Origin of the sequence: Pseudoduganella sp. OTU4001 (genome assembly GCF_038440195.1) — a bacterium.
Taxonomy (GTDB): Bacteria; Pseudomonadota; Gammaproteobacteria; order Burkholderiales; family Burkholderiaceae_D; genus Rugamonas.
This window is the reverse complement of record NZ_JASATG010000005.1, coordinates 53,930-109,333: the sequence shown is the minus strand read 5'-3', so window position 1 is coordinate 109,333 and position 55,404 is coordinate 53,930. Positions and strand designations below refer to the sequence as shown.

The window sequence follows — 55,404 nt, the reverse complement described above, 5'->3', positions numbered from 1 at the left end:
ATCAGGGGTGTCACCTGCTGGATTGGAGCCGCCAGAACGCCTGCAAAGCCCGCCAAAGCGACTCCAAAGCCGTAGGTGAGGGTGACCATCAGCGGAACGTTGATGCCGAAGGCTTCCACCAGCTTGGGATTCTCGGTGCCGGCGCGCAGGTAGGCGCCCAGTTTGGTCTTTTCGATCACGAACCAGGTGGCCAGGCAAACCACCAGCGATGCCAGCACCACCCAGGCGCGGTAATTCGGCATCACCATGAAGCCGAGGTCCGTCGCCCCCTGCAGGGCCTCAGGCGTTTCGAACGGCTGCCCTGAGACCCCGTAAAACGAGCGGAAACCGCCTTCGATCAGCAGGGTCAGGCCGAACGTCAGCAACAGCCCGTAAAGATGGTCCAGCTTATACAGCCAGCGCAGCATGGTTTTCTCGATCACCACGCCAAGTGCGCCTACGATCAGCGGCGCCAGCACCAGCATGCTCCAGTAGCTCATGCCGAAATGGGTCATGCCGATCCATGCGAGGAAGGCGCCCATCATGTACAGGGCGCCGTGGGCGAAGTTGATCACGTTCAGCAGCCCGAAAATCACGGCGAGGCCGAGCGACAGCATGGCGTAGAAGGAGCCGTTGACAAGTCCCAGCAAGAGCTGGGACATCATCATCGGTAGCGGGCGGCCGAAGATCTCCATTCAGCTTACTTCCACAAGGCGCATTTGGTTTCGGCCTTGGACATGTATGCCTGGTCACCCGGGATCGTGGCGACGACCTTGTAGTAGTCCCACGGGTACTTGGATTCGGACTGCTTCTTCACTTCCATCAGGTACATATCGTGCACCATGCGGCCGTCCGGGCGGATCACGCCGTTATTAGTGAACATGTCCTTGATGGTGGTGGATTTGAGCTTGGCCATCACCTTGTCCGAATCGTCGGTGCCGACAGCCTTTACAGCGGCGAGGTATTGCGCGGCGGCGGAGTAGTCGCCGGCCTGCAGCATTGACGGCTCCTTCTTCATCTTCGAGAAGTAGCGCTTGGACCAGGCGCGGGTCTGTTCATTCATATCCCAGTACCAGCCGTCGGTCAGGTACATGCCGGCGGTGGCGTTCAGGCCCAGCGAGTGGATGTCGTTGATGAACACCAGCAGGCCGGCCATCTTCATCTTCTTGCCCACGCCGAATTCGTTGGCGGCCTTCACGGAGTTGATAAAGTCGCCGCCGGCGTTAGCCAGGCCAAGCACCTGCGCGCCCGACGAGGAAGCCTGCATCAGGAAGGACGAAAAGTCCGTGCCCGGGAATGGGTGGCGCACATTGCCGATCACCTTGCCGCCGGACTTGTTCACCACCTCGGTGGTGTCCTTTTCGAGCGAGTGGCCAAAGGCGTAATCGGCAGTCAGGAAGTACCAGTTCTTGCCGCCCTGCTTGACGATGGTGCTGCCGGTGCCGCGCGCCAGCGCTACGGTGTCGTAGGCGTAGTGCACGGTATAAGGCGTGCACTCCTCGTTGGTCAGGCGCGAGGAACCGGCGCCGACCACCATGAAGATCTTCTTCTTGTCCAGGGCCACTTTGGCCATCGACAGGTTGGCGCTGGAATTGGTGCCGCCGATCAGCATGTCGACGCCTTGCTGGTCGAACCATTCGCGCGCTTTGGAGGCTGCGATATCGGCCTTGTTCTGGTGGTCCGCAAACACGAACTCGATCTTCTTGCCGGCGATGGCGCCGCCCGCATCGGCAATCGCCATCCTGATCGCTTCGGCGCCGCCCTGGCCGTCGATGTCGGAATAGACCCCGGACATGTCGGTGATAAAGCCGATCTTGATGGTGTCGCCGGAGATCTGTGCGTGGGCGCTGCTAAAGGCGCAGCAAAGGGCTGCTGTTGCGATGGCGGTTACTTTGCGGTTCATGGTGTCTCCGTTTTCAATGTTTATGATTAAACGCCCAGCAGCTCGGTCAACACCGGCATGCGGGCTTCCAGTTCCGATGACGCAAAACTCTCAACTATCCTTCCGTGCTCCATGACGTAAAACCGGTCCGCCAGCGGCGCTGCGAAGCGGAAATTCTGTTCGACCATGACGATCGTGTAGCCCTTTGCCTTCAGCGTGCGGATCATGCGCGCAAGCCCTTGCACGATCACCGGCGCCAGCCCTTCCGAGATTTCATCCAGCAGCAGCAGGCGTGCGCCGGTGCGCAGGATGCGCGCCACCGCCAGCATCTGCTGCTCGCCGCCGGACAGGCGTGTGCCCTGGCTGCTGCGGCGCTCCTTCAGGTTCGGGAACATCTCGTAGATTTCGTCGACCGACATGCCCTGCCCTGTCTTTAACGCCGGCGGCAGCATCAGGTTTTCCTCCGCCGTGAGCGAGGCGAAAATGCCGCGCTCTTCGGGACAATAGCCGACGCCGAGGTGGGCCACTTTGTGCGTGGACAAGCCGATCGCTTCCTGGCCGTTGATGCGGATCGATCCTTTGCGCGTACCAGTCAGGCCCATAATCGCGCGCAGCGTGGTGGTGCGGCCGGCGCCATTGCGGCCCAGCAGCGTCACCACCTCGCCGGGATTCACGGTCAGGTTCACGTCATGCAGGATGTGGGATTCGCCATACCAAGCTTGCAGCTGGCTGATTTCCAGCGCGGCCGTCATGCTTCGGTCCCCATGTATGCTTCCATCACCTGCGGATTCTTCGACACTTCCGCATATGGGCCCTCCGCCAGCACAGCGCCGCGCTGCAGGACCGAGATGCGGTCGCTGATGCCGGAAACCACGTTCATATTGTGTTCAACCATCAGGATGGTGCGGCCGGCGGAGACCTTCTTGATCAGCTCCGTCACACGGTGCACGTCTTCGTGGCCCATGCCTTGCGTGGGTTCATCGAGCAGCATCAATTCCGGCTCCATGGCCAGCGTGGTGGCGATTTCCAAAGCGCGCTTGCGGCCATAAGGCATATCGACCGTTACGGTGTCGGCAAACGAAGCCAGGTCGACTTCCTCCAGCAGCTGCATCGCGCGTCCATTCAGCTGCTCCAGCGTGCGCTCGCTGCGCCAGAAATGGAAAGTGGTGCCAAGCTTGCGCTGCAGGCCGATACGCACGTTCTCCAGCACCGTCAGGTGGGGAAAGACTGCGGAAATCTGGAATGAGCGGATCACCCCCATGCGCGCAATCTGTGCCGGCTTGTGGGAGGTAATGTCCTTGCCGTTAAAGAAGATCTGGCCCGAAGTAGGCACCAGGAATTTGGTGAGCAGGTTGAAGCAGGTGGTCTTGCCGGCGCCATTTGGTCCGATCAGGGCGTGGATATGCCCGCGCTGGACTTGCAAGTCCACGTTGGCGACTGCGGTGAATCCCTTGAACTCCTTGGTCAAACTTTTTGTTTCCAAGATGAAGTCGGACATTGCGTCTCCCTGGTTTTGCTAAATCATACACAAAACCGCTGCTTTTTCCGCAATCATAATGACTGGTGAATTCGTGTTACCGGAAGTTATGGTCGGCATGATCGAGGCGTCGGCAATGCGCAGGCCCCGCACACCCCGAACCCGCAGATCGCTGTCAACCACGGCCGAAACGTCATCCGCGCGGCCCATTTTGCAGGTGCCCACAGGGTGGAAAATGGTGGTGCCGATCGCGCCAGCTGCCACCGCCAGCTCCTCATCGGTGCGAAATTGCACACCGGGTCTGCATTCCAGCGGCCTATATTTCGCCAGTGCCGGCGCCGAAACGATCTTGCGCGTAAGGTTCAGTGCAGCCGCTGCGACGTGCCGGTCTTCGTCGGTGCTCAGGTACATCGGCATAATTTTGGGCGGCGCGTACGAGTCGGCGGAAGCGATGCGCACATGGCCGCGCGAAGTCGGCCGCAGGTTGCACACGCTGGCCGTGAAAGCAGGGAAGTCGTGCAGCGGCTCGCCAAAACGCTCAAGCGACAGCGGCTGGACGTGGTATTCCAGGTTCGGCGTGGCCTGCTCCGGACCCGAGCGCGCAAAAGCGCCCAGCTGGGACGGCGCCATCGACATCGGCCCACTCTGGAACAGCGCATATTCAAGGCCAATGCGGGCCTTGCCCAGCCAGCTTGCAGCCAGGGTGTTCAGCGTGCGTGCGCCCTCCACCTGGAACACCATGCGCAGTTGCAAATGGTCCTGCAGGTTGGCGCCGACGCCGGGCAGGTCGAGCACCGGCTGCACACCGGCTTGAGCCAGCACGTCCGCAGGCCCGATGCCGGACAGCTGCAGTATTTGCGGCGTGCCGATCGCGCCCGCCGCCAGCAGCGTTTCGCGCTTCGCCTCAGCGTTCCAGCGCGTGCCGCCGCCGGTGAAAATCACGCCCTTGCAGGCGCCCTCCTCCAACACCAGCTTCTCCACATGGCAGCCCGTCATCAGCGTGAGGTTAGGGCGCCTGGTCGCAGCGCGCAGGAAGGCCTTGGCCGTATTCCAGCGGATGCCGCGCTTCTGGTTCACTTCAAAGTAGGAGCAGCCGAAATTGTCGCCGCGGTTGAAGTCTTCAACTTTTGGAATGCCCGTCTGTTCGGCCGCATCACGGAAGGCATCGAGGATATCCCAGCGCAGGCGCTGCTTTTCAACGCGCCATTCACCGCCGGCGCCGTGGAAGTCCGAAGCGCCGCCGTAATGGTCTTCGCTCTTGCGGAACAAGGGCAAAACCTCCGACCAGCGCCAGCTTGGGTCGCCGCACAATTCGGCCCAATGATCGTAATCGCTGGATTGGCCGCGCATATAGATCATGCCGTTGATCGAGGAACTGCCGCCGAGTACTTTACCGCGCGGGTAAATCAGGCTGCGGCCACCCAGGCCAGGATCGGCTTCGGTGCGGAATAACCAGTCGGTGCGCGGATTGTTGATGCAATGGAGATAGCCAACCGGGATGTGGATCCAGACGTAATCGTCCTTCCCTCCCGCCTCGATCAGCAATACTTCATTCTTTGGATTTTGCGTCAGGCGATTGGCGAGCACACAACCCGCAGTCCCTCCGCCAACAATGATGTAGTCAAACAGGCCGGCAGATTCCAAGTGCGCTCCAGGTCAGGATTGGTCGATTTCCGCGATCAGGGTTTCCATCAATTTCGCCGTCGGCATGGCACGCGAGCGTGCAACGCCCGTCCCGGCCCACAGCGATAACAATTCAGCGTCGCCACGCTTGGCGGCTTCGGCGCGGATACTGCCGGTCAGCGCGTTCTGCACAGGATAGGCAGGTACATCCGCCTCCACCTCGGCCATCTGCTGCATGAACCGGTTCTCGATGCCGCGCGCCAGCCGGCCGGAAAACGCACGTGTCAGGCGCGTCGGATTGCCCTGCGCGGCGAGCAAACGCTCCTTATAAGCCACAGGCAAGCCCGATTCGTCAGTGACCATGAAGGCCGTCCCCATCTGCACCGCAGCAGCGCCCAGCGCCAGCCGTGCGCGGATATCTTCGCCGCTCATGATGTTCCCAGCCGAGATAACGGGAATCTTCACCGCTTCCAGTGCTGCCGCCAGTAAAGGAATCGCTTCCAGCACCGCAGACGACTGCTCGCCGATGAAAGTGCCACGATGCCCGCCCGATTCCACGCCCGAAGCGACAATCGCATCCGCGCCGACAGCTTGCCACGCCAGGGCCTCCTCCACCGTAGTGACGGTTCCGATCACGAAAATGCCCGCGTCATGCAGGCGTTTCACCTGCGGCGCCTCAAGAATATCGAAAGTAAAACTGGCCACGGCCGGCTTCAATTCCAGCAGCAGTTCGAATTGCGCGGCAAAGTCTTCACACCATTTGGCAGGCTTGGGCAGCTCCGGCCAGCCAAGCGAACTCCAAACCGGCCGCAACAAACCAACCGCACGCTCCACCTCCTGCGGCGACGGCGATGGCACTCCCTGCACGAAGAAATTCAGCATGAATGGCCGCGAAGTCAGCCGCCGCACCTCGGCGACCTGGGCGTGGATCGTATCGAGCGGCAGCATGCCGGCACCGATTGACCCCAACCCGCCCGCATTCGACACCGCAGCCACCATGGCAGGCGTATTTGCACCGCCTGCCATCGGTCCCTGGATGATCGGAACTGGAAAAATCGACCTCAAAGCCATTTTCTACCCCTTCCGACCTGTGGATAACGCTATGAATATCCACAGGCATCGATTGTGAGTAAACCGAACTTCCTCAAAATGCCGAAAAATTGTCCAAAAACAGTTCCCATCCCACGCAAGGTTTACTCGACGCCTTATACAGCGCGTAAACCCCTGATTTTTTTCCGCAAGGTGGACTTATCCACAGAAAGTCGGGGTTGTTAACAACCACTACTACTTTGTATACACACTAATCTAACGTAAACAAAACTCTCAGACGCGATCATCTATACTGAACAGGCAAGTTGTTCCATGCAACCTGGCTGGAGAACCTCTTGTCGACCTCCGACGCCTATCGACGCTTTCGCCGGCGATTACTCGTCACCATGTCCATGCTCGCCCTGCTCGCCACAGCAGTAGTCGCATGGCAACTTCTCTCATCTGCACGCGACCGTGAACAGGCTATCCGCCAACAAACCCAGCACTACGCACGGGCTATCGAAGCCCAGGTACTGAGCACAATCCAGCTGTCGGACATTGCTTTACTTGGCTTTTCCAATGCCATCAAAGTCGCCCCCTATACGCCCCAAACCGTTGATGGCCTGCTTTCTTCGCGTGGAGCGATGTTTGGCAACAGTTTCTGGATCACTTTTCTGGATCCAAATGGCTTTGCGATCGCCAGTTCACGCGATATTCCGGTCAAAGGCATCAGTTACGTCGATCGCGACTACTTCCGGGCCCAACTCAAACCTGGAAACCAGCTCTATATCAGCGAGCCCACACGCGGTCGCATCTCAAAGACAAAACTTTTTTTCCTGAGCCGCCGAGTTGAAAGCGCCAAAGGCGATTTCCTCGGCGTCATCGTGGCGCCCATTGATGCAAGCCGGCTTGGCGAAACCTTCGAAAATTCACGCCTGAGCGACGACGTCACTATCGCCCTGATCCACACTACCGGCAAAGTCATTGCTCGCGCACCGCTATTCGAAGAAACCTTTAATCGCGACATCAAGGATTCAAACATCTACCGCGCACTTCAAACTTCCCCGACTGGAACAATCGAAACCATCAGCCCTATCGACAAACGTTCACGTATTGCCAGCTACCGCAAATTGCCCAACCTACCGCTGGTTGTCACGGTTGGCAGTTCCAATGTCGGCCTGGCCTTGATCTCCCAACGGCATTTGCTGATCGCCGGCGTAGCACTGTTCCTGATTTTTCTGCTGATCGCCGCAGCAAACATCTTTACCCTGCATTCCTACGCCGCATCGGAGGAACGCGAACAACGCATCCGCGCGCTCTACGTCACATCCGCTGAAACCGAAAGAAAACTGGCCTACAGCGAGCAGCGCCTGCGCCTGATCGCCGATAACCTGCCTATCGTGATCGCCTACATCAACCGCGACGAACAATACACCTTCAAAAATCGCCGCTTTGCTGAAATTTACGGCACTGGCGACAATCTTCAGCAAGTACTCCCGCCGGCAATCTACGCAGAGACCAAGCCATTCCTGGACCGCGCCTTCGCTGGAGAGACCATAAGCTTTGAACGTCACATCGATCGCGAAGGCCGCCTATGCTGCGATGCCATCAGCTACGTTCCCGATCGCGATGAAAACGGCAACGTTATTGGCCTGTTCGTCATGGCAGAAGACATCAGCGAGCGCAAAAAGCACGAAGAATCGAGCAAGTTGGCGACCCTCATGTATGAAAATGCCAGTGAAGGCATGATGGTCACCGATGCAGACGGCCGTATCCTCTCCGTCAATCCAGCCTTCTCCCGTATCAGTGGCTACGCGCCCGACGAAGTCCTTGGCCACCTCTCCTACGAACTAACTTCCGGCCAGCAGGACATCAAATTCTTCAGCCGCATGCGCCAGACGATCACACACACCGGCTACTGGGAGGGTGAAATCTGGCACCAGCATAAGAATGGCGACCACTACCTGGTCTCCCTGCGCTTCAACACCGTATTCGATGACCACGGCAATGCCCTGCGCCACGTCGCGCTATTCACCGATATCACGAAAAAGAAGGCCACCGAGGAAGCGATCTGGAAACAAGCCAATTTCGATACTCTGACCGGCCTGCCCAACCGGCGCATGTTCAACGACCGCCTGCGCCAGGAAATCAAAAAATCCGCCCGCGACCAGCTGCCAATGGCTTTGCTGTTCATCGACCTGGATGGATTCAAGGCCGTCAACGACAACCTGGGGCATGACTTTGGCGACATCTTGCTTAAACAAGTGGCAGACCGTCTGCACCAATGCGTGCGCAATACCGATACCGTCGCCCGGCTGGGAGGAGACGAATTCACCGTCATCCTGAGCGAGCTGAAAGAACCGGGCGATGTGGTCAGGATCGTGCAGGACATCCTGCATACCCTGGCCAAGCCTTTCCAGCTAAAGCATGAACTTGCCCAAATATCCGGCAGCATCGGCATCGCCCTTTTCCCAGACGACGCCACCGACGCGGAAATCCTCATCAAATATGCCGACCAGGCGATGTACCTGGCCAAGCAGCAGGGCCGCAACCGCTTCAGCTACTTCGCCCCCTTCATGCAGGAAGCCAGCAAAATGCGTATCGAGCTCGCCAACGAGCTGCGTAACGCATTGAAAAACAAGGAGTTAAGGCTGCTGTTCCAGCCGATCCGCAACCTGGCTACCGGAAAGGTGCAAATGGCAGAAGCCCTGATCCGCTGGCAGCACCCTTTACGCGGCCTGCTTAAGCCAGCCGAATTCATAGGCGTCGCCGAAAACACCGGCGTAATTGAATCGATCGGCGAATGGGTGTTCCAGGAGGCTGCCACCCAGGCTGCGGAATTCGGCAATGGCTTCCAGGTCTGTGTGAACAAATCGGCCTGGCAGTTTCGTCACGAGGCCGTGGGAGTCGATCACTGGCTGGCGCTGCTCAAACAGCAGGCACTTCCCCCGCATTCCATGATTATCGAGGTAACGGAAAGCCTGCTGCTGGAAGCCAACCGGGAAGTAGTGGAACGGGTGCAGTCGCTGAGGGACGCCAATATGCAGATTTCTCTGGATGATTTCGGCCACGGCTACTCATCGCTGAACTTCCTGAAGCGATTCAAGATCGATTTCCTCAAACTGGACACCAGCTTTACCGAAAACCAGGCGCTTTGCGAAGCGATTGTCTCCATGGCCCACAAACTTGGCATCCGGGTCATCGCGGAAAAGATAGAAACCGAAGCACAACTGGAAATTTTGATGGCCGCAGGTTGCGATTTTGGCCAGGGATACCTGTTTGGAGAGCCCATTTCAGCCCCAAAACTGCACCACCTGTTGATAACTCAATGAATATCCACAGGATCGAATGTGCGTAAACGCCATTTTTGAGTTCACGCACAAAAATTGTTCAGAACTCATCCGGTTTACATGCAGTTCTTGTCCAGCCAGTTCTACAATTCGTAAACTTCTGATTCTGTGGATGTTAACAGCTTTATCCACAGACAGGGTCGCGTTTACTATCTACTACTATCCTTTCGTATACAACTTTAAATAAATAGAGGACAACTCGCGCATGCGTCTCGGAATCATCTCAGCCTTAGCAGAAGAGCAACAAGGTCTGCTGGAAGCCATGGAGAGCCCCTACAAGCTCATCCACGGCAAACGTGAGTACACGGCTGGAAAACTCTGGAAAATCGATTCTGTGGCTGTTTTATCGCGAATTGGCAAGGTTGCTGCTGCTGTGACAGCTGCAACGCTTGTGGAGAAGTTCAACGTTACCCACATCATCTTTACCGGCGTTGCCGGTTCTGCAGACTTAGGGGTTCAAGTTGGAGACGTGGTGGTTGCGGATTCCCTGGCTCAACACGATTTTGATGCCAGCCCTTTGTTTCCCCGCTTTGAAATCCCATTAACCGGGCTATCGCGCATGCCTACAGACCGCGAAATGAGCCTGAAGCTAAGCTTGGCTACACGCGAATTCCTGCAAAACGACGCACAAGTGCATCGCGGCCTGATTGGCAGCGGAGATCAATTCATCAAAGACAGGGCCCATTTGGCAACCCTGAAAGACGCACTGCCTGATTTATTGGCAGTGGAAATGGAAGGAGCAGCGGTAGCCCAGGTTTGTCATGAACTGGGAATACCGTTTGCAATTATGAGGACGATTTCGGACAACGCCAATGAAGAAGCGGCGACGGATTTCATGCACTTTGTGCAAACCGTCGCCTCTCGCTACGCCTACGGCGTCATCCAGAATTTCTGCAAATCGCTTACTTGATAGGCAGTTTGGTAGTGTTTTTGACTTCTTCCATCACTGCATAAGTGTGGGTCTCACGGACCCCTTTCTGCAGCAAGGTTTTACCGAGGAACTCGCGATAGGCCGCCATGTCCTTCACGCGAGCCTTGACCAGGTAGTCAAAACCGCCGGCAACCATATGGCATTCCAGAACTTCGGGAATCAGCTGGACCGAATGTTTGAAGGCATCAAAAACCTCCGGAGTCGTGCGATCCAGCACGACTTCGATGAAGACCAGCAGCGAAACATCTAACAGCTGCGGATTCAGTTGAGCCGTGTAGCCCATGATGTACCCGGCTTCGTGCAATTTTCGCACTCGCTCAAGGCATGCCGCTGGCGACAAATTCACTCGCGCAGCCAGTTCAACGTTACTAATTCGGCCGTCGCTTTGCAGCTCAGCCAGAATTTTCTTACTGATCTTGTCCAGCATTACATCTCCACGATTAATTTTATTTGGTCAAATTCTCGCACCAAAAACTATCTATTGCTAGTACAAAGTATTACCAGAATTAATCCGAGCGATTCCGGCATACAATCGAATCATTAGTTGCACTGCACAACACGCCCGCGCAAACAGCGTTTGCCGGGCGTGTTTTGTTAGGTGCCAAACGATCACTTATATCCCAGCCAATAGAGACATTCATGCATCTGAACACCACTCCGTTCGCCGCTTTGCAAGGCGAAATCCTGCGCGATCCGACCCCTCTGCGCAGCGCAATTACTGCCGCTTACCGCCGCGACGAACAAACTGCTGTGCAATGGCTTCTGTCGCAAATTAACATCGGTGCGCCAGAAACGACCCAGGATGCGCAGTCCCTGGCCAAGCGCCTGGTGACCGCAGTTCGCGAAAAACGCACCCGTTCTTCCGGTGTGGACGCCCTGATGCATCAATTCTCGCTGTCGTCCGAAGAGGGCATTGCCCTGATGTGCCTGGCCGAAGCACTGTTGCGTATTCCCGACTCCGCCACTGCCGACCGCCTGATCGCCGACAAGATCTCCAAGGGCGACTGGCGCAAGCACCTGGGCGAATCGCCTTCGCTATTCGTCAACGCAGCCACCTGGGGCCTGCTGATTACCGGCAAGCTGGTCAGCTCCTCCAGCGAAGATGGCCTGGGTTCGGCCATTACCAGCCTGATCGCCAAAGGCGGCGAACCGCTGATCCGCAAGGGCGTCGATCTGGCGATGCGCATGCTGGGCAACCAGTTCGTGACCGGCCAGACCATCGACGAAGCGATCAAGAACGGCAAAGACAACGAAGCGCGCGGCTACCGCTACTCCTACGACATGCTGGGCGAAGCAGCGCTAACCGAAGCCGATGCAGCCAACTACTACGCAGCCTACGAAAAAGCGATCCACGCAATTGGCAAGGCCTCGAACGGCCGTGGCATCCGCAATGGCCCTGGCATTTCCGTCAAACTGTCCGCCCTGCATCCACGCTATAGCCGCGCACAGCGCGATCGCGTGATGTCCGAACTGCTGCCGCGCCTGACCGAGCTGGTCAAACTGGCCAAGGGTTATAACATCGGCCTGAATATCGACGCCGAAGAAGCAGACCGCCTGGAACTGTCGCTGGATTTGATGGAAGCGATGGCCTTCAACCCTGAACTGGAAGGTTTTGACGGTATCGGCTTCGTGGTGCAGGCTTACCAGAAGCGCTGCCCGTTCGTGATCGACTACCTGGTCGACCTGGCCAAGCGCAGCGGCCGCAAATTCATGGTGCGCCTGGTGAAGGGCGCTTACTGGGATGCTGAAATCAAGCGCGCCCAGGTTGACGGCATGCCTGGCTATCCGGTCTACACCCGCAAGGTCTACACCGACGTGTCCTACCTGGCTTGCGCCCAGCGCCTGCTGGCCGCGACCGACGTGATTTACCCGCAGTTCGCCACCCACAACGCGCAAACCCTGTCCACGATCTACACCTGGGCCAAGCGTGACGGCATCTCCGGCTACGAATTCCAGTGCCTGCACGGCATGGGCGAGACCTTGTACGACCAGGTGGTCGGTTCGGAAAACCTCGACAAGGCTTGCCGTATCTACGCCCCAGTCGGCTCGCACGAAACCCTGCTGGCCTACCTGGTACGCCGCCTGCTGGAGAACGGCGCCAATTCGTCCTTCGTGAACCAGATCGTTGACGAAAGCATCCCGGTCGACTCCCTGATCACCAACCCGATCGAAGCCGCACGCGCCCTGAACGGCGTGCCGCACAACGCCATCGCCCTGCCGCTGGATATGTTCGGCGCTGAGCGTAAGAACTCCACCGGCATCGACTTTGCGAATGAAGATGTACTGCGCGAAGTTGCCGCAGCCCTGGCGCAGCCGCGCAGCTGGACTGCCGGCCCCCTGCTGGCGGTGCCCGCCAGCGCCGGCCAGACTTCCGCCCCGGTGGTGAATCCAGCGCGCAAAGACGACATCGTGGGCGCCGTGACCGAAGCGACCGCCGAAGACGTCAACAACGCCCTGAACGCCGCCAGCCACTTCGCCATGGACTGGCAAACCACCGAACCGTCCGAACGCGCCGCATGCCTGGACCGCGCCGCCGACCTGTTCGAGCAGCACAAGCTGGAACTGATGGCGCTGGCCGTACGCGAAGCCGGCAAATCGCTGCCGAACGCGATTGCCGAAGTACGCGAAGCGGTCGACTTCCTGCGCTACTACGCCGTACAGGTGCGCGGTTCGACCAACACCCTGGCGCTGGGTCCCGTGACCTGCATCAGCCCTTGGAACTTCCCGCTGGCGATCTTTACCGGCCAGGCGGCAGCCGCACTGGCCGCCGGCAACGTCGTGCTGGCAAAACCGGCAGAACAAACCCCGCTGATCGCCCAGCGCGCAGTGGAACTGCTGCACCAAGCTGGCGTACCGCGCGCTGCCTTGCAATTCCTGCCGGGCCGCGGCGAAGTGGTTGGCGCAGGCCTGTGTAACGATGCCCGTGTCAAGGGCGTGATCTTCACTGGCTCCACCGAAGTGGCGCAGCTGATCAACCGCACCCTGGCCAAGCGCGCCGCGGCGGAAAACGTCGATATCCCGCTGATCGCCGAAACCGGCGGCCAGAACGCGATGATCGTCGATTCCTCCTCCCTGCCGGAGCAGGTGGTGGGTGACGCGATTTCGTCCGCCTTCGATAGTGCCGGCCAGCGCTGCTCCGCGCTGCGCGTGCTGTTCTTGCAGGAAGATATCGCCGACAAGACCATCAAGATGCTCAAAGGCGCGATGAAGGAACTGAAGATTGGCAGCCCGGACCGCCTGGTGACCGATATCGGCCCGGTGATCGACAAGGAAGCGCAGCAAAACCTGCTGTCGCATATCGAGAAAGTCCGCGCCCACGCCAAAGCCAGCTTCTCGCTGGATGTGCCAGGCGCCGACGAAGGCACTTTCGTGCCGCCGACCGTACTGGAAATCGGTTCCCTGTCCGAGCTGACCAAGGAAGTGTTCGGCCCAGTGATGCACGTGATCCGCTACAAGCGCTCCGAACTGCCGAAAGTGATCGAACAGATCAACGGCAGCGGTTTCGGCCTGACTCTGGGTGTACATTCGCGTATCGATGAAACCATCGACTACATCACCTCCAGCGCCCACGTCGGCAACATCTACGTCAACCGCAACATCGTTGGCGCCGTGGTTGGCGTGCAGCCGTTCGGCGGCGAAGGCAAATCCGGCACCGGCCCGAAAGCCGGCGGCCCGCTGTACCTCAAGCGCCTGCAGCGCGGCGCCGTGGTCCTGGACCGCCACGAACGCGCCGCCCTCCCGGCAATCGACTCGCTGGCCGCATGGGCCAAGGCACAGGGCAAGGAACGCTTGTCCGCCCACATTGAAAACTACCTGCGCACCACCCCGGTAGGCAGCTTCACCGCCCTGCCGGGTCCAACCGGCGAGCGCAACACCCTGGCCTACGTCCCACGCGGCAACATCGCCTGCTTCGCAACGAATGCCGAGGTGCTGCTGAACCAGGTAGCCGCCGCCCTCGCGACCGGCAACCGCGCCCTGGTAGTGGAAGGAAGCCTGCCGGCAGACCTGCCAGCAGAAGTGAAAGCCGCGATCCAGACCGTCAGCGCCGCCGATCTCGCGAAAGCCGAGTTCCAGATCGCCCTGGTGGAATGCAGTCTGGCCGCCAAGCTGCGCCCAGAGCTCGCCGCCCGTGACGGCGCGATTGTATCGATCATCGACACAACGGAAGAAGGCGACATCCCCCTGTGGCGCCTGATCGCCGAACGCGCCCTGTGCGTCAACACCACCGCCGCCGGCGGCAACGCCAGCCTGATGACCCTCGAAGCCTAATCTCACAGCTCAGCCCGTGTCCCACCATGGGGTCACACCCCAGCCGGGACACGGACACAAGCACGCAATGCTAGAGGCTGTGTCTCACTTCGCCCCTAGGGGCAACCCCATGGTGGGACACGGGCTGGTCAGTAGGTATCGCTCTTGGGGTTGGTGCCGGGGGCGGTTTTTTGGGCGACGGTGTTCATGCTTTCCAGATGCCCCCGCAGCCATTTGTGGGCGGGGCTGCGGGCGTCGCGTTCGTGCCAGAGCATGTCGAGGTGCACGGCGGGGAGCGGGAATGGTAGCTCTTTGTAGATCAAAGCGTCGGTCATGCCTGTCGAGGCGATCAGGTGCTTCGGCAGTACGGTGATCAGGTCGCTATTGGCAACCACACGGCCGGCGGTGAAGAATTGGTTTACCGTCAGCAAGATGCGGCGTTCGCGCTGCATTTGGGCCAGCGCTTCGTCCACCAGGCCATGCGCGCGGCCGGAGAAGCTGACCAGCAAGTGGTTGGCGGCGCAATAGTTGTCCAGCGTGAGGTCTTGCTTGGCCAGCGGGTGGCCGCGTCGCATCACGGCGACGTAAATACCGGAATATAGCCGTTCATGGCGGATCGGCGAGCTTGGTTCGCTCATCAGCTGTGCCGCCACGCCCGGGAAGAAGCCGACCGCCAGGTCGATATCCCCACGTAGCAGCATGGGACGCGGTTCGCGGGTTGTCAAAGGAACCATGCGGATGTTCACGCCCGGCGCTTCGCGTTCAATCGAGCGCATCAGGGAAGGCAGCCAGAACGCCGCCGTGGCATCCGCCATCGCCATGCGGAAGGTGGCGTGGGTCTTGGAGACGTCAAACGTCCCCGGCGTCACAGCGGCCTCCAGCGAGGCCAGCGCGCTGCGTACCTGCGGCCACAGCGCCTCCGCACGCGGGGTCGGCTTCACGCCGTATGCAGTGCGGATCAGCAAATCATCACCCAGGCTTTCGCGCAGGCGCTTGATGGCGTTCGACACCGCGGGCTGCGTCATGGCCAGGTGGCCGGCGGCGCGCGTCAGGTTCTGCTCGGTCATTACGGCATCGAAGACGCGCAGCAGATTCAGGTCCAGAGTCAGAAAGCTCATCGGTTATTCACCGTAATAATAATTGTTATCGGGAAACGGAATTGGCGTTATATGTTGCGCCGCACTATAGTGTCTACAGATTCTATAGGTTCACAAACAGCCATGTCTACTTACATTAACATCATCGAATTCGCACAGTTCCTGCCGCTGGTGATCCTGGCGCTGGCGCTGGCCGTCGTGTTCAAGCCGATGCTGCGTGGTATCGCCCGCGCTGCCCTGCTTGTCGTTAAGCCAAAGTTGAGCAAAGAAGAACGCCTGCAGCGCCGCCTGATGCGCGACACCATGATGTTCAAGCGGATGCTGAATTCGATGGAAGGCTCGCCGAGCCACGTGGCCGAGCTGCGCGCCATGGCCGCCCGCGCCTGAGCCTTCCGCAGCGCAGCAATTACTTGCCGTCAGCCGTCGCCAGCAGCTTCGGCTTCAGCGCGGCATCCACCGGCTTATCGCCAATCCAGATCCGCATGATGGCGTTGAAAAACGCCACATCCGGCAGCGTCTCCCCCACCTTCTTGCCATTCAGCCAAGCCTGCGAGCCGGCGTTCGGGGTCCAGTCGACGATCAGCTCGTCACCCTTCTTCAAGCCCGGGAACTGGGCGAACATTTCGCCAAAGGCCTTGGTCTGAGGCAGCAGCTTGGTGCGTTCTTCCGCGCTGACATTGTCGTTCAGGCCTTTCATGAAGGCCATACCGAAGTCATCGGAAGTCAGGTCGCGCATCGGCATGATGCGGATGCGGCGCGGGCCAGGGGAAGCCAGCACTTCGGCCACGGTGGCCTTCTTGTCTTTCAGGTAGAAGCCCAGCGCATAGACTTTGAATACCAGCTTGGTGCGCACACCTGCGCCATTCAGCGTGAGTTCCTGTCCGGCTACCGTGACAGTGTCTGGGAATTTGATGCCGCCAATTTCAGCGGCGAATGCAGGCATGCTGGTCGCGGCCAGGAGGGCGGCGGCAGCGGCACCTTGCAGGATGGTACGGCGGGTAAAGCTCATTTTGTCTCCGTTGGTGTGGGTAGCCTTTTGCAATATAACGCAGAGCTACCCGTTTGGGGAGACATCAGCCTTTGTCGGCCTGCAGCTTTTCGAACTTGGCCATCAGCTGTTCCTTGCTTTCCCGCCAATCAGGGTTAAACGGAATGCAAGAAACCGGGCACACTTGCTGGCACTGCGGTTCGTCAAAGTGCCCCACGCATTCGGTGCACTTGTTGGGATCAATTTCGTAGATCTCCGGACCCATGTAGATCGCGTCATTCGGGCACTCGGGCTCGCACACGTCGCAATTGATGCAGTCGTCGGTAATCATTAAAGCCATGGCAATACTCGCTACTTATTCGCCCTTGCGTGCTGCGATTTTCTTGCGCAGCCAGCGGTCGACGGACGGGAATACAAACTTGGAAACATCACCGCCAAGTTCGGCAATCTCGCGCACGATGGTGCCGGAGATGAACTGGTACTGGTCGGATGGGGTCAGGAACAGCGTTTCGACATCCGGCAGCATATAGCGGTTCATGCCCGCCATCTGGAACTCGAATTCGAAGTCGGACACCGCGCGCAGGCCGCGCACGATTACGCGCGCATCGTGCTCGCGGATAAAGTCCTTCAGCAGGCCGGAAAAACTCTCAACCTTGACGTTTGGATAATGGCCCAGCACTTCATTGGCGATTTCCAGGCGCTCTTCGAGGGTAAAGAACGGGTGCTTGTTCTGGCTGTCGGCCACGCCGACGATCAGCGTGTCGAACAGCCCCGATGCGCGGCGCACCAGGTCTTCATGACCCCGGGTCAGCGGGTCGAACGTACCCGGATAAACTGCTACAACCATTACGGCTCCATGCGAGTGGATTAGGTTAAAGAAGGATTATGCCTCATTTTCAGGCAATGCCTGAAGCAGGTGGAAGTAGACCATGCCCGCCTTATCGGCGCGCACCACCTCCCAGCCTTCGAAGGCGAGCGGCACCTCCGCTTCGGCATACACCAGGCCGCCGTCCTTGAGCAGAGTGCGGCACAGGGGCAGCGAGCGCTCCAGCAAGCCTTGCTGGTAAGGCGGATCGAGGAAGATCAGGTCGAAACGGGCGCCACGGCCGGCCAGCGACTGGGCCGTCGCCATGGCGTCGCCGCGCTGGATGGCGATGTTGGTGGCCTTCAGTTTTTCGCGGTTGGCTTCCAGCTGACGCACCACGGCGCTGTTGGAGTCGATCATAGTGACCTTGGCCGCGCCGCGGCTGGCCGCTTCGAAACCGAGGGCGCCGCTGCCGGCGAACAGGTCGAGCACCTGGGTGTCGCTCCAGGCGGCATCCTGCAGGTGGTTGATCCAGTTGAAGACGGTTTCGCGTACGCGGTCGGGCGTCGGGCGCAGGCCGAGTGCTTCCAAAACGGGCAGCGGGGTGCGCTTCCAGTCGCCGCCGATGATGCGGACCTGGTTGGGGACTTTCTTCTTTTGCATGCCGGCATTATCGCATGCCGAGGCTATTCAGATCCTTGATCCAGCCCTCCATCCGCTTGTGCGCATGGGCCTTTTGCTCGGGCGTGGCAATCCGTACCACGGTATGGACAAGTTCCACCGTGCTTTGCGTATAGCTGTCGAAGAACGCTTTGCGCGGCGAGAAGCCGAAACGGTCGTAGCCAGAGCGTATCAGCTCCTCCACCCAATGCGTGGCTACTTCCTTGCTCGGTTTTTCGATCATGATCTTGCGCGCCAGCGCCATGATCTTGAGCTGGCGCCGGATGCGCTCGTCCAGCCACAGCTCGTTATCCAGCGGCCGCGCGTCGGAAGCCTTGCGGATAATGGCTTCCTGCTCGTTACTGAAGTCGCCGAACCACAGCTCGAACTGCTCCATCGATTTCTTGAAGCGGAACTTCTTCTGGTCCTCGGCATCGCCCTTCATATTCTTTTTGCGGAAATCGGCGTTGTTCTTGTTGAACTTCTTCTCCATGACTTCCAACTGCTCAGGCTTGAGCGAGAGCGCCATTTCGGCGATATCGGGCGCGGAACGCAGCAGCAGCGCCTCGGTGCGGTCGCGGATGTCCACATAATCGGCCATCAGGTCGGCCTGGGTGATGTTGCCGCTCAGCTGGCGCTGGCCTTTTTGCAGCAGCTGCACATAGTCCTGCAGCTGGGTTTTGCGGTGCCAGCGGAAGAAGTCGTCGATATCCTGCTTCACCTCGGCCTTCTGCTCGCTGTCGAAATCGACATAGGCGTCGAGCCACCAGTACAGCAGGGTGTCGGCGTTGTTATACGCCAGCCGCAGGGAGCTGCACGCTGCGAGCAGAATGGCAAAAGCCAGCACGAGGCACGTGTTAAACTTTTTCATTATTTCAACTCACACTAGAAACCACGGTCTATGAACGTTGTCATCCTCGCCGCCGGCATGGGTAAGCGCATGCAGTCGGCGCTGCCAAAAGTACTCCATCCCGTTGCTGGCAAGTCCTTGTTGTCCCACGTCATCGACACCGCGCGCAGCCTGTCTCCGGCCAAATTGTGCGTGATTTACGGTCACGGCGGCGCAGCGGTGCTGGCTTCGCTGGAGAAGCATAAAGCCGTTCCCGGTACCGAAATCTCTGCCGCGCTGCAGGAGCCGCAGCTGGGCACCGGCCACGCTGTGCAGCAGGCCTTGCCGCACCTGGATGATGACCAGCCTACCCTGGTGCTGTACGGCGACGTGCCGCTGACTTCCGCCGCTTCGCTGAAACGCCTGGCCGAAGCGGCTGGCAAGGACAAGCTGGGCATCCTGACCGTGGTGCAGGACAACCCGTTTGGCCTGGGCCGCATCGTCCGCGTGGGCGGCGCCATCCAGCGCATCGTTGAAGAGAAGGATGCCACAGAAGCTGAGCGCCTGATCAAGGAAATCAATTCCGGCATCATGGTGATCCCGACTGCCAAGCTGAAACAGTGGCTGGGCAACCTGAAAAACCAGAACGCGCAGGGCGAGTACTACCTGACCGATATTGTCGCCATGGCGGTGGAAGAAGGCGTGCAAGTGGTGTCGGCCCATCCGGCCGCGCCATGGGAGGTGCTGGGCGTGAACAGCAAGGCGCAACTGGCCGAACTGGAACGCATCTACCAGCGCAATGTCGCCAACTGCCTGCTCGATAAAGGCGTAACCCTGGCCGACCCAGCACGCATCGATGTGCGCGGCGAGCTTTCCTGCGGCCGCGATGTGACCATCGATGTCGGCTGCGTCTTCGAAGGCAAGGTGGAAATCGCCGACGGCGCCTCCATCGGCCCGAACTGCGTGCTGATCAACGCCCGCATCGGCGCCGGTGCCAACATCAAGGCCTTCACGCACATTGAGGACGCCGTGGTCGGCGCGCAAGGCCAGATCGGCCCATACGCCCGCCTGCGCCCTGGCACCGAGCTGGGCGACGACGTCCATGTGGGTAATTTCGTCGAGATCAAGAACAGCCAGGTCGCTGCGCACTCCAAGGCCAACCACCTGGCCTATATCGGCGACGCCACCATCGGCTCGCGCGTGAATGTGGGCGCCGGCACCATCACCTGCAACTACGACGGCGCCAATAAGTTCCGCACCGTGATCGAAGATGACGCTTTCATCGGCAGCGACAGCCAGCTGGTAGCGCCAGTGACCGTGGGCGCGGGAGCGACCATTGGCGCCGGCACCACGCTGACCAAGGATGCGCCAGCGGGCAAGCTGACCATCTCACGCCCGAAGCAGTTGACGGTGGAAGGCTGGAAGCGTCCGGTCAAGCAACCGAAAACTGGCGGCGGCGCTGGTAAGTAAATTTCACCAGTTCGGGGAAGAAGCGGTCAAAGCCTTCGGCGATCGTTTCGTAGTGCTGCTGCACTTCCCCGATCCCCTCGCGTAGCAGGTGGCCATTGCGGCTTAGCCTGTCCGACATGCGGGTCAGCGCCAGCTCGACCCCGCTGAAATCCCCATAAGCACCCAGCCAGTCCTGTTTGATCAACTTGGGCAGGATTTCGCGCAGGCGCTCCGGGAGCTGCTGCTCGTGCACCGACAGGGCGCCATAAAAGCGTTCAATCAACTGGCCGCGCGGCTCTTCGCAGTATTCATCCCAGCGCTGGCTCAGGATGTGGTCGTAGAACACGTCCAGCACGATGCCTGCATAACGCCGCCGTCCCTCGCTAAACAGGCTCTTGGCCTCGATCACCACCGGGTGGCTGTCCGTGAACGAATCGATAAAACGGTGCAGCGCGATCTCGTTCGCGATCTCCGGCGCATAGTGCTCGCCGCCGTTCGCCTTCACGAAATCGCCCAGCATGGCGCCGACCATGGCGGCATCGCTGTGGCGGGCGAGGTAGATATGCGCGAGGTAGTTCATCCGCCCATTCTAGTCTTGTGGATAAAGATGTGTAAAAGCCGGTGCAATTCCGCTTGAAAATAGCTGTACAGGTATTGGATAAGCCCAAAGTGGTATGCCCGAATTATCCACATTGCGAAGCGTGCAGCCTATGCTGTGGACAAGCCTGGGGAATACCAGCTAACAACCCCGGATAACTTAAAACTGTGGATAAGGATGTGGGGAACCCTGCGGAAAACGCAGGGATATGCAGTGGGAATCGCTGGAAAACTGTACGCCAGCTCGCGGGCGCTGTGGATGAATATGTGAATAAGCATGTGTTTACCCCGGGAAAACCGGGGATAACTGCTTCAAACCGGAATGCTGGTCTCGAACTTGCTGCGGAAAGTGGAAAAGTAGGCTTTCACGTTGCGCACATTGGCCTGGGTAGCGAACAGGCGGTGCGCCAGCGCGTGATAGGCCGGCATATCCGCCACTTGCACGATCAGCACGAAATCCGGCCCCGGCGATACCCGGTAGCACTGCAGCACCGCCGGTTCCGGCGCCACCAGCGCCTCGAACTCGGCCATCTTTTCCGCGGCCTGGATATCCAGGGAGATTTCCACAACCGCCGTCAGGTGCGAGCCCACCTTTTCCGGCGCTACCAGCGCCACCTCGCGTTCGATCACCCCGTTATCGCGCAAATGTTTGACCCGGCGCAAGCAGGTGGGCGGCGAGACATGGACCGCAGCGGCCAGTTCGGCGTTAGTCTGGGAGGCATCATTCTGCAAAGCATTCAGGATGCGGCGATCAATTTCATCAAAGTCCATAATATGAAAGAATATTTCGTGCTGCACACGGTGAGAAATATTCTTTCATTGTAGCGTCAAATGAGAAAGCAAATTTCTTAACGTCTGCTCTAGGATGCCTTCATTAACTATTTAAGAAGAGGTTCGTATGTGCGGTATCGTTGGCGCTGTAGCCCAGCGCAATATCACCCCTATCCTGGTAGAGGGCCTGAAGCGCCTGGAATATCGTGGCTACGACTCTTGCGGCGTTGCCCTGCACCTGGACGGCAAACTGCAGCGCTCGCGCAGCACCTCGCGCGTGGCGGACCTCGAAAAGCAGATCAATGAAGGCGGCCTGAACGGCTTTACCGGCATCGCCCACACCCGCTGGGCCACCCACGGCGCGCCAGCCTCGCACAACGCCCACCCGCACTTCTCCCCAAGCGAAGAGGCGGCCCGTATCGCCCTGGTCCACAACGGCATCATCGAGAACCATGACGAACTGCGCGCCGAACTGACCGCGCTGGGCTATGTCTTCACCAGCCAGACCGACACCGAAGTGATCGCCCACCTGGTCGACCACATGTACAACGGCGACCTGTTCGACACCGTGCAGCAAGCCGTCAAGCGCCTGCACGGCGCCTACGCCATCGCCGTGTTCTGCCGCGAAGAGCCGCATCGCGTGGTGGCTGCGCGCCAGGGTTCGCCGCTGATCGTCGGCCTGGGCCAGGGTGAAAACTTTGTCGCTTCCGACGCCATGGCGCTGGCCGGCACCACTGACCAGATCATCTACCTGGAAGAAGGCGACGTGGTCGACCTGCAGCTGGGCCGCACCTGGATCGTCGATGCCAATGGCAAGCAAGTGCAGCGCGAAGTGAAGACCGTGCATGCTCACACCGGCGCCGCCGAGCTGGGTCCATACCGCCACTACATGCAGAAGGAAATCTTCGAGCAGCCACGCGTGGTCGGCGACACCCTGGAAGGCGTCACTGGCGTTATGCCGGAACTGTTCGGTGACGGCGCCTACAAGGTTTTCAAGGAAATCGACCGTGTGCTGATCCTGGCCTGCGGCACCAGCTATTATGCCGGCCTGACCGCCAAGTACTGGATCGAGTCCATCGCCAAAGTGCCGGTCAACGTGGAAATCGCCTCCGAATACCGCTACCGCGATAGCGTGCCGAATCCGAAGACCCTGGTGGTGACCATTTCCCAGTCCGGCGAAACCGCCGACACGATCGCCGCGCTGAAACACGCGCGCGACCTGGGCATGCAGCACACCCTCACCATCTGCAACGTCTCCACCAGCGCCATGGTGCGCGAGTGCAAACTGGCCTACATCACCCGTGCCGGCGTGGAAGTGGGCGTGGCCTCCACCAAAGCCTTCACCACCCAGCTGGCCGCCCTGTTTCTGCTGACCCTGAGCCTGGCGCAAGTCAACGGCCTGCTGACCGACGAGCAGGAAGCGGCCCACCTGAAGGCCATGCGCCACCTGCCATCCGCCATCGGCTCCGTGCTGGCGCTGGAACCGCAGATCATCGCTTGGGCTGAAGAATTCGCGCGCAAGGAAAACGCCCTGTTCCTGGGCCGCGGCATGCACTACCCGATCGCCCTGGAAGGCGCGCTGAAACTCAAAGAGATCTCCTACATCCACGCCGAAGCCTACCCGGCCGGCGAGCTGAAGCACGGCCCGCTGGCGCTGGTCACCGACGAAATGCCTGTTGTCACCATCGCCCCGAACGACGCGCTGCTGGAGAAGCTGAAGTCGAATATGCAGGAAGTGCGCGCCCGCGGCGGCCAGCTCTACGTCTTCGCTGACGTCGACTCCCGCATCACCTCCGGCGACGGCTTGCACGTGATCCGCCTGCCGGAAAACTACGGCCACCTGTCCCCGATCCTGCACGTGGTCGCCCTGCAGCTGCTGGCCTACCACACCGCCCTGGCCCGCGGCACCGACGTCGACAAGCCACGTAACCTGGCAAAGTCGGTGACCGTGGAGTAAGCGTCAGCGCGGCGGCTGGCGGTTAGGCGCAAAGCCGTTTGCCGCCAGCGTCTCGTCGGCATTTTTATAGAAGGTGCCGATCTTGTAGATTTCGCGCGCTTCCTTGCCGTTGGCGACGGGACGCCCGAATTCGCGCGCAATGCGCACCAACTGCTCGATCTGTTCCACCGTGCTGATTTTGCGGGAGCGGTCCTGTGCCCACAGGTTATCCTCGATACCGCAGCGCACATGCAGGCCCATCGCCATGCCCATCATGTTCAGCGGCAGCGTGTTGAGCATCGAGCTCTCCACCGTCAGTACCGAGCCGTCCGGGCAGGCGCGCACGAAGTTGGCCAGGTTGTAGATGTTCGGCGCGTCGAAGCCGCCGCCAATCGCCACCCAGGTCAGGATCAGCGGCACGTTGCACACGCCGCGCCGCATCATGCGTTCCACCGTTTCCAGTTGCGGCACATTGGCCAGCTGGAAGTGGGTCTGGATGCCGCGTGCGCTCAGGCGGCGGATGTGCTCCTCCACCCATTCCGGGCCGGCCGGGATGGTCATCTCGCGGTAAGCAAAATAGCCCGGCGTGCCGACCGCCAGCGAGGTGCCGGCCACGTCGGCCGCCACCATCTGCTCCACCACGTTCATCTGGTTGGAATTGATGGCGATGGTGACCTGGTCCGGGCGCGGTTCGATCATGGCCAGCCCGTGGCGGGTGTCGTCCGACAGCCATTTGGCCGTTTCGCCTTCCTCGGTCGGGGCGAAGGAAATCGAGCCGCCGACCTGGATGATCATTTCCGGGCAGCGGGCGCGGATGCCGGCCACCAGCTCATTGGTGCGTTCCAGGCGCTTGGAGCCTGAGCCGTCATCCTCGCGGCCATGCAGGTGCAGTACCGTGGCGCCGGCGTTATAGCAGTCGACCGCCTTCTGGATCTGGGCTTCCAGCGATACCGGGATATCTTCCGGGAAGTCCGAAGGCTGCCATTCCGGCCCGTAGGGGGCGCAGGTGATGACCAGCTTATCCATGTTCTCGACAAAATGGGAACCGTCCATGAAGTTCATTGCACCTCTCCTTAGTCTTAGTAGGGCTTGTCGCCGATGATCGCGGCGCGTTCCATCTTGCGATGGCAGGGTGGGTAGTCCATCACTGCGTAGTGCTGGGTTGAGCGGTTGTCCCAGATCGCCACGCTGTAAGGCTTCCAGCGCCAGCGCACCTGGTATTCGGGGTTGTAGGCCTGGCTGATCAGGTATTGCAGCAGTTCGCTGCCCTGCTGGTTGTAGTCCTGGCCGTAGCGCACGTGCTGCTTGGTGTGGAAGTTGACCAGGTGGGTGGCGAAGGCGTTGACGAACAGGATCTTCTCGCCGGTTTCCGGGTGGGTGCGCACCACCGGGTGTTCGGCATCAGGGTACTCAGCCTTCATTGCCAGGCGCTTTTCGCGCGGCATGGCGGCCGCGAACGAGGCATTGAAGCTGTGGCTGGCGACCAGGCCTTCAATCTCCTGCTTTACGTGGCCGGGCAGCTTGTCGTAGGCCAGCACCATATTGGCCCACATGGTGTCGCCGCCGACCGCCGGCGTTTCGATACAGCGCAGCACACAGCCCAGGGCGGGCGTGGCGCGCCAGGTGCCGTCCACGTGCCAAGCGTTTTCGTACGCGTCGCGCGGGCTGTCCGGATCCTTGTAGATCTGCACCAGGCCGGGCGCATCGGGGTGGCTGGGCGCCATCGGGTGGGTTTCCAGCTGGCCCAGGCGCTGGGCAAACGCCATGTGCTGGCGGCGCGACAGCTTGTCCAGGCCCTGGTCGCGCAGGAAGAGCACCTTGTGTTTGAGCAGGGCCGCGTAGATTTCCTGGAACAGGCCGTCGTCTTCGACGGCATCGCCCAAATTCACCTCCAGCAGTTCTGCGCCAAGCGCGCAGGTCAATGGTTCCAGCTTCATTTCTCGATCTCCTCTGTATTCCCTCGCTTTGGGGATAAGCCACTATAGGCAGGCGAGCCGTTCAGCTTTTCCCATAACGCGCCAAGTTTTTAGCAATTTGCGCCAAACAGACAGTTGGTATTAGGATGGAAGCGAAGGAGAGGCAAGCGATGACGACATTGATCCGGGTCACCACCTTGACCGGCTATTTCCGGGTAGCGCACCGTCACGGGCTGGATCCGCTGGGACTGCTGCGCGAAGCAAAAATCGATGCCGCCAGCCTGGGCAAGGCTGACTACCGCATTCCGGTATCAAGCGCCTGCTGGCTGCTCGACACCTCGGCGGCGCGGGCGGGCTGCCCGACATTTGGCCTGGAGATGGCGGAACTGCGCAATAAAGACGATGCAGGGCCAGTCGGCATCCTGTTGGCGCACCAGCGCACCCTGCGCGAAGCGCTTTACGCAATCGTCCAATATCGCAGCCTGCTGAACGATGCACTGGGTTTGCATATCGAGACGGGCGGCGAACTGGTGACCCTGCGCGAGGAAATCATTGCCGATGTACCGGGCAAGACCCAGCAGGCGATGGAGCTGGCGATCGGCATCCTGACCAAGATTTGCCGCGGGCTACTGGGCCAGCGCTGGAAGCCGCGCAGCGTCCATTTCACGCATGCCGCCCCAGCTGACCGGCGCTTTCACCGCGCCTTCTTCGACTGTCCAGTCACTTTTGGCAGTGATTTCAACGGCATCGTGTGCGCTGCGGTTGATCTAGATGTGCCCAATCCGATGGCCGACCCGGAGCTGGTGCGCTATGCGGAAACACTGACACGGCCGCTCAACCAGTCACAGACAGGTTTGCTGACGCTGGAGGTCCGCAAGGCGATCTATTTGCTGCTGCCGATGGAGCAAGCGGCCGTTGACCAGGTAGCGCGCAAACTCAACCTGAGCAGCCGTACTCTCCAGCGCCAGCTGGCGGCCGCGGGAACCGATTTTTCGACCCTGCTGAGCGATGTGCGCCATGAGCTGGCGATGCGTTACCTGGCCAATGTGCGTTATCCGATTGGCCGGATCGCGGCGTTGCTTGGTTTTTCGCGCCAGGCGTCATTCACGCGCTGGTTCATTGGCCGCTGCGGTATGACGCCGCGCACTTGGCGGACCAATCATAAAAATGGGGGCGGCAAAGAGGCGGAAGTTGTCATACAATAGTTTATATTTTGAAATTAAAATTTCAAAATGGAAATGCCGAAGCCTGGAGTTTCTATCAAATGCGCGACACAACACACTGCCCCGACCCGCAACGCGTGCTGGATTATGACCCCAGCCGTTTACTGGATGCCCTGGTTTCACGCCTGGAATTGAAAAACGATGCAGCGCTTGCGCGTGCTTTGGAAGTTGCGCCGCCCATCATCAGCAAGGTCCGCCATCGCCGCACCTCGGTGAGTGCCTTGCTGCTGATCCGCATGCATGAGGTTTCCGACTTATCGATCAGCGATCTACGCTATTTGATGGGCGACCGGCGCAAGAAGTTCAGGATCAGCGAAGCCGACGGCAGGCCTAAGCATTGACACCTGCCCGGCTGCCGGAACGGATGGCAGCCGGAACAAATGTTCAGGTTCAATCGACAGTCGCGCCGCTGTCCTTCACTACCTTGCCCCACTTCGCGTGTTCGGCCTGCACGAACTTGCCGAAGTTTTCAGGCGTGTCGCCCACATAGGCCGAACCGGTATCGGCCAGCACCTTCTGGAAGTCGGCGCCCTTCATCACTTTCTGCGCTTCGGCATTGATCTTGGCCACCAGCTCCTTCGGCGTGCCGGCTGGCGCGAACAGACCGTACCAGGCGTAGGATTCGATGCCCGCCACGCCGGATTCGGCAAAGGTCGGCACATCCGGCATCAGCGGCGAGCGCTGGGCGCTGGTGACGGCGATGGCTTTCACTTTGCCGCTCTTAATGTGCGGCATGATCGCGATGGTGCTGTCGAACATCAGCGGGATATGGCCGCCCAGCAGGTCGGAAATCGCTGGCGCAGAGCCTTTGTACGGCACGTGGTTCATCTGCAGCTTGGTGGTGCTGGCGAACAGCTCGCCGGTCAGGTGCTGTGGGGTGCCGTTGCCGGAGGAGGCGAAGGAGAAATCGCCCTTCTTCGACTGGATGTACGCCATCAGCTCCTTCAGGTTTTTGGCCGGCACGGACGGGTGGGTCACCAGCACCAGCGGTACGCGCAGCAGGTTGGTGACCGGCGCCAGGTCCTTCAGCGGGTCGAAGGTCATGTTCTTGTACAGGCTCGGATTGATGACGATCGGGGCGCTGGAAGTCACCAGCAGGGTTTGGCCATCCGGCTTGGAGCGCACCACCGCAGCGGTGCCGATATTGCCGCCACCACCGGCGCGGTTGTCGATCACGAACGGCTTGCCCAGGTTTTCATTGAGGCCTTTGCCAAGTGGACGGGCGGCGATGTCGGACGGGCCACCCGGCGGCCATGGCACAACGACGGTGACGGTGCTGCTTGGCCAACTTTGGGCGAAAGCACTGACCGACAGAACAGACGCCGCGATTGCGAAGGAGAAGAGACGCATACCTGATCCTTTACGAAGTAATGTAGTGCAAGAGTAGCATCATTGCGCCGCAGCGCATGTACGTACTATCCCGGAGAAGGAATGTCAAAAAGTGTAACCGTTATTGCAGCGGATGGCGCTTTGGAGGAAGTTACCAAGACAATAACTCCAAAGGACGTCCGCCATGAACAAGACACTTCCCGCCGTAGCGGCAATCGGGCTGCTCGGGTTGGCCGCTTGCAGCACGCCGGGGCCGACTCCAATCATTGCTGAAAGGGCTGCCCCTGAACCTGCCGCCATGCCGGCGGTAGCCCCGGTTCCTCCTGCGCCGCCAGTTGTACCTGCGCCAGTGGCCGACGGCCGCGCCAAGGTTGTTGTCGGTGGTTCCCGCATGGCCTTGCAGGAGCACGCCGCGCCGATGGCTTATGCGCCAGTGCGGCCAGCGCCGCCGCCAGCACCGTACCTTGTGCCTCAGCCGGAAGCGCGCGACAAGTTCCCGGACAAGGAAAGTAATAAGTCCGTGCTGGTTGCCGAGCAGCCGGTATCGACCTTCAGCGTCGACGTGGACACAGCCTCCTATGCCTTCGTACGCCGCATGCTGGCCGATGGCCGCATCCCGCCGCTGCAAGCCGTGCGCGTGGAAGAGATGGTCAACTACTTCCCTTACCAGTACAGCACGCCGGCCAAGGCCAGCGTGCCGTTCGCCGTCACCACCGAAGTGATGCCGAGCCCCTGGCAGCAAGGCAACCAGCTGGTCCATATTGCGCTGAAGGGTTATGACATCAAGACCGCCGAGCGGCCGCGCGCCAATGTGGTGCTGCTGGTCGACGTCTCCGGCTCGATGGGCCCGCGCGATCGCCTGCCCCTGCTGCAGCAAGGCTTCCGCCTGTTCGCGGAGCAGCTGCGCGATGACGATATGGTTTCCATCGTCACCTACGCCAATGGCACCGCCGTCGCGCTGGAGCCGACCAGCGGCAAGGATAAGCAGAAGATCATTGATGTGATCAACAACCTGCATGCCGCCGGCGGCACTGCCGGTGGCGACGGCTTGCAGCGCGCCTACGCACAGGCCGAACGCAACTTCGACCCGAAAGCGGTGAACCGCGTGATCCTGGCGACGGATGGCGACTTTAATATCGGCATCACCGATCCGAAGCAGCTGGAGAAGTTCATCGTCGACAAGCGTAAATCCGGCATCTACCTGTCGGTGTTTGGTGTCGGCCTGGGCAACTTGAACGACGCCCTGATCCAGCGCCTGACCCAGTCCGGCAACGGCAACGCCGCCTATATCGACACCTTGCTGGAGGCGCGTAAGGCGCTGTCCCAGGAGCTGGGTTCGACCATGTTCCCGATCGCTAACGACGTCAAGGTGCAGGTTGAATTCAATCCGGCGCAGGTGGCCGCCTACCGCCTGGTCGGCTACGAAACGCGCATGCTGGCGCGCCAGGACTTCAAGGACGACAAGGTTGATGCCGGCGATATGGGCGCAGGCCACACCGTCACCGCCATCTACGAAATCACGCCGGCCGCCAATGCCGGTAAGCTGGTCGACCCGCTGCGCTATGAGCAGAAGGCGCAGCCCAAGGCAGCGGCTCCGGCCAAGGGCGATGAGCTGTGCTTCGTGAAGGTGCGCTACAAGCTGCCCGGCCAGTCGGCCAGCAAGCAGATCGAGCACCCGGTGCGCGCTGCTGCCGCCCGCAAGTCGCTCGACGCGGCGCCGGATGACCAGCGCTTTGCCGTGGCCGTCGCCGCCTTCGGCCAGCGCCTGCGCGGCGAACAGCAGGTGGCGGACTACAGCTATGCGGATATCGCCCGCCTGGCGGAGGGCGCACGTGGGGCCGATCCGGACGGCTATCGCGCCGAGTTCGTGAAAATGGTGAGGATGGCGGAGTCGCTGGGCCAGGCCGGCCAGGTCAGCCAGCGCTAGGATTGCGCAGGACTTGCTTTAGCACGCGGGCCAGCTCGGGAACGAGCGCCGCGTGCTTTTTATTGACGTAGTGGTAGACCGGGAAGGACGCCAGCGGCGGCTCCAGGACGGTGACGCCTTCCAGCTGCTGGCTGCGCACTACCGCCATGCCGGAAGCGCGGTGCCCCAGCACCAGGTCGGTGCGTCCCATCATCAGTTTTTCAAAAGCCTGCTGCATGGTGGATACCTGCTCCACCTTCATGCCCCTGGTGTTCTCCTGGGCGATCTTGTTGCCGCGTACAAAGCCCATGGTGTACGGCCGCAGGCTGTCCCACCCGTTCACCACGAACGAAGTCCCGCGCGTAAAGATCACCAGCTCAAACGTCAGCAGCGGGACGGGCACAATGACCAGGTTGGGGTAATCGCGGTCCAGCCCAAGCTTGCGGTACAGTTCGCCGTCCATCTTGCCTTCGTTGGCGTACACCAGCGAGCGTTCGCCCGGCAGCTGGTGCACCACCAGCTTGCGGCCAAGCCGGCTATAGGCTTCGCGCAGGATCTGCGCAGCCGTTTCGGCGGCCGGGTCGTCGCCGACCAGGGTCGAGACATTCATGACAGGCAAAGCCTGCGCCAGCACGCGCGCAGGCAGCATCCCAAGCACCGCACTTCCCAGGAAGTCGCGGCGCCGCATGGCCTAGCTCTCCAGCACGCGCAAGGCTTCGCGCGCCATATTGATTGCCAGCTCCTCCTGGGCGATGCCGCCCTTCAGCAGCACATACTGAAGCTGGCGTTCGCGTGAGTCGGAGGCGCTGGCAAAGTCGCGTTCCTCGAAACTGCGGTACAGCGCCAGCTTCTGTTCGTGCAGCGCCAGGTGGCGCCGCATTTCGTCCGCCAGTCCGGCCGGGCCAACGGCCGCCTCGGCGCGGATGCGCACCATCAGGGCATCGCGCTGGGGACGAGGATCTTCGCTCTCGGCGATCCAGCGCCTCAGCTCGGCTGTGCCGGCCGGCAGCACCCTGTAGGCGCGCTTGCGGCCACGGCCCGACTCGGCGGGCAGGGACTCGATCCAGCCGGCTTCCTCCAGCCGCGCCAATTCGCGGTAGATCTGCTGGTGGGTGGCGGCCCAGAAGAAACCGATCGATTTATCGAAGCGCCGGGCCAGCTCCGAGCCGGAACCGGCTCGCTCGGACAGGGAGGTCAGCAGCGCGTGGGGCAAAGACATGGCAGGAAAACATGATGAAGTTGCCACCATCTTGCCCCAGCCCGACGCGAACCAGCAACAATTCTTTATGCAACCAGTTGCATAGACGCCGCGACCGGGCTATATTTGTGCAACTAGTTGCATAATGAGGACACGCCAAATGAACCGCTACCCAAACCTGCTCGCCCCGCTCGACCTGGGCTTCACCACCCTGAAAAACCGCGTGATCATGGGCTCCATGCACGTTGGCCTGGAAGAGGAGGAGAACGGCTTTGAACGCATGGCGGCCTTTTATGCCGAGCGCGCGCGCGGCGAAGTGGGCCTGATCGTCACCGGCGGCATCGCCCCGAACGAGGCGGGCCGTCCATGGAAAGCGGGCGCCAAGCTGACCACCAGCGAGGAAGTGGCGCAGCACCGCATCGTCACCGCCGCCGTGCACGCGGAAGGCGGCAAGATCGCCATGCAGATCCTGCATTTCGGCCGCTACGCTTATCACCCGAAGCTGGTGGGCCCGAGCGCGATCAAGGCGCCGATCAACCAGTTCACCCCGCACGAGCTTTCCACCGAAGAAGTGGCGCAGACCATCGAGGACTACGCCCAATGCGCCGTGCTGGCGCGCGAAGCCGGTTACGACGGCGTGGAAATCATGGGTTCGGAGGGCTACCTGATCAACGAATTCATCGCCGCCCGCACCAACCAGCGTACGGACGAATGGGGCGGCAGCTACGAGAACCGCATGCGCTTCCCGGTTGAAATCGTGCGCCGCGTGCGTGAGCGCGTGGGCCAGGACTTCATCATCATCTACCGCCTGTCCATGCTGGACCTGGTGGAGGGCGGCTCGACCCTGGACGAAGTGGTGCGGCTGGCGCAGGCTATCGAGGCGGCCGGCGCCACCATCCTCAACACCGGCATCGGCTGGCACGAGGCGCGCATCCCGACCATCGCCACCAAGGTGCCGCGCGGCGGCTTCGCCTGGGTGACCAAGAACCTGATGGGCAAGGTCGGCATCCCGCTGGTGGCCACCAACCGCATCAACACGCCGGAAGTGGCCGAGGGCATCCTGGCTGATGGCGCGGCGAATATGGTGTCCATGGCGCGACCATTCCTGGCCGACGCCTTCTTCATGCAAAAAGCGCGCGAAGACCGCGCCGACGAAATCAACACTTGCATCGGCTGCAACCAGGCCTGCCTGGACCACACTTTCTCGGGCAAGATCACCTCCTGCCTGGTCAACCCGCGCGCCTGCCATGAAACCGAGCTGGTGATCGCACCGGCACAGCAGAAGAAGCGCATCGCCGTGGTGGGCGCCGGTCCTGCGGGCCTGAGCTTCGCCACCACCGCCGCCTCGCGCGGCCATGAGGTGACCCTGTACGAATCCGCCAGCGAAATCGGCGGCCAGTTCAACGTCGCCAAGCGCGTACCGGGCAAGGAAGAATTCAATGAAACGCTGCGCTACTTCGGCCGCCAGATCGAACTGACCGGCGTCAAGCTGCAGCTGAACACCCGTGTTGACGCTGCCAGCCTGGCAGCCGGCGGTTTCGACGACGTCGTGCTGGCAACCGGCGTCACCCCGCGCACCCCGCCGATCGAAGGCATCGACCATCCCAAGGCGCTGGGCTACCTGCGGGTACTGCGCGATGGCGCGCCGGTCGGCAAGAGTGTGGCCGTGATCGGTGCCGGCGGCATCGGCTTCGACGTTTCGGAGTTCCTGACACACGAGGGCGAGAGCGCCAGCCTGGCGCCGGAGAAGTTCTACGCCGAATGGGGTATCGATAATGGCTACGCCAACCGTGGCGGCCTGCGCGCGCCACAAGTACATCCTTCGCCGCGCCAGGTGCACCTGCTGCAGCGCAAGACCAGCAAGGTCGGCGATGGCCTGGGCAAGACCACCGGCTGGATCCACCGTACCGGCCTGAAAGCCAAGCGCGTGGCGATGCACGCTGGTGTAAGCTACGACCGCATCGACGACGCCGGCCTGCACGTCACGGTGGAAGGCCAGCAGCACGTGCTGCCCGTGGATAATGTGATTGTCTGCGCTGGCCAGGAGCCGCTGCGCGAACTGCAGCAAGGCCTGCTGGGTGCGGGCTGCAAAGTCCACCTGATCGGCGGCGCCGACGTGGCCGCCGAACTGGATGCGAAACGCGCCATCAACCAAGGCACCCGACTGGCTGCCGCTATTTAAGGAGTAAGCCCATGCAGTTGCAACCTGCCGTCGCGGCATCGCTGGAAAACTGGCACCGCATGGTCGCCAGCGGCGACCTGTCCGCCCTGCCCTCCATCGTGGATGCGGATGCGGTGTTCCGCTCGCCGGTGGCCAACAAGCCGTATGCCAGCGCACAGGCGGTGGTGCTGGTGCTGAATACCGCTTACCAGGTGTTCGAGAACTTCACCTACCACCGCGAGCTGGCCACGGACGACGGCCTGAGCGTGGTGCTGGAGTTCAGCGCGAATGTCGGCGACAAGCAGCTCAAGGGTATCGACTTTATCCGCTTTAACGCGGACGGCAAGATCGTCGACTTTGAAGTGATGGTGCGCCCGCTGAGTGGCCTGCAGGCGCTGGGTGAGGCGATGGGGGCGCGCATCGGCGCCCAGGTCGGGGCGTTCAAGCAGCCGGCTTAGCCTCCAGCATCGCCAGTAATGGCCGCAGCTGCGCATCCAGCGCGGCGGTGGCTTCGGCCCCCAGCGGGGCCATGATATTTTTCTCGTTATCCACATGCGCCAGCAGGGCGCGTTCCAGCAAATCCAGCCCGGCGGGGCTGAGCTGGACCAGCATGCTGCGCGCGTCGTCCGGGTTGGGCAGGCGCTGCACCCAGCCCGAGGCTTCCAGCTTCTGCAGGCGGTGCGTCATCGTGCCGGAAGTGACCATCAGCTGCGAAAACAGGGCGGTCGGCGCCAGCCGGTAGGGGGCGCCGGAGCGGCGCAGCGACGCCAGCACGTCGAATTCCCAGGAACTCAGGCCGAATTTCTCGAACGTCGCGTCGAGCCGGCGCTGCATCAGCGCCGCGCAGCGGTTCAGGCGACCGATCACGCCCATAGGTCCCACATCCAGATCCGGCATCTCGCGTGCCCATTGCTCCAGGAAAAAATCGACTTTATCCACAGCTGCCTCCGAATTAGCTATCGGGACGATTATAACCATTTATCTCGAATTCAAGATAAATATGCTACACTGATGAATATCTCGATTTCAAGATAAATCTGCATCATGAAGAAGTTCCCGCTATTCGATACCGCGCTCACCGCGCTGGCCCCCGCGATCTGGGGTTCGACCTACGTCATCGTGACCGAAGTGCTGCCTGCCGGGCGGCCGTTCACCGCCGCCGCTGTGCGCGCCCTGCCGGCCGGCTTGCTGCTGGTTCTGTTTGCCGGCCGCATGCTGCCGCGCCACCTGTGGCTGAAGGTCGCCGCCTTGGCCGCGCTGAATATCGGCGCCTTCCAGGCCTTGCTGTTCGTGGCAGCGTACCGCTTGCCGGGCGGCCTGGCCGCCGTGCTGGGCGCCATCCAGCCCATCGTGATCATGGGCCTGGCCTGGGGTTGGGAGGGCCGCCGTCCGCAACTGGCGGTGATGCTGGCCGCTGTCGCCGGCGTGGCCGGCATGGCCGCCCTGCTGCTGTCGCCCAATGCGCAATGGGACGTGATCGGCGTTGCCGCCGCCCTGGCCGGCGCGCTCAGCATGGCCACCGGCAACTGGCTGGCGCGCCGCTGGAAGACCGGTTTGCCGGTGATTGAACTGGCCGGCTGGCAGCTGCTACTGGGCGGCGTGATGCTGGCCCCGCTGGCGCTGCTGGCCGACCCGCCGCTGCCAGCCTCGTTCGCCACCAGCGAAATCCTCGGCTACGCCTATCTGTCGCTGGTCGGCGCCCTGCTGGCCTACCTGCTGTGGTTCCGCGGCCTGAGCAAGCTGCCGCCAGTGGCGGTGTCCTCGCTCGGCCTGCTGAGCCCTGCCACCGCCGTGGTGCTGGGCTGGGCCATGCTGGGCCAGAAACTGGGCGGCATGGCCTTGGCTGGCCTGGCGGTGGTGCTGGGCAGCGTGCTGACCATGCAGCTGAAAACCAATAATTAACGGTTGGTGAGTGTGACGCCGGCGGCCACCAGCACGCCGCCGGCCACCATCGACGCCAGCACCTGCTCGCCCAGCATCAGCGCGGCGAGCGACACGCCAAACACCGGCACCAGGTTGTTGAACACCGCCGTGCGGGCCGGGCCCAGCGCCTTCACTCCCTCATACCACCAGACAAACGCCACCACCGTGCCGAATGCGCCCAGGTAGGTGACCGAAGCCCACACCTGCCAGCCCAGCGAGGTCCAGGCCACTTCCGGCAACTCGCGCGAGGCGGCGATCAGCAGGAAGCCCAGGCCCCACAGCGAGGCGTAGGTGGTGGCGGCAACCGGCGTCAGGCCTTTCAGCGCGGCGCGGCCGACCAGGGTGTAGGCCGCCCAGCAGGTGACCGCGCCCAGCATCATCAATTCCCCGATACCGATCGACTGGCTGACGTCGTGCAGCGCGGCCAGCGGCTCGCCGCGCGTGATCAGCACCGCGGCGCCGGTGAAGGCGATGCCGATGCCGGCCCATTTCTGCCATGTCAGGCGTTCGCGCAGCACCACCGCTGCGGCCAGGGCGGTGACGATCGGGTTGATGGCGATGAACAGGGCCGAGCGGCTGGCTTCCATCGTGCCCAGCGCGGAGAAGAAGCAGAAGTTGTACAGGAAAATACCGGTCAGGCCCAGTGCCGCCGTGGCGCCCAGCTGCTGCATGGACAGGCGCGGCAAGCCGCCTTCGCGCTTCCACGCCAGTACCAGCAGCAGCGAGGCCGCAATCGAGAAGCGGATGGCGGCGGCGGTCAGCGGCGGCAATGCATTCGAGACAATATGGCCGGCGATGAAGGTGCCGCCCCAGATCAGGGTGCAGGCGATCAGTTTCAGGTAGATCATGGCAGTGGGCCTTGCGTGTCAGTGAAGGAGCTTATACATTAATGCTAATCCTGACTCATAGAAAAATGAGGAAAAGCTCATGACATTCACCCAGCTGGAGATTTTTGCCCTGGTGGCCGAGCTGCGCGGCTTTACCGCGGCGGCCATGCGGCTGGGTGTCAGCCAGTCCGCCGTCTCGCACGCCATCAAGTCGCTCGAGCAGGAGCTGGGCGTGCAGCTGATCGAGCGCCAGGGCGCCACCGCCGATGTGACGGAGCTCGGCCAGCGCCTGCTGGTGCGGGCCCGCGAGATTCTCGGCCTGGCGGAATCGATGCGGCAGGAAGTGGCGCTGGCCAGCGGCCTGAACAAGGGCCTGCTGCGCATTGGTTCCTTTGGGCCGACCTCCTCGCTCAAGCTGCTGCCGGCCATCCTGGACGTGTTTTGCAAGCGCTATCCCGGCATCGAAGTGCGCATCGATGAAGGTACCGACGACGATACCCTGCAATGGATCCTGGACCGCCGCGTCGATATCGGCTTCGTCCAGCAGCCCGACGACCGATTCGATACCGTGGAGCTGGTGGAAGACCAGATGGTGGCCCTGCTGCCGGCCAGCCATGCGCTGGCGGCCAAGCCAGCCCTCACCGCACAGGACCTGGTCAACGAACCGTTCATCATGCCCGATGCCGGTTGCGCCACCCTGATCGAGCCGCTGTTTGCGGCGCAGGGCCTGTGCCCGCAAGTCCGCTACCGCATGTCGCAGGTGCTGACGGTGCTGGGCATGGTGTCGCGCGGTGTCGGCGTGTCCGGCATGGCGGAACTGGCGCTGCCGGCGGACCTGGCCAGCAGCCATCCCGGCATCGCCGTACGCCCGTTTTCGCCGCCGGTGCGGCGCCGCGTGGGGCTGGCGCTGCGTAACCTGGCGCAGGCATCTCCCGCTGCGAAAGCCTTTGTTGAAGTCGCCCGCAAAGTGAGGTTGTGATGGAGGAGATTTTGTTCGCCGACGGACAGGCATGGTGGAAGTGGCTGCAGAAGCAGCACGCCGAATCGCCCGGCATCTGGATGAAGATTGCCAAGAAGGGCGCGCCGGAAGCATCGGTGCAGTATCCGGAGGCGCTCGACGCGGCGCTGTGTTTCGGCTGGATCGACGGCCAGAAAAAGAGCATCGACGAGCATTTCTGGCTGCAGAAATTTACGCCGCGCGCCAAGCGCAGCATCTGGTCGAAGATCAACCGCGAAAAGGTGCAGGCGCTGGCCGAGAAGGGCTTGATGCAGCCCGCCGGGCAGGCGGAAGTGGAACGCGCAAAACAGGATGGGCGCTGGGAGGCGGCCTACGATTCGTGGAGCGCGGCTGAAGTGCCGGACGACCTGCAGGCGGCGCTGGATGCCAGCCCGAAGGCGCGCGCCCTGTTTGAAAAACTCAGCTCGCGCAACCGCTACGCCATCCTGTTCCGCACGCACCAGGCCAAGCGCGCCGATACGCGGGCCAAGCGGATTGCCGACTTTGTATCGCGGCTGGAACGCGGAGAGACGCCGTATCCGCAACGCTAAACGTCTTCCTGCTCCAGCCAGCGCCGGCCGTGCGCCAACACCTGTTCCAGCTCATAGCGCACCGCCGCCAGCACGGCGGGCAGCTGGTCGGGATTGCCGACGCGGATCGCCGATTCCGCATCCAGCGTCGCTTTCACCAGGCGTTTGGCGCCCAGCACGCCGACCGCGCCGCGCAGGCCGTGCAGGATGCGCGCCGCTTCGCCGGGGCGGCCCGCGCGCAGCGCCGCATCGGCATCGTCCATTGGCTGCGTGCCGCCTTCCAGCGCGCCGCGCACCATCTTGAACATGACTGCGCGGCCCTTCTGGTCTTTGCCCATCACGCGCATCAGGCTATCCATGCTGAACACCTGTTCCGAGGCGTGCTGCTCCGGCGGCGCGGCGTGCGCATCGTTGGCGGCAAGCGGCGTCTGGCCGCCGCGCGCCGGCAGGTTGCGCTCGATGACCGAGATCATTTCCTCGATCACCACCGGCTTGGCGATAAAGTCGGTAATGCCCGCCTCGGTGCAGCGATGGCGCTCGGACGTCAGGACGCCGGCCGTCATGGCGATCACCGGCACATCGAGCTTGAGGTCATCGCGGATGATGCGGGTGGCGCTAAAGCCATCCAGCACCGGCATCTGCATGTCCATCAGCACGATGTGATAGCGGCTGGCGCTGCTGCGCAGGATGTCGACTGCCTGCTGGCCATCCCCCACCACATCCAGCGTGGCGCCGGCCGCCTCCAGGATGCCGCGTGCGACGGCCTGGTTCAGCAGGTTGTCCTCCACCAGCAGGAAATGTACGCCGTGCAGGCGGTTGGCCAGGGTGTTGCCCGCTGCGGCGGGATCTTCACCGCCGCTGGTCGCTGCCAGCGCCTGGTGCATGGCATCGAACAGGCTGGAAGAAGTGACCGGTTTGACCAGCACCACGTCCGCCTCCGGCGTGCCGGCGATTTCGTCGACCTGTGAGCGCGCAAATGCATTGATGGTGACCACGATCGGCTGGTGGTGGCCTTCCGCGGCCTGGCGGATCTGCAGCGCGGCGGCGCGGCCATCCGGGCCGGGCATATGCCAGTCGGCCAGCACCACGTCGTACGGCTGCGGGCCGGCCAGGCGCTCGCGGAAGCGCTGCAGCGCGCTTTCGCCGGAATCGGCTTCGTCGGCCTCCCAGCCCCAGGCCCGCAGCAGCTGCACCATCAGCTTGCGGCTGGTGGCGTTGTCGTCCGCCACCAGCACGTTCAGTGGGCCGAGGGCCGGCTTGCGGCGCGGCTCGCCGCGCTCCGGCAGCACGCCGAACCACAGCTCGAAGGTGAAGGTACTGCCCTCGCCCGGCACGGTTCTCAGCTGCACCTGGCCGCCCATCAGCTCCACCAGGCGGCGCGTGATGGCCAGTCCCAGCCCGGTGCCGCCGAAACGGCGCGTGATGCTCTCGTCGCCCTGGGCGAAGGCATTGAACAGCTGCGTGGTTTGCTGCTCCGTCATGCCGATGCCGGTGTCGCGCACTTCGAAGCACAGCAGCACGCGGTCGGCCACGCGCACCGCCGCCTGCACCGACACCACCACCTCGCCCTGCTCGGTGAACTTGATGGCGTTGCTGGCCAGGTTGGTCAGGATCTGCTGCAGCCGCAGCGCGTCGCCGTGCAGCAGGGTCGGCACGTCCGGCTCGACCACGATGGCCAGCTCCAGCTCCTTGTCGCCGGCGTTCATGGTCATGGTGGTGGCCAGGGTAGCCATCGCTTCGTCCAGGTCGAAGTCGATCGGCGCCAGCTCCATGCGGCGCGCCTCGATCTTGGAGAAGTCCAGTACGTCGTTCAGGATGCCGAGCAGCGACTGGCCGGAAGAGCGGATCATGGTCAGGTATTTGCGCTGCTGCGCGCTGAGCGAGGTATTGCCAAGCAGGTAGGCCATGCCCAGCACCGCGTTCATCGGCGTGCGGATTTCATGGCTCATATTGGCCACAAAGTCGCTCTTGGCGCGGTTGGCCGCCTCGGCCCGGTCGCGTTCCACTTCCAGTTCGGCGGCACGCAGGCCGGCTTCGGCCATCAGGGTTTGCGAATGCGCTTCGGCGGCCAGCCTTTCCTGTATCAGGCTGTTGAAGGCTTCCGTCAGCTCGCCCACTTCATCGTTGCGCGCGACGGGAATCGGCGAGAACTGCCCTGGCGAAGCGCGCAAGTCCTGGATCGCGTTGCGCAGCCTGGCCAGGGGCGCCAGCAGGTACAGGGTAATCCAGCCGATGAACAGCGCCGCGCTGATGGACAGGACGCCGCTCCACGCCAGCAGGTGCAGCTGCACGCCATCGAACGGTTCAAAGGCCTCTTGCACCGGTAGCGCCGTTGCCAGCAGCCAGTCGGTGGATTTCAGGCGTTTGTAGCTGGTCAGGTTGTCGACGCCGGCGGAACTGGTGCTGATGACCGTGCCTTCAAAGCCTTCGCGCAGGGCGCGCGTGGTGGCGGGGTTGGCATTCTGTGCGCGCGGCTGCAGGATGCGGCTGGCCTCGGGGTGGATCACGTAGATCGAAGGCTCGCCCAGCGTGACGGCGAAGAAGTAGCCGGTCTTGCCCACCTTGGCGGTGCGCAGGTGGCCCAGGATATTGTCCTTGTACAGCCGCAGCACGCCGGCCAGTACCGCCACCACCTTGCCCTTGTCGTCCACCACGGGCGCCAGCAGCTGCACGATGGGTTGGCCGCTGACCTTGCTTTTGAGCGGCCCCGCAATCGTGGGCTTGCGGGTTTCGACCACCTTCTTGAAGTAATCGCGGTCGGCGACGGAAACACCGGTCCGCCCCGGCATGACCGGCAAGTCGGCCACTACGATGCCGGCCGCATCCAGCAGGATGACGTCGTCGAACATCGACAGCATGGCGCTTTCTTCATACCAGGCGCGCAGGGCGGCCGGGTCCCCCAGCAGGCGGGGCGGATGCTTGCGGGCGGTCTGGCTGATGATGTCCAGCAGGGCTGTCAGCTTGTCGTCCATCTCCTCCGCGGTGCGGGTGACAATGGCGTTCTGCTGGGCGAACAGCACCCTTGTGAAGTCCTGGCGCAGGCGCTGCGCCTGTATGACGGTAATCACACCGATCATCACGATGCACGTGATGCTGGTGGCTAGAGCGACCTTCACATTGATCCCGAGAGGCTTCATCGGCTTCCTTTGGGCGGTGGGCTGCTGACAAGTGTAATTTATTTTTGTAACCGCGAATCCAAATATGCCGCCGCCGCCTCTTAGCGGGTGAGGAATTTCCCTTTACCTGCTAAAAGGAGTGCAAAATGTTCTATGTTAAAAATGTACCAACATGGGAGCGCGTGCTGCGCGTGGTTGCCGGCCTGGCGGTGGTTTTGTGGGCGGTGCTGGCGGTCGGCGGCTTGTGGGGCAGCGTTCTGGCGCTGTCGGCGGCGGGCATCGTGCTTTCGGGACTGTTTGGCTTCTGCCCGGCTTGCGCCATGGTGGGCCGCAAACTGGATAAAGCGAGGAAATAGGATGGCACTTCAGGAACAGCACCAGCCGGTGCTGCAGGCTGCGCATGGCGGTGATCCGGCGGCGCTGGCGAAGCTGCTGGCGCTGTGCCAGCCGGATATCCGTCGTTACGCGCAGCGCAACTGCCTGATCAGCGATGTGGATGATGCGGTGCAGGAGGTGCTGCTGGTGATGTCGCGGCGGCTATCTTCATTGAAGGTGCTGGCGGCGTTTTCGGGGTGGCTGTTCAAGGTGGTGCAGCGCGAGTGCCGTCGGCTGGGGCGGCGCGCTTTGAACTACGATCCTTACGACGAGGAGCGGGCGGAGCGCTGGCTGGCGTCGCACGATGATGCGAGCTTGCGGACGGAGGTGGTGCAGGCGCTGGAATCGCTGCCGCGCGATTACTTGCAGATTGTGCTGCTGCGCGACTTTGAGGAGTTGAGCATTGCGGAGATTGCGCAGGAACTGGGGTTGAGCACGGCGGCTACCAAGAGCCGCCTGCATCGGGCCAGGGCGCTCGCGCGCGAATACCTGGTTGCTTAGCGCGCCGCGAGCGGCGTCGGGGCGGCGTCAGCGCGGATTGCGATTGCGCGGTCGGCCGGCCATTGCCACGCGCCTTCGAGGCGCCAGCTGCGGTCCTTGCCTTCGACCAGCACCTGCCAGCGCGAGCGTTCCAGCATCGGCAGCGGCACGCTGAAATTGCCGTCCGCGTCAGGACGGGCCAGCAGCACCATATCGCGTGCCGGCTGGGTGGCATGCTGCAGGCGCAAGGACAGCGTTTCCCCGGCAAGCGCCTGTGCGCTGCCGACATGGCCGCGCAGCAGGCCTTCCGCCGCGTCGTAGCGCAGTTCGATGGACAGGCCGAGCGCGCTGGCGGCACGGTCGCGCCGCAAGTCCTGGTTGATGGCCTTGCCCTTCTTGTAGTAATCGCCGACCACCAGCGCATCCTGGCTGGTGAAGGCAACGTAGCTGGTGGCGATACCGGCCACCGCCACCACGGCGGGACCGAGCATCAGCAGCCAGGGCCAGCGGTGGGTGTACCAAGGGGCAGTAGTAACGTTCATATCTGGCTCCTTCAGCGCGGTACGATGAATACCGCTTTTTCCCTGACCCTCAGCGACGGATCGTCCACTGCGGTCAGCTCAATGGCAATCTTGTTCGAGCCCGGCGCGCCTTTGCCGTGATCGGCGCGCAGGCGGATCGGCACGGCGCGGGTTTCGGTCGGTCCCACGTCGACCACGTCCGGCACTGCAACCTGCAGGCTGTCGATCCCGCTGGCGCGGATGCGGTAGCTGTGGCCCTGCTCCGTGGTGTTCATGATCTGCAAGCGGTACACGTTCTCGATCATGCCGTTCTCCACCTCCCGCCCCATCGAGCCGCGGTCGCGGATCACGTCCATCTTGAGCGGCGTGCGCAAGGCCAGCATGGTGAACACGGCGGCGATGAACAGCGTCAGGCCGGCGGTGTAAAGCAGCACGCGTGGACGCATCACACGCTTGCGGATCTCCTTCGCGCCCAGCCCCTGCGACATGGCACGGTCGGTGCTGTAGCGGATCAGGCCGCGCGGTTGCTCGATCTTGTCCATTACGATGTCGCAGGCGTCGATGCAGGCGGCGCAGCCGATGCACTCATACTGCAGCCCCTTGCGGATATCGATCCCCACCGGGCAAACCTGCACGCACAGCGAGCAATCGATGCAGGAACCGCCGGCTTTCGGACCGCGTGGTTCGCCGCGCTTTTCATCGTAAGTGATGATCAGGGAGTCGCGGTCGAACATCGCGCTCTGGAAGCGGGCGTAGGGGCACATATATTTGCACACCTGTTCGCGCATCCAGCCGGCGTTGCCGTACGTGGCAAAGCTGTAGAACAGCACCCAGAAGGTTTCCCAAGGGCCGAAGTTGAAGGTCTGGGCTTCCTGGGCCAGGTTGTGCAGCGGACTGAAATAGCTGACAAAGGTGAAACCGGTCCACAGTGCCAGCAGCAGCCAGGCGGCATGCTTGCCGCCCTTGCGCCAGGCTTTGTCGAACGACAGGGGCGCCTTCTTCAGGCGCATCTGTGCGCTGCGCGACCCTTCGAATTTGCGTTCGATCCACAGGAACATCTCCGTGTAGACCGTCTGCGGGCAGGAATACCCGCACCAGACGCGCCCTGCGACCGCCGTGACCAGGAACAGGCCCCAGGCACAGGCGATCAGCATGGCTGCCAGGTAGATGAAGTCCTGCGGCCACAAGACCAGCCCAAAGATGTAGAACTTGCGCTGCACCAGGTCGAACAGGATGGCCTGGCGGCCATTCCATTGCAGCCATGGGGTGCCGTAGAACACCAGCTGCGTCAGGATCAGGCAAATCCAGCGCAGGCGGGTGTAGTGTCCTTTCACCTCGCGCGGGAAGATATCCTCGCGCTTGGCGTACATCTTGATGACTTGTGGTGCAGGGGCGTTCATGGTGCTTCTACTTCATCGCAGTTTTGACAGGTGGGTTGGACAGGCCCCAAACGTAGGCAGCCAGCACATGCACCTTGCCTTCGCCGAGGAAGTCCTCGAACGCCGGCATGGTGTTGTTGCGGCCCTTGCGGATGGTCTCCATGACGGTTTCGGCGCTGCCGCCGTACAGCCAGGTCTTGTCGGCCAGGTTCGGCGCACCCAGCGCAGGGTTGCCTTTGCCTCCTGCGCCGTGGCAGGCCATGCAGGCGCTGAACTTGGACTTGCCCATCACCGACTTGATCGGGTCGTGGGTGCTGTCCGACAGGCTCAGGACGTACTGCGCGACGTTCTCGACATCCTTCTCCGAGCCCACTGCGGCGCCCATCGGAGGCATCACACCGTGGCGGCCCTTCATGATGGTTTCCTTGATGGTGTTCGGCTCGCCGCCGTACAGCCAGTCCTTGTCAGCCAGGTTGGGGAAGCCCTTGTTGCCGCGTGCATCGGAGCCGTGGCACTGCGCGCAGTAGGTCAGGAACAGGCGCTCGCCGATGGCGTGTGCCTGCGGGTCGGCAGCAACCGCCTGCAGGTCCTGGCTCTTGTACTTGTCGAACAGGGGGCCGTATTCCTTCTCGGCCTTGGCCAGTTCCTCCTTGTGCTCACCGGTCGAAGTCCAGCCCAGCGAACCTTTGTAGCTGCCCAGGCCCGGATACAGCCACAGGTAGCCGATCGAGAAAGCGATGGTCAGGTAGAACAGCCACATCCACCAGCGCGGCATCGGCGTATTCAGTTCGGTCAGGTCCTCGTCCCAGATATGGCCGGTGGTGCCGACTTTGCCGTCCACCGACTTCAGGGCCGCGCCCTTGACCGAGGACTGGGACCACAGCAGCACGCCGCAGCCCACGATACCGATCACGGTCAGGACGACGATGTACAGGTTCCAGAAATCACTGGTGAAATCAGCCATTTTTCTTCTCCTCGTCAGCGAAAGGCAGCTGCGCGGCTTCGTCCCAGTGGCCGCTGGCGGCCCACCAGACGATGCAGAGGAAGGTGACGAAGGAGATTACCGTCATCACATTGCTCGCATTGCTAAAAAAGTTTTCCATGTCAGTTCCTCGTCTTGATCAGGGTGCCCAGGCCTTGCAGGTAAGCCACCAGCGCATCCTCTTCCGTCTTGTTGGCCAGTTCGGCCGGCGCCGCTGCGATCTCTTCTTCCGAGTACGGATCGCCCATGCGCTTCAGCGCGCGCATTTTCGGCACCACATCCTCCGGCTTCAGCTTGGTCTTCGCCAGCCACGGGTAGTTCGGCATATTCGATTCCGGCACCACGTCGCGCGGGTTGTTCAGGTGGGTGCGGTGCCACTCGTCGGAGTAGCGGCCGCCCACGCGCGCCAGGTCGGGACCGGTGCGCTTGGAGCCCCACTGGAACGGGCGGTCATACACAAACTCGCCCGCCACCGAGTAGTGGCCGTAACGCTCGGTCTCGGCGCGGAACGGGCGGATCATTTGCGAGTGGCAGGTGTAGCAGCCTTCGCGTACGTAGATGTCGCGGCCGGTCAGGCGCAGCGCGGAGTAAGGCTTCAGGCCCGCCACCGGTTCCGTGGTCGACTTCTGGAAGAACAGCGGGATGATCTCCACCGCGCCGCCCACCGATACCACCAGCGTGACCAGCACGATCAGCAGCCAGGGATTCTTCTCAATCCATTCATGGGAAAATTTCATATTCAACTCCGTTATGCCGCCAGGCTCAGTTCAGGGATGCGTGCACGTGGGGTTTCGCGGCCCTTCAGGGTCATCCAGGCGTTGTAGGCCATGACGCACATGCCGCCCAGGTACAGCAGGCCGCCGACCACGCGTACCACGTAGTACGGATAGCTGGCTTTCACGCTTTCCACGAAGGTGTAGGTCAGGGTGCCGTCGGCATTCACTGCGCGCCACATCAGGCCCTGCATCACGCCGGCGATCCACAGTGCGGCGATGTACAGCACAACGCCGATGGTGGCGACCCAGAAGTGCACGTCGATCAGTTTGGTCGAGTACATCTTGTCCTGGCCTGCCAGGCGCGGGATCAGGTAGTAGATCGAGCCCATGGTGATGAAACCGACCCAGCCCAATGCGCCGCCGTGCACGTGGGCGATGCCCCAGTCGGTGTAGTGCGACAGTGCGTTGACGGTCTTGATCGACATCATCGGGCCTTCGAAGGTGGCCATGCCGTAGAACGACAGGGAGACGATCATCAGCTTCAGGATCGGGTCGGTGCGCAGCTTGTGCCAGGCGCCGGACAGGGTCATGATGCCGTTGATCATGCCGCCCCAGCTTGGCGCCAGCAGGATCAGGGAGAACACCATGCCCAGCGACTGCGCCCAGTCAGGCAGCGCGGTGTATTGCAGGTGGTGCGGGCCGGCCCACATATAGGTGAAGATCAGCGCCCAGAAGTGCACGATCGACAGCTTGTAGGAGTACACGGGGCGCTCGGCCTGTTTCGGGATGAAGTAGTACACCATGCCCAGATAGCCGGCGGTCAGGATGAAGCCCACCGCGTTATGGCCGTACCACCACTGGATCATCGCGTCCTGCACGCCGGTGTACATGGAGTAGGACTTGAACAGCGAAGCCGGCATCGACATCGAGTTCACCACGTGCAGCAGGGTAACCGCCAGGATATAGCCGCCAAAGAACCAGTTGGCGACGTAGATGTGCTTGACCTTGCGCTTGATGATGGTGCCGAAGAACACCACGGCGTAGGCGATCCACACCACGGCGATCAGGATCGAGATTGGCCATTCCAGTTCCGCGTATTCCTTGCCGCGGGTGAAACCCATTGGCAGGGTGACCACGGCGGCCAGGATCACGGCTTGCCAGCCCCAGAAGGTGAAGGCGGCCAGCTTGTCGGAGAACAAACGTACCTGGCAGGTGCGCTGCACCACGTAGTACGAGGTGGCGAACAGTCCGCTGATGCCGAACGCGAAGATGACTGCATTGGTGTGCAGTGGACGCAGGCGGCCGTAAGTCAGCCAGGGGATGTCGAGGTTGAGGGCGGGCCAGGCCAACTGGGCGGCGATGATGACGCCGACCAGCATGCCCACAACGCCCCACACGATGGTGGCGATCGCGAATTGCTTCACGACCTTGTAGTTGTAGTCCAGTGATTGATCCACTTTGAATTCTCCAGGGAGACACTTTGATGAGGTATTTCAAAGGTTACCGAGGAGCACTTCAAAAAAACATGACGTGGATCAAATCCGGTCGTTGTCCTGTAAAACTCGCATGGCCGGACCGACCATATCGTCGAATTGGCCGTCGTCGGAGGCTTTGAAGAACAGCCACAGTGCGCCGAAGACGAGGGCGACGCTGATGGGGATGAGCAGGTAAAGGGATTCCATTTTCTTAACTCCTTCGCAGCCGTAGCGCGTTGAGGATGACGATGGCGGAGCTGGCCGCCATGCCAACGCCGGACAGCCAGGGATTCAGGATGCCCAGGGCAGCTGCCGGAATGGCAACGATGTTGTACAGCGTGGCCCAGGCCAGGTTCTGGCGGATCACGCGCATGGTTTTGCCGGCGGTACGTGCCGTGTCGGTCAGCAGCGGCAGGCGGGCGTCGAGCAGCACGCAGTCGGCGTGCACTTGTGCCAACGTTGCACCGCTGCCCATGGCGAAGGAGACATCGGCCGCGCTCAGCACTGCGGCGTCGTTGATGCCGTCTCCGACCATCGCCACCACGGCGCCTTGCGCTTGCAGGGCCTGTACGTAGGCCAGTTTGGCGTCCGGCATGCAGTCGCCGTGCGCTTCGCTGATCCCCAACTGCGCTGCCACGCTCGCCGCCAGCCGCTGCTGGTCGCCGCTGAGCAAGACGACCTGCTTATCCCGCCGCTGGAAGAACTCCACCGTCGCCCGCGCGTCCGGCCGCAGCGCATCGCTGATCAGGAAGCGACCCAGCCAGCGGCCATGCATACCCAGCCAGACCGTCGTCATCGGCGTGCCTCCCGCCGCGCCGGCCCCGTTAGCGCTGCCCATGGCCGGTGCGGTACTGCCGGTGATGCCGGCGACGTAGGCAGCGGTCCCGAGGCGGTAGCGCACGCCGTTGACCACCCCTTCCATGCCCTGCCCCGCCAGCTCCTGCAGTCCGGTCGCGCCTGACCCGCCAGCGCCATGCATCGCAGCCGCCGCGCTGATGGCGCGCGCAATCGGGTGCGCACTGCCAGCCTCCAACGCCCCCGCCACGCGCATGATGCCGATGATGCGCGCGCCGTCGATGGCATCCACACTCTGCACGGTGGGCCGCCCTTCGGTCAGCGTGCCAGTCTTGTCGAAAACGATATGGGTAGCGCGGTGCAGGGTTTCCAGCACATGCGGCTGCACCACCAGCGCCCCTTTTCCAAGCAGGCGGTCAGTAGCAGCCGCCAGCGCCGACGGCGTGGCCAGCGACAAAGCGCAAGGGCACGACACCACCAGCACCGCAATCGCCACCGGCCATGCGCGCGCCGCGTCGTACCAATACCAGAAGCCAAAGCTGGCCGCTGCGAACAACAGCAGCGCCGCCACGAACCATGACGCCGTGCGATCCGCCCATTGCGCGATCTGCGGCTTGGCGCTGCCTGCGCGTTCGATCAGCTTGAGCAGGCCGGCCAGGGTGCTGTCGCGGCTTGGCTTCACAACGCGCAGCACAAGCGGGCTGCCCGCATTGACCGCGCCACCGGGAATGGCATCGCCAACGTTCTTGCGCTGCGGCGCGCTCTCGCCGGTCAGCAGCGACAGGTCAACCGCAGTGCTGCCATCGGCCACCACGCAATCGGCTGCCACCGCCTCGCCCACTTTGACCGCGATATGGTCACCGGGCGCCAGCGCGCTCGCCGGTACTGCAGACGCCTCGCGCGAATCAGGCCAGCAGGCCAGCCGTATCGCCATCTCCGGCACCGCATGGCGCAGGCGCGACAGCGCGCTGGCGGCCTTGCGGCGCGCCACCATCTCGAGGTAGCGGCTGGCCAGCAGCAGGAAGATAAACATGGTGACCGAGTCGTAATACACTTCGCCCGCGCCGCGCACGGTGGACACGGCGCTGCCGGCAAAGGCAGCCATGATGCCCAGCGCCACCGGCACGTCCATGCCCAGCGCGCGGGCTTTCAGGCTGGCCCAGGCGCCCTTCAGGAAGGGCTGCGCGGAGTAGGCGATGGCGGGCAGGGTCAGGAGCAGGCTGGCCCAGCGCATCAGGCTCGCCATGCCGGCATCCAGCGTGCCGTCGTCGCCCGCCATGTACTCGGGGGCCACGTACATCATCACCTGCATCATCGACAGCCCGGCCACGAACAGCTGGCGGCCCAGCGTGCGGCTGGCTTTCTGCAGCTGCGCGTCGTGGCGTGTGGCGTCGTAGGGCCAGGCGTTGTAGCCGATGCTGCGCACCGCCTCCAGCAGCGCGGCGGCGGTGGTCTTGTCCTTGTGCCAGCGGATGAACAGCTTCTCGGTGGCGACGTTCAGGCTGGCCTGCTGCACGCCGTCGACCTGGCGCAGGCGATGCTCGATCAGCCATACGCAGGCGGCGCAGCGGATGCCTTCCACCAGCAGAGTGGTTTCGCGCGCATCGCCGTCGTCGATGATGTTCGGGTCGTCCTCCGGCAGCGCGAGAGCCGGAGGGGGCGCGCCGGCCTGCTCCGGGCCAGTCGCGTAACCGGCGCGTTCGCGGTAATAGCTGGCCTGTCCGATATCGACGATGGTTTGTGCGACAGCTGCGCAGCCCGGGCAGCACATTGCCCGCGCCACGCCTTCAATGTTCACATGCCAGTCGGCGCTCGCCGCCACCGGCTGGCCGCAATGGAAGCAAGCTGCAATCTCGTTCATCATCATGGCTGCACCGTCAGGCAAAGGATATCGAGCCAGCCATGCTGGCTGCCGCTGGCCGTGCGGGCCATGCCGAGCAGTCCGAATCCCAGCACCAGCAGCCCGCAGGCCACGCGGACCGCCTGCTGCTGCAGGTACTGGCGCAGTTTGGCGCCGGCCATGCCCATGGCCAGCAGCATCGGCAGCGTGCCCAGGCCGAAGGCACCCATGGCCAGCGCGCCATCCAGCGCCGAGCCGCTCAGCATGGCGGTCAGCAGCATGCTGTAGACCATGCCGCACGGAACCCAGCCCCACAAGCCGCCGAGAGCCAGCGCCTTCAGCGGCGTGTCCATTGGCAGCAGCGGCTTGACCAGCGGCTGCAGCCGGCGCCACAGCACGCCGCCGGCTGCTTCCACGCGCGCCAGGCCGCGCCAGGCGTCCATCAGGTACAGGCCCATGGCGATCAGCATCAGGTTGGCCATCCAGTAGCCGGCCTGCTGGAAGGCCGACAAGCGCGCCAGGCTGGCAACGCTGCCGGCCAGGCCGCCAGCGACGGCGCCCGCCAGCATATAGCTGCCGATACGGCCAGCGTTATAGGCCACCACATGCGCGCTCGCCGACGCTGCGATAGCCATCGTGCCTGCCCCCGCTTGCGCGATTGGAATCACGCGTGCGCTTGCGCCGCCGCTGCGCGGCGCGCCAACGCTGAACGCGCCGACGATGCCGCCGCACATGCCGGCGCAATGCACACTGCCGGCCAGGCCGGCAATCAGGACAGGCAACAGGTTCATGGCCCCCTCAGATCGTGCGCGAGAAGCGCAGCGGCTGCACCTGCCCCGGCGCGGTACCGGCTGCGCGGTCCTGCGCCAGGTGGCGGTCGAACACCATGCAGATGTTGCGGATCAGCAGTCGGCCCTTCGGCGTGACGGAAATCCAGTCATCCTCAATCGCCAGCAGGCCGTCGCGCTCGAACTCGCGCAGCTGCTCGATCTCGCGCGCAAAGTACTGCTTGAAGCGGATCGGATAACCCAGCTCCAGCGCCGAAATCGACAGCTCGAAGTTGCACATCAGGTTCTGGATTACCATGCGGCGCAGCCGGTCGTCGTTATCCATCGCATAGCCGCGCGCGATCGGCAGGCGGCCTTCATCCAGCTGTGCATAGTAGTCGTCCAGCGTCTTCTCGTTCTGGCTGTAGGTGCCGTTCACCGAACTGATCGCCGATACGCCCAGCGCCACCAGATCGGTTTCCGCATGGGTCGAATAGCCCTGGAAGTTGCGGTGCAGGCGGCCCTGGCGCTGCGCCACGGCCAGGTCGTCGTTCGGTTTGGCGAAATGGTCCATGCCGATGTAGACATAGCCCGCCGCGGTCAGGCGCTCGATGCACAGGGCCAGCATGTCCAGCTTCATCGCAGGCGAAGGCAGTTCGTCTTCCGCGATACGGCGCTGCGGCTTGAACAGGTGCGGCATGTGCGCGTAGTTGTACAGCGCGATGCGGTCGGGGTCGGCCTCGATCACCTTGTCCATCGTGGCCTGCATGGTGGTCAGGTTCTGCTTCGGCAGGCCGTAGATCAGGTCCACGCTGATCGAGCGGAAGCCGGCATCGCGCGCGGCCTGGATCACGGCCAGCGTTTCGTGCGCAGGCTGGATGCGGTTGACGGCTTTCTGCACATCCGGATCGAAGTCCTGCACGCCCATGCTGACGCGGTTGAAGCCCTGCGAGCGCAGAGTGCGGATACGTTCCGCATCGACGGTGCGCGGATCGATCTCGATCGAGTACTCGCCTTCAGCATCCGGCGCGAACTCGAAGTGCTTGCGCATATGGGCCAGCAGCTCGCCCATCTGGTCGTCATCCAGGTAGGTCGGGGTGCCGCCGCCGAAATGCAGCTGCTCGACGCGGTTCATACCGGCGAACAGCTTGCCCTGCATATCGATTTCCTGTTTCAGGTAGCCGAGGTAAGTCACGGCCTTGCTGCGGTCCTTGGTCACCACCTTGTTGCAGGCGCAGTAGTAGCACACCACATTGCAGAACGGGATATGCACATACAGCGACAGCGGGGCGCGGGCGCCGCGCATGCGCAGGCCGGCTTGCGCTTCCAGGAAGCGGGTGTGGCCGAAGTCCGGCTTGAAGCGGTCGGCAGTCGGGTAGGAAGTGTAGCGCGGGCCCGAAGTGCTCAAACGGCTGATCAGTTCTGCATCGAATTGGACGGATGGTTCGGCGATGGTATTCATAGTTGTTCTCGTGCGGGATTAAGCGGCCAGGCGTTTCGGCGCCTGGCGGGTTTGCGCGCCGCGTGCCGAAGAGACAGCCGCCAGGCGCGCTTGGCGGGTGCGTTCAAATTTGAACAGGCTGAAGGCGTCGCGCAGGTGGCCGGCTTCGTCGGCCAGGCTGATTGCCGCTGCGGCGGCTTCCTCGACCAGCGCGGCGTTTTGCTGCGTCACCTGGTCCATGTGGTTGACGGCCTGGTTGACCTGGTCCACGCCGATACTCTGCTCGCGCGAGGCGGTGGAGATTTCGTGCATGATGCTGGTCACCTGTTTGACCGAGGTCACCACCTGGTCCATGGTGGCGCCGGCGCGCTGGGCGCGTTCCATGCCGGTGCTGACTTTGCCGACCGAGACTTCGATCAGCTGCTTGATGTCTTTCGCGGCGGCCGAGGAACGCTGCGCCAGGTTGCGTACCTCGCCTGCCACTACGGCAAAGCCGCGGCCCTGTTCACCGGCGCGTGCCGCTTCCACCGCGGCGTTCAGTGCCAGGATGTTGGTCTGGAAGGCGATGCCTTCGATCAGGCCGATGATGTCGACCACGCGCTTGGATGAAGTGTTGATTTCGTCCATGGTGGCGATGACTTCCGAAACGATCTCGCCGCCCTGCACCGCCACGTCGGAGGCATTCACGGCCAGGTTGTTGGCTTCCATCGAGTTATCTGCATTGGCCTTAACGGTCGAGGAGAATTCCTCGATGCTGGAGGCGGTCTTTTCCAGGCTGGCGGCTTGCGATTCGGTGCGGCCAGCCAGGTCGGCGTTGCCGGCGGCGATCTGCTTGGTCGCCACGGCCATGGCGTCGATGTTGAAGCGTACGTCGCGGATGGTGGCGATCAGGTTGTTATTCATTTGCTGCAGCGCGCGCAGCAGCTGGCCCACTTCGTCGGTGCTGTCGGTGTCGAAGGAGCCGGTCAGGTCGCCGGCGGCGATCAGGCGCGCGCCGTCCAGTGCACGACCCAGCGGCTGCAGCATGCCGGTGCGCAGCGTGTACCACAGGAAGACGTTGATCAGGAAGCCGAAGGCGGTGGCGCCGAAGATCCCGTAGCGGGTCACGTCGCTGGTGCCGTCGGCGAACAGGGCGGCCAGGCAGACCGCGATCTGCAGCACGTTGACCAGGCTGGTGGCCAGCCAGATGCGCATTGCCAGCGAAACGTGGCTCAGGCGCGCGACCAGGTTGGCCAGGCCCAGGTGCACGATCTGGCCGTTCTTGATGCGGATATTCTTGGCGCCGGAAACGATCTTGCGGTAAGCCTCGGCTGCTTCCGCCACCTGGCGGCGTTCGGCCTTGGTGCGCACCGACATATAGCCGATGGTGCGGCCGTTTTCCTTGATCGGGGTGATATTGGCTTTGACCCAGTAGAAGTCGCCGTTCTTGCAACGGTTCTTCACCAGGCCGGTCCAGGGGATGCCGGCGCGGATCGTGTGCCACAGGTCGGCGAACGCTTCCACCGGCATGTCCGGGTGGCGGATGATGTTTTGCGGCTGACCGATCAGCTCCTCAGCGCAGTAGCCGCTGATGTGCTCGAAGTAAGGATTGACGTAGACAATATTGCCATCCAGATCAGTCTTGGAGACGATGGCCTGGTCTTCGTCGAGTTCGACTTCGTTGTTGCTTACCGGTAAATTCTTACGCATCATGCGCTCCCTGTTGAATTTCTTGCCATAACGCAAGATCACAGGGATAAGTCTAGGGACTTAGGCGCGCAATTTTAATGATGTAGATCAAATCTGGCCGGGTTGGGCGCCCGGCCAGAGTGGTAGCCCTCAGCCAGCTTCTGCCGGCATTGCCGAAATATCACGCACATTCTTTTGCACCGCCACGGCGGCAAACAGGCCATACAGTAACAAGGTCAGGTAATAGCCCTTTTCGTTGAGCTGCATGGTGGCGTTCCAGAGGCCGGCGAGGAAGGTGAAGGTGCCGAGCAGCAGGGCTGCCCAGGATGCGCCGACGAATGCGGCGGAGGGGCGGGCGGGGATGGTCATGTAGTCTCCTTGGCGAGTGGCGGCCGGGTGGCCGCCGTCTGCCAATGAGACCAGATTAGCGCCGCTTAGCGTTTGACCGAACTCAACAGCTTGCTGCCGATGGTCACCACGGCCAGCACCAGGGCGCCGGCGACCACGCCTGCGATGGCGTCCAGGGTGGTCGGGGTGATGGCGGCCAGCAGAGGGCCGACGCCGGCGACCGAGCCCATTGCTTCGGCGGCGTGGTGGATCACGTCGTGCGCGCCGGGGATGCCGTGGGTCAGGATGCCGCCGCCGACCATGAACATGGCCAGCGTACCCGCTACCGAGAGGAATTTCATCAGCTTGGGCGCTGCGCTCAGCAGGAACGCGCCGACCGCCTGGGTGCCAGCGCCGCCGCGCTTGCTCAGGTAGAGGCCGGCATCGTCCATCTTCACGATGGCGCCCACCAGGCCGTACACGCCGATGGTCATGGCAACGGCAATGCCGATCAGCACAGTCACTTGCTGCAGGAACGGCGCTGCCGCCACGGTACCCAGGGCGATCACGATGATTTCCGCCGAGAGGATGAAGTCGGTACGCACGGCGCCCTTGATCTTTTCCTTTTCCATGGCCATCAAGTCAACACTCTGGTTGGCTTGCAGCAGTTCCTTGTGGTGCTGGTCGTCTTCCGCCTTGGAGTGCAGCAGCTTGTGGGCGATCTTCTCGAAGCCCTCGAAGCACAGGTAGGCGCCACCCAGCATCAGCAGCGGCGTGATGGCCCAAGGCGCAAACGCGCTGATCGCCAGCGCGGCCGGTACCAGGATCGCCTTGTTGAGCATGGAGCCTTTGGCCACCGCCCACACCACGGGCAATTCTCGGTCAGCATTGACGCCCGCCACCTGCTGCGCATTCAGCGCCAGGTCGTCGCCCAGCACACCCGCGGTCTTTTTGGCCGCCACTTTGCTCATGGCAGCCACATCGTCCAGGATGGTGGCAATATCGTCGATCAGTGCAAGCAGGCTGGAACCGGCCATTCGTCTAACTCCAAAAGAAAAATTACAGGATCGACAATCTAACATGCCGCCGCTGCCAGCGGGCGGCTTCAGCGCTACAATGAATTCTTTTCTCGTCGGTAATCGGTCATGAATTTCACCACCTGGATCACCTTTGTGATCGCCGCCAGCATCATCGCTGTCTCGCCCGGATCGGGCGCGGTATTGTCAATGTCGCATGGTTTGTCCTATGGCGTGAAGCGCACATCGGCCACCATCCTTGGCCTGCAGCTTGGGCTGCTGCTGGTGCTGGCGATTGCCGGCGCGGGTGTGGGCTCGCTGCTGATCGCGTCCGAATTCGCGTTCAGCGTGGTGAAGACGGTGGGCGCCATGTACCTGATCTGGCTTGGCCTGAGCCAGTGGCGTGCCAAGGTCGCCGCCGGCGAGGGCATCCAGGCCGCGCAAACCGCCCTGCCATCGTTCCGCAAGCGCTTCATGACCGGCTTCCTGACCAATGCCACCAACCCGAAAGGCATCATCTTCATGGTGGCGGTGCTGCCGCAGTTTATTAACCAGCATGAGCCGGTGCTGCTGCAGCTGGCGATCCTGGCCGCGACCATGTTCGTGATCGACCTGGTGGTGATGCACAGCTACGCCTTCCTGGCGTCGTCAATGCAGCGCTTCTTCCGCGAATCTGCTGCCATCAAGATGCAAAATCGCATATTTGGCGGTTTGCTGATGCTGATCGGCGGTGCGCTGTTCTTCGTCAAGCGGGGAGCTGCACAGGCATGACGACCCAGTTCCGGCACTACAAAGGCGGTCTCTATGAGCTGGTGTGCGAAGCCACGCTGGAGTCCGACCACAGC

The 55,404-nt window shown here is 62.2% G+C and carries 54 protein-coding genes (2 of these 54 only partly in view); 18 read left to right on the top strand and 36 right to left on the bottom strand.

Going from position 1 to position 55,404, the window contains the following annotated elements; all coding sequences use genetic code 11:
* The 6 genes in view from AAHE99_RS06675 to AAHE99_RS06650 are tightly spaced (at most 26 nt apart) and all read right to left on the bottom strand, a layout consistent with a single transcriptional unit that may run on beyond the window.
* Positions 1-674: the 5' portion of a branched-chain amino acid ABC transporter permease gene (locus tag AAHE99_RS06675; protein WP_342115672.1), read on the bottom strand. 211 nt of this gene lie to the left of the window's left edge; the window shows 674 of its 885 coding nt (coding positions 1-674); it begins with the start codon at positions 672-674; its stop codon lies off the left edge, out of view.
* Positions 675-679: 5 nt separating this feature from the next.
* Positions 680-1,882, bottom strand: coding sequence for an ABC transporter substrate-binding protein (locus AAHE99_RS06670; protein WP_342115670.1), 1,203 nt, complete (start codon positions 1,880-1,882; stop codon positions 680-682).
* Between the two features lie 26 nt (positions 1,883-1,908).
* Entirely contained in the window at positions 1,909-2,613 is a 705-nt protein-coding gene (locus AAHE99_RS06665; RefSeq protein WP_342115668.1) for an ABC transporter ATP-binding protein, read from the bottom strand.
* Positions 2,610-3,359: an ABC transporter ATP-binding protein gene (locus AAHE99_RS06660; protein WP_342115667.1), complete on the bottom strand. Its 750-nt coding sequence runs from the start codon at positions 3,357-3,359 to the stop codon at positions 2,610-2,612. Before AAHE99_RS06660 ends, AAHE99_RS06665 begins: the two co-directional genes overlap by 4 nt.
* Positions 3,360-3,377: 18 nt before the next feature.
* Positions 3,378-4,982, bottom strand: a complete 1,605-nt coding sequence (locus AAHE99_RS06655) for a GMC family oxidoreductase (RefSeq protein WP_342115665.1) — start codon at positions 4,980-4,982, stop codon at positions 3,378-3,380.
* 12 nt (positions 4,983-4,994) lie between these two features.
* A complete protein-coding gene (locus tag AAHE99_RS06650; protein WP_342115662.1) occupies positions 4,995-6,032 on the bottom strand; it encodes an NAD(P)H-dependent flavin oxidoreductase in 1,038 nt (345 codons plus the stop codon).
* 314 nt (positions 6,033-6,346) lie between these two features.
* Between AAHE99_RS06650 and AAHE99_RS06645 the strand changes: the two genes are divergently transcribed.
* The gene (locus AAHE99_RS06645; protein WP_342115660.1) at positions 6,347-9,322 is read left to right on the top strand and encodes a bifunctional diguanylate cyclase/phosphodiesterase; all 2,976 of its coding nucleotides are present in this window, start codon (positions 6,347-6,349) and stop codon (positions 9,320-9,322) included.
* Positions 9,323-9,545: 223 nt separating this feature from the next.
* A complete protein-coding gene (locus AAHE99_RS06640; protein ID WP_342115658.1) occupies positions 9,546-10,250 on the top strand; it encodes a 5'-methylthioadenosine/adenosylhomocysteine nucleosidase in 705 nt (234 codons plus the stop codon).
* On the opposite strand, the gene AAHE99_RS06635 is transcribed toward AAHE99_RS06640, so the two are convergent.
* A complete protein-coding gene (locus AAHE99_RS06635; RefSeq protein WP_161024199.1) occupies positions 10,243-10,698 on the bottom strand; it encodes an Lrp/AsnC ligand binding domain-containing protein in 456 nt (151 codons plus the stop codon). The two genes, AAHE99_RS06640 and AAHE99_RS06635, sit on opposite strands and share 8 nt — an antisense overlap.
* Before the next feature lie 212 nt (positions 10,699-10,910).
* Between AAHE99_RS06635 and putA the strand changes: the two genes are divergently transcribed.
* Positions 10,911-14,540 carry a trifunctional transcriptional regulator/proline dehydrogenase/L-glutamate gamma-semialdehyde dehydrogenase gene (gene putA, locus AAHE99_RS06630; protein WP_342115654.1) on the top strand — a complete coding sequence of 1,210 codons (3,630 nt, stop codon included), beginning with the start codon at positions 10,911-10,913 and terminating at the stop codon, positions 14,538-14,540.
* Positions 14,541-14,668: 128 nt separating this feature from the next.
* Here the strand turns inward: putA and AAHE99_RS06625 are convergent, their stop codons facing one another.
* Positions 14,669-15,637, bottom strand: coding sequence for a LysR family transcriptional regulator (locus AAHE99_RS06625; RefSeq protein WP_342115652.1), 969 nt, complete (start codon positions 15,635-15,637; stop codon positions 14,669-14,671).
* Positions 15,638-15,739: 102 nt separating this feature from the next.
* Here AAHE99_RS06625 and AAHE99_RS06620 point away from each other — a divergent pair, with 102 nt between their 5' ends.
* Entirely contained in the window at positions 15,740-16,003 is a 264-nt protein-coding gene (locus AAHE99_RS06620) for a hypothetical protein (RefSeq protein ID WP_342115650.1), read from the top strand.
* A gap of 19 nt (positions 16,004-16,022) precedes the next feature.
* Here AAHE99_RS06620 and AAHE99_RS06615 read toward each other — a convergent pair whose 3' ends face one another.
* The 5 genes from AAHE99_RS06615 to AAHE99_RS06595 form a co-directional block, all read right to left on the bottom strand.
* Complete coding sequence (locus AAHE99_RS06615; RefSeq protein ID WP_342115648.1) at positions 16,023-16,625, bottom strand: chalcone isomerase family protein; 603 nt, start codon at positions 16,623-16,625, stop codon at positions 16,023-16,025.
* A gap of 64 nt (positions 16,626-16,689) precedes the next feature.
* Positions 16,690-16,944 (bottom strand): YfhL family 4Fe-4S dicluster ferredoxin, encoded by a 255-nt coding sequence (locus tag AAHE99_RS06610; RefSeq protein ID WP_342115646.1) that lies wholly within the window; start codon positions 16,942-16,944, stop codon positions 16,690-16,692.
* 15 nt (positions 16,945-16,959) lie between these two features.
* A complete protein-coding gene (gene coaD / locus AAHE99_RS06605; RefSeq protein WP_342115644.1) occupies positions 16,960-17,451 on the bottom strand; it encodes a pantetheine-phosphate adenylyltransferase in 492 nt (163 codons plus the stop codon).
* A 36-nt stretch (positions 17,452-17,487) separates the two neighbouring features.
* Positions 17,488-18,072 (bottom strand): 16S rRNA (guanine(966)-N(2))-methyltransferase RsmD, encoded by a 585-nt coding sequence (gene rsmD, locus AAHE99_RS06600; RefSeq protein WP_342115642.1) that lies wholly within the window; start codon positions 18,070-18,072, stop codon positions 17,488-17,490.
* A gap of 7 nt (positions 18,073-18,079) precedes the next feature.
* A complete protein-coding gene (locus AAHE99_RS06595) occupies positions 18,080-18,940 on the bottom strand; it encodes a DUF6279 family lipoprotein (protein ID WP_342115641.1) in 861 nt (286 codons plus the stop codon).
* Positions 18,941-18,970: 30 nt separating this feature from the next.
* On the opposite strand from AAHE99_RS06595, the gene glmU reads away from it, so the two are divergent.
* The gene (glmU, locus tag AAHE99_RS06590; protein ID WP_342115639.1) at positions 18,971-20,368 is read left to right on the top strand and encodes a bifunctional UDP-N-acetylglucosamine diphosphorylase/glucosamine-1-phosphate N-acetyltransferase GlmU; all 1,398 of its coding nucleotides are present in this window, start codon (positions 18,971-18,973) and stop codon (positions 20,366-20,368) included.
* Here glmU and AAHE99_RS06585 read toward each other — a convergent pair.
* A complete protein-coding gene (locus AAHE99_RS06585; RefSeq protein ID WP_342115638.1) occupies positions 20,331-20,927 on the bottom strand; it encodes an acyl carrier protein phosphodiesterase in 597 nt (198 codons plus the stop codon). The genes glmU and AAHE99_RS06585 overlap by 38 nt on opposite strands.
* 329 nt (positions 20,928-21,256) lie before the next feature.
* Positions 21,257-21,715, bottom strand: coding sequence for an Lrp/AsnC family transcriptional regulator (locus tag AAHE99_RS06580; RefSeq protein ID WP_342115636.1), 459 nt, complete (start codon positions 21,713-21,715; stop codon positions 21,257-21,259).
* Positions 21,716-21,842: 127 nt separating this feature from the next.
* On the opposite strand from AAHE99_RS06580, the gene glmS reads away from it, so the two are divergent.
* The gene (gene glmS / locus AAHE99_RS06575) at positions 21,843-23,672 is read left to right on the top strand and encodes a glutamine--fructose-6-phosphate transaminase (isomerizing) (protein WP_342115634.1); all 1,830 of its coding nucleotides are present in this window, start codon (positions 21,843-21,845) and stop codon (positions 23,670-23,672) included.
* 3 nt (positions 23,673-23,675) lie between these two features.
* Here glmS and AAHE99_RS06570 read toward each other — a convergent pair whose 3' ends face one another.
* Positions 23,676-24,713 (bottom strand): 3-keto-5-aminohexanoate cleavage protein, encoded by a 1,038-nt coding sequence (locus AAHE99_RS06570; RefSeq protein ID WP_342115633.1) that lies wholly within the window; start codon positions 24,711-24,713, stop codon positions 23,676-23,678.
* Between the two features lie 17 nt (positions 24,714-24,730).
* Complete coding sequence (locus AAHE99_RS06565; protein ID WP_342115631.1) at positions 24,731-25,588, bottom strand: TauD/TfdA dioxygenase family protein; 858 nt, start codon at positions 25,586-25,588, stop codon at positions 24,731-24,733.
* Positions 25,589-25,737: 149 nt separating this feature from the next.
* Here AAHE99_RS06565 and AAHE99_RS06560 point away from each other — a divergent pair, with 149 nt between their 5' ends.
* Together AAHE99_RS06560 and AAHE99_RS06555 are read left to right on the top strand one after the other, a co-directional pair.
* Positions 25,738-26,772: an AraC family transcriptional regulator gene (locus AAHE99_RS06560; protein ID WP_342116030.1), complete on the top strand. Its 1,035-nt coding sequence runs from the start codon at positions 25,738-25,740 to the stop codon at positions 26,770-26,772.
* Positions 26,773-26,831: 59 nt separating this feature from the next.
* Positions 26,832-27,131 (top strand): hypothetical protein, encoded by a 300-nt coding sequence (locus AAHE99_RS06555; protein ID WP_342116027.1) that lies wholly within the window; start codon positions 26,832-26,834, stop codon positions 27,129-27,131.
* A gap of 49 nt (positions 27,132-27,180) precedes the next feature.
* On the opposite strand, the gene AAHE99_RS06550 is transcribed toward AAHE99_RS06555, so the two are convergent.
* Entirely contained in the window at positions 27,181-28,140 is a 960-nt protein-coding gene (locus tag AAHE99_RS06550) for a Bug family tripartite tricarboxylate transporter substrate binding protein (protein WP_342115629.1), read from the bottom strand.
* A gap of 163 nt (positions 28,141-28,303) precedes the next feature.
* Between AAHE99_RS06550 and AAHE99_RS06545 the strand changes: the two genes are divergently transcribed.
* Complete coding sequence (locus AAHE99_RS06545) at positions 28,304-30,046, top strand: vWA domain-containing protein (RefSeq protein ID WP_342115628.1); 1,743 nt, start codon at positions 28,304-28,306, stop codon at positions 30,044-30,046.
* On the opposite strand, the gene AAHE99_RS06540 is transcribed toward AAHE99_RS06545, so the two are convergent.
* Positions 30,033-30,713, bottom strand: coding sequence for a substrate-binding periplasmic protein (locus AAHE99_RS06540; RefSeq protein WP_342115626.1), 681 nt, complete (start codon positions 30,711-30,713; stop codon positions 30,033-30,035). The genes AAHE99_RS06545 and AAHE99_RS06540 overlap by 14 nt on opposite strands.
* Before the next feature lie 3 nt (positions 30,714-30,716).
* Entirely contained in the window at positions 30,717-31,244 is a 528-nt protein-coding gene (locus tag AAHE99_RS06535; protein ID WP_342115624.1) for a PadR family transcriptional regulator, read from the bottom strand.
* 139 nt (positions 31,245-31,383) lie between these two features.
* On the opposite strand from AAHE99_RS06535, the gene AAHE99_RS06530 reads away from it, so the two are divergent.
* Positions 31,384-33,405: an NADPH-dependent 2,4-dienoyl-CoA reductase gene (locus AAHE99_RS06530; RefSeq protein WP_342115622.1), complete on the top strand. Its 2,022-nt coding sequence runs from the start codon at positions 31,384-31,386 to the stop codon at positions 33,403-33,405.
* A gap of 11 nt (positions 33,406-33,416) precedes the next feature.
* A complete protein-coding gene (locus tag AAHE99_RS06525) occupies positions 33,417-33,842 on the top strand; it encodes a nuclear transport factor 2 family protein (RefSeq protein WP_342115621.1) in 426 nt (141 codons plus the stop codon).
* Here the strand turns inward: AAHE99_RS06525 and AAHE99_RS06520 are convergent.
* Positions 33,826-34,362: a MarR family winged helix-turn-helix transcriptional regulator gene (locus tag AAHE99_RS06520; RefSeq protein WP_342115619.1), complete on the bottom strand. Its 537-nt coding sequence runs from the start codon at positions 34,360-34,362 to the stop codon at positions 33,826-33,828. The genes AAHE99_RS06525 and AAHE99_RS06520 overlap by 17 nt on opposite strands.
* Positions 34,363-34,428: 66 nt before the next feature.
* Between AAHE99_RS06520 and AAHE99_RS06515 the strand changes: the two genes are divergently transcribed.
* Positions 34,429-35,286: an EamA family transporter gene (locus AAHE99_RS06515; protein ID WP_342115617.1), complete on the top strand. Its 858-nt coding sequence runs from the start codon at positions 34,429-34,431 to the stop codon at positions 35,284-35,286.
* On the opposite strand, the gene AAHE99_RS06510 is transcribed toward AAHE99_RS06515, so the two are convergent.
* Positions 35,283-36,155 (bottom strand): DMT family transporter, encoded by an 873-nt coding sequence (locus AAHE99_RS06510; RefSeq protein ID WP_342115614.1) that lies wholly within the window; start codon positions 36,153-36,155, stop codon positions 35,283-35,285. The two genes, AAHE99_RS06515 and AAHE99_RS06510, sit on opposite strands and share 4 nt — an antisense overlap.
* Positions 36,156-36,234: 79 nt before the next feature.
* On the opposite strand from AAHE99_RS06510, the gene AAHE99_RS06505 reads away from it, so the two are divergent.
* Both AAHE99_RS06505 and AAHE99_RS06500 read left to right on the top strand, forming a co-directional pair.
* Positions 36,235-37,113: a LysR family transcriptional regulator gene (locus AAHE99_RS06505; RefSeq protein WP_342115613.1), complete on the top strand. Its 879-nt coding sequence runs from the start codon at positions 36,235-36,237 to the stop codon at positions 37,111-37,113.
* Positions 37,113-37,682: a YdeI/OmpD-associated family protein gene (locus tag AAHE99_RS06500; protein WP_342115611.1), complete on the top strand. Its 570-nt coding sequence runs from the start codon at positions 37,113-37,115 to the stop codon at positions 37,680-37,682. The genes AAHE99_RS06505 and AAHE99_RS06500 overlap by 1 nt, the downstream gene beginning before the upstream one ends.
* On the opposite strand, the gene AAHE99_RS06495 is transcribed toward AAHE99_RS06500, so the two are convergent.
* Positions 37,679-40,798, bottom strand: coding sequence for a HAMP domain-containing sensor histidine kinase (locus tag AAHE99_RS06495; protein WP_342115609.1), 3,120 nt, complete (start codon positions 40,796-40,798; stop codon positions 37,679-37,681). The genes AAHE99_RS06500 and AAHE99_RS06495 overlap by 4 nt on opposite strands.
* A gap of 125 nt (positions 40,799-40,923) precedes the next feature.
* Between AAHE99_RS06495 and AAHE99_RS06490 the strand changes: the two genes are divergently transcribed.
* Positions 40,924-41,133 carry a YgaP family membrane protein gene (locus tag AAHE99_RS06490; protein WP_342115607.1) on the top strand — a complete coding sequence of 70 codons (210 nt, stop codon included), beginning with the start codon at positions 40,924-40,926 and terminating at the stop codon, positions 41,131-41,133.
* A 1-nt stretch (position 41,134) separates the two neighbouring features.
* Complete coding sequence (locus AAHE99_RS06485; RefSeq protein ID WP_342115605.1) at positions 41,135-41,653, top strand: RNA polymerase sigma factor; 519 nt, start codon at positions 41,135-41,137, stop codon at positions 41,651-41,653.
* Here AAHE99_RS06485 and AAHE99_RS06480 read toward each other — a convergent pair.
* The 13 genes from AAHE99_RS06480 to AAHE99_RS06420 form a co-directional block, all read right to left on the bottom strand.
* On the bottom strand, positions 41,650-42,174 hold the full coding sequence (locus tag AAHE99_RS06480) for a FixH family protein (protein WP_342115603.1): 525 nt from the start codon (positions 42,172-42,174) through the stop codon (positions 41,650-41,652). The two genes, AAHE99_RS06485 and AAHE99_RS06480, sit on opposite strands and share 4 nt — an antisense overlap.
* Positions 42,175-42,185: 11 nt before the next feature.
* Positions 42,186-43,553 (bottom strand): cytochrome c oxidase accessory protein CcoG, encoded by a 1,368-nt coding sequence (gene ccoG, locus AAHE99_RS06475; RefSeq protein ID WP_342115601.1) that lies wholly within the window; start codon positions 43,551-43,553, stop codon positions 42,186-42,188.
* Positions 43,554-43,560: 7 nt separating this feature from the next.
* Positions 43,561-44,496, bottom strand: coding sequence for a cytochrome-c oxidase, cbb3-type subunit III (ccoP, locus tag AAHE99_RS06470; protein WP_342115599.1), 936 nt, complete (start codon positions 44,494-44,496; stop codon positions 43,561-43,563).
* Entirely contained in the window at positions 44,489-44,635 is a 147-nt protein-coding gene (locus AAHE99_RS06465; protein ID WP_342115597.1) for a cbb3-type cytochrome oxidase subunit 3, read from the bottom strand. The genes ccoP and AAHE99_RS06465 overlap by 8 nt, the downstream gene beginning before the upstream one ends.
* A gap of 1 nt (position 44,636) precedes the next feature.
* Complete coding sequence (gene ccoO, locus AAHE99_RS06460; protein WP_342115595.1) at positions 44,637-45,251, bottom strand: cytochrome-c oxidase, cbb3-type subunit II; 615 nt, start codon at positions 45,249-45,251, stop codon at positions 44,637-44,639.
* Between the two features lie 11 nt (positions 45,252-45,262).
* A complete protein-coding gene (gene ccoN, locus AAHE99_RS06455) occupies positions 45,263-46,687 on the bottom strand; it encodes a cytochrome-c oxidase, cbb3-type subunit I (protein ID WP_342115593.1) in 1,425 nt (474 codons plus the stop codon).
* A gap of 78 nt (positions 46,688-46,765) precedes the next feature.
* Positions 46,766-46,912 (bottom strand): cbb3-type cytochrome oxidase assembly protein CcoS, encoded by a 147-nt coding sequence (gene ccoS / locus AAHE99_RS06450; protein ID WP_342115591.1) that lies wholly within the window; start codon positions 46,910-46,912, stop codon positions 46,766-46,768.
* Between the two features lie 4 nt (positions 46,913-46,916).
* Entirely contained in the window at positions 46,917-49,367 is a 2,451-nt protein-coding gene (locus tag AAHE99_RS06445; protein ID WP_342115589.1) for a heavy metal translocating P-type ATPase, read from the bottom strand.
* On the bottom strand, positions 49,364-50,131 hold the full coding sequence (locus AAHE99_RS06440) for a sulfite exporter TauE/SafE family protein (RefSeq protein ID WP_342115587.1): 768 nt from the start codon (positions 50,129-50,131) through the stop codon (positions 49,364-49,366). The genes AAHE99_RS06445 and AAHE99_RS06440 overlap by 4 nt, the downstream gene beginning before the upstream one ends.
* 7 nt (positions 50,132-50,138) lie before the next feature.
* The gene (gene hemN, locus AAHE99_RS06435) at positions 50,139-51,569 is read right to left on the bottom strand and encodes an oxygen-independent coproporphyrinogen III oxidase (RefSeq protein WP_342115585.1); all 1,431 of its coding nucleotides are present in this window, start codon (positions 51,567-51,569) and stop codon (positions 50,139-50,141) included.
* Positions 51,570-51,587: 18 nt separating this feature from the next.
* A complete protein-coding gene (locus AAHE99_RS06430) occupies positions 51,588-53,237 on the bottom strand; it encodes a methyl-accepting chemotaxis protein (RefSeq protein WP_342116025.1) in 1,650 nt (549 codons plus the stop codon).
* Positions 53,238-53,366: 129 nt separating this feature from the next.
* On the bottom strand, positions 53,367-53,585 hold the full coding sequence (locus tag AAHE99_RS06425) for a YiaA/YiaB family inner membrane protein (RefSeq protein ID WP_446728898.1): 219 nt from the start codon (positions 53,583-53,585) through the stop codon (positions 53,367-53,369).
* A gap of 65 nt (positions 53,586-53,650) precedes the next feature.
* Positions 53,651-54,580 carry a DUF808 domain-containing protein gene (locus AAHE99_RS06420; protein WP_342115583.1) on the bottom strand — a complete coding sequence of 310 codons (930 nt, stop codon included), beginning with the start codon at positions 54,578-54,580 and terminating at the stop codon, positions 53,651-53,653.
* 108 nt (positions 54,581-54,688) lie between these two features.
* On the opposite strand from AAHE99_RS06420, the gene AAHE99_RS06415 reads away from it, so the two are divergent.
* On the top strand, positions 54,689-55,330 hold the full coding sequence (locus AAHE99_RS06415) for a LysE family transporter (RefSeq protein WP_342115581.1): 642 nt from the start codon (positions 54,689-54,691) through the stop codon (positions 55,328-55,330).
* Positions 55,327-55,404, top strand: partial view of a DUF1653 domain-containing protein gene (locus AAHE99_RS06410; protein WP_342115579.1) — the 5' portion only. It continues 114 nt past the right edge of the window; 78 of the gene's 192 nt are visible here — the first part of the coding sequence; the start codon lies at positions 55,327-55,329; the stop codon falls past the right edge of the window. Before AAHE99_RS06415 ends, AAHE99_RS06410 begins: the two co-directional genes overlap by 4 nt.

Bases quoted from the DNA above. Each gene is read 5' to 3' on its own strand.
- AAHE99_RS06670 (WP_342115670.1), bottom strand. From the start codon at position 1,882: ATGAACCGCAAAGTAACCGCCATCGCAACAGCAGCCCTTTGCTGCGCC.
- AAHE99_RS06665 (WP_342115668.1), bottom strand. From the start codon at position 2,613: ATGACGGCCGCGCTGGAAATCAGCCAGCTGCAAGCTTGGTATGGCGAA.
- AAHE99_RS06660 (WP_342115667.1), bottom strand. From the start codon at position 3,359: ATGTCCGACTTCATCTTGGAAACAAAAAGTTTGACCAAGGAGTTCAAG.
- AAHE99_RS06650 (WP_342115662.1), bottom strand. From the start codon at position 6,032: ATGGCTTTGAGGTCGATTTTTCCAGTTCCGATCATCCAGGGACCGATG.
- AAHE99_RS06640 (WP_342115658.1), top strand. From the start codon at position 9,546: ATGCGTCTCGGAATCATCTCAGCCTTAGCAGAAGAGCAACAAGGTCTG.
- AAHE99_RS06635 (WP_161024199.1), bottom strand. From the start codon at position 10,698: ATGCTGGACAAGATCAGTAAGAAAATTCTGGCTGAGCTGCAAAGCGAC.
- putA (WP_342115654.1), top strand. From the start codon at position 10,911: ATGCATCTGAACACCACTCCGTTCGCCGCTTTGCAAGGCGAAATCCTG.
- AAHE99_RS06625 (WP_342115652.1), bottom strand. From the start codon at position 15,637: ATGAGCTTTCTGACTCTGGACCTGAATCTGCTGCGCGTCTTCGATGCC.
- AAHE99_RS06620 (WP_342115650.1), top strand. From the start codon at position 15,740: ATGTCTACTTACATTAACATCATCGAATTCGCACAGTTCCTGCCGCTG.
- AAHE99_RS06615 (WP_342115648.1), bottom strand. From the start codon at position 16,625: ATGAGCTTTACCCGCCGTACCATCCTGCAAGGTGCCGCTGCCGCCGCC.
- AAHE99_RS06610 (WP_342115646.1), bottom strand. From the start codon at position 16,944: ATGGCTTTAATGATTACCGACGACTGCATCAATTGCGACGTGTGCGAG.
- coaD (WP_342115644.1), bottom strand. From the start codon at position 17,451: ATGGTTGTAGCAGTTTATCCGGGTACGTTCGACCCGCTGACCCGGGGT.
- rsmD (WP_342115642.1), bottom strand. From the start codon at position 18,072: ATGCAAAAGAAGAAAGTCCCCAACCAGGTCCGCATCATCGGCGGCGAC.
- AAHE99_RS06595 (WP_342115641.1), bottom strand. From the start codon at position 18,940: ATGAAAAAGTTTAACACGTGCCTCGTGCTGGCTTTTGCCATTCTGCTC.
- glmU (WP_342115639.1), top strand. From the start codon at position 18,971: ATGAACGTTGTCATCCTCGCCGCCGGCATGGGTAAGCGCATGCAGTCG.
- AAHE99_RS06585 (WP_342115638.1), bottom strand. From the start codon at position 20,927: ATGAACTACCTCGCGCATATCTACCTCGCCCGCCACAGCGATGCCGCC.
- AAHE99_RS06580 (WP_342115636.1), bottom strand. From the start codon at position 21,715: ATGGACTTTGATGAAATTGATCGCCGCATCCTGAATGCTTTGCAGAAT.
- glmS (WP_342115634.1), top strand. From the start codon at position 21,843: ATGTGCGGTATCGTTGGCGCTGTAGCCCAGCGCAATATCACCCCTATC.
- AAHE99_RS06570 (WP_342115633.1), bottom strand. From the start codon at position 24,713: ATGAACTTCATGGACGGTTCCCATTTTGTCGAGAACATGGATAAGCTG.
- AAHE99_RS06565 (WP_342115631.1), bottom strand. From the start codon at position 25,588: ATGAAGCTGGAACCATTGACCTGCGCGCTTGGCGCAGAACTGCTGGAG.
- AAHE99_RS06560 (WP_342116030.1), top strand. From the start codon at position 25,738: ATGACGACATTGATCCGGGTCACCACCTTGACCGGCTATTTCCGGGTA.
- AAHE99_RS06555 (WP_342116027.1), top strand. From the start codon at position 26,832: ATGCGCGACACAACACACTGCCCCGACCCGCAACGCGTGCTGGATTAT.
- AAHE99_RS06550 (WP_342115629.1), bottom strand. From the start codon at position 28,140: ATGCGTCTCTTCTCCTTCGCAATCGCGGCGTCTGTTCTGTCGGTCAGT.
- AAHE99_RS06545 (WP_342115628.1), top strand. From the start codon at position 28,304: ATGAACAAGACACTTCCCGCCGTAGCGGCAATCGGGCTGCTCGGGTTG.
- AAHE99_RS06540 (WP_342115626.1), bottom strand. From the start codon at position 30,713: ATGCGGCGCCGCGACTTCCTGGGAAGTGCGGTGCTTGGGATGCTGCCT.
- AAHE99_RS06535 (WP_342115624.1), bottom strand. From the start codon at position 31,244: ATGTCTTTGCCCCACGCGCTGCTGACCTCCCTGTCCGAGCGAGCCGGT.
- AAHE99_RS06530 (WP_342115622.1), top strand. From the start codon at position 31,384: ATGAACCGCTACCCAAACCTGCTCGCCCCGCTCGACCTGGGCTTCACC.
- AAHE99_RS06525 (WP_342115621.1), top strand. From the start codon at position 33,417: ATGCAGTTGCAACCTGCCGTCGCGGCATCGCTGGAAAACTGGCACCGC.
- AAHE99_RS06520 (WP_342115619.1), bottom strand. From the start codon at position 34,362: ATGGTTATAATCGTCCCGATAGCTAATTCGGAGGCAGCTGTGGATAAA.
- AAHE99_RS06515 (WP_342115617.1), top strand. From the start codon at position 34,429: ATGAAGAAGTTCCCGCTATTCGATACCGCGCTCACCGCGCTGGCCCCC.
- AAHE99_RS06510 (WP_342115614.1), bottom strand. From the start codon at position 36,155: ATGATCTACCTGAAACTGATCGCCTGCACCCTGATCTGGGGCGGCACC.
- AAHE99_RS06505 (WP_342115613.1), top strand. From the start codon at position 36,235: ATGACATTCACCCAGCTGGAGATTTTTGCCCTGGTGGCCGAGCTGCGC.
- AAHE99_RS06500 (WP_342115611.1), top strand. From the start codon at position 37,113: ATGGAGGAGATTTTGTTCGCCGACGGACAGGCATGGTGGAAGTGGCTG.
- AAHE99_RS06495 (WP_342115609.1), bottom strand. From the start codon at position 40,798: ATGAAGCCTCTCGGGATCAATGTGAAGGTCGCTCTAGCCACCAGCATC.
- AAHE99_RS06490 (WP_342115607.1), top strand. From the start codon at position 40,924: ATGTTCTATGTTAAAAATGTACCAACATGGGAGCGCGTGCTGCGCGTG.
- AAHE99_RS06485 (WP_342115605.1), top strand. From the start codon at position 41,135: ATGGCACTTCAGGAACAGCACCAGCCGGTGCTGCAGGCTGCGCATGGC.
- AAHE99_RS06480 (WP_342115603.1), bottom strand. From the start codon at position 42,174: ATGAACGTTACTACTGCCCCTTGGTACACCCACCGCTGGCCCTGGCTG.
- ccoG (WP_342115601.1), bottom strand. From the start codon at position 43,553: ATGAACGCCCCTGCACCACAAGTCATCAAGATGTACGCCAAGCGCGAG.
- ccoP (WP_342115599.1), bottom strand. From the start codon at position 44,496: ATGGCTGATTTCACCAGTGATTTCTGGAACCTGTACATCGTCGTCCTG.
- AAHE99_RS06465 (WP_342115597.1), bottom strand. From the start codon at position 44,635: ATGGAAAACTTTTTTAGCAATGCGAGCAATGTGATGACGGTAATCTCC.
- ccoO (WP_342115595.1), bottom strand. From the start codon at position 45,251: ATGAAATTTTCCCATGAATGGATTGAGAAGAATCCCTGGCTGCTGATC.
- ccoS (WP_342115591.1), bottom strand. From the start codon at position 46,912: ATGGAATCCCTTTACCTGCTCATCCCCATCAGCGTCGCCCTCGTCTTC.
- AAHE99_RS06445 (WP_342115589.1), bottom strand. From the start codon at position 49,367: ATGATGATGAACGAGATTGCAGCTTGCTTCCATTGCGGCCAGCCGGTG.
- AAHE99_RS06440 (WP_342115587.1), bottom strand. From the start codon at position 50,131: ATGAACCTGTTGCCTGTCCTGATTGCCGGCCTGGCCGGCAGTGTGCAT.
- hemN (WP_342115585.1), bottom strand. From the start codon at position 51,569: ATGAATACCATCGCCGAACCATCCGTCCAATTCGATGCAGAACTGATC.
- AAHE99_RS06430 (WP_342116025.1), bottom strand. From the start codon at position 53,237: ATGCGTAAGAATTTACCGGTAAGCAACAACGAAGTCGAACTCGACGAA.
- AAHE99_RS06425 (WP_446728898.1), bottom strand. From the start codon at position 53,585: ATGACCATCCCCGCCCGCCCCTCCGCCGCATTCGTCGGCGCATCCTGG.
- AAHE99_RS06420 (WP_342115583.1), bottom strand. From the start codon at position 54,580: ATGGCCGGTTCCAGCCTGCTTGCACTGATCGACGATATTGCCACCATC.
- AAHE99_RS06415 (WP_342115581.1), top strand. From the start codon at position 54,689: ATGAATTTCACCACCTGGATCACCTTTGTGATCGCCGCCAGCATCATC.